This is a genomic window from Streptomyces sp. NPDC007025 (assembly GCF_042869455.1).
Taxonomy (GTDB): Bacteria; Actinomycetota; Actinomycetes; order Streptomycetales; family Streptomycetaceae; genus Streptomyces.
Genome location: NZ_JBIAFT010000016.1, coordinates 55,913 through 113,583 on the forward strand (window position 1 = coordinate 55,913; position 57,671 = coordinate 113,583).

Consider the following 57,671-nt stretch of genomic DNA (forward strand, 5'->3'; position numbering starts at 1 on the left):
TCCGGACTCGCCGGGGGCGTGTCCGGGGAGTCTTCGCCGGTGGACGAGTCGTGGCCCGGCCGGAACACGTCGCTGAGGGAGGTGCCCTTCCCGCCTGAGACGCTGTGCCCGGAGAGCGCCTCGTAGAGCGTGATGCCGCCGATCGCGAGCACGAACACCAGCACGGCGGGCAGCAGGGTGCGCCGCCAGCCGCGCCACTTGGTGCCGTGGGTGGTGGCCGCGGTGAACTCCCCGTCACCGGGGGCCTCCGCGGCGGGCGCCGCCCCGTCCCGCGCGGGCGCGGACCGGGCGGCGCCCGCGAGCACCCGAGTGGTCCCGGCGGGGCGCGGTGACCGCGCCGGGTCCTGGCTCCGCAGTACCCGGGTGGCGTCCGCGTCCCGGGCGGGGACGGCTCCGGCCGCGGAGCGCAGGGCCCTGGTCAGGTCGTCGCGCCGCAGCACCCGGGTCGCGTCCGCGGCGTCGGGCTCCGCGCCGGGTCCGGTGCCGCTCCCCGCCCCCTGCCCCCACGTGGTGGTGACGGGCCCGGTGCCGTGCAGCACGTCGGCGTTGTGGACGGCCTGGCCGGCGTGCCCGCCCTCGTCGTCCTTCCAGCCGGCGGCCGGGTCCCGCACCGGGACCTGCCGCGCCTTGGGCGGCACCGTGACTTCCTTGATCTGTTCGCCGGTCCTGCTGAAGAAGTGCTGGAAGACCGGGCCACCGCTGGTCGCGACCAGGCTCATCACACCGGCCCCCAGGAAGGTGCCGTACACCCCGAGTTGCCCGGCGGCGAACGCGGCCACCACCGCGGCGACCGCGCTGCCCAGCACCTGGGCGAGGCTCAGCTCCAGCCGTTTTCCACTCTTGCTCTCCTCCTGCTCGGGGGCTCCCCTGCTGGATATGGATTGCTTGTCGCTCTTGTCCATTTACCGCCCTTGATCGCACACTCCAAGCACTGTGCACGATTAGGGGACTTTCGAGCGAAGGGCAGGGTTCCATTTCGGGTGGTTCTGTGACGCTTCCCACCCCCGTATCCAGGCCAAATGGACTCTTGGGGCGTCAACTCCCTTACTCGGGAGCAACTTCGGTGGCGCGGCGGTCCACCCGGGTGGCCCTAATGGAGTAGTGTGACGAGCCCTGGTCTCGGTTCTGACCCGGCGCTGGCTGCACACGGTGACCACCTCGATCACCGTGCGTTGTGAGGAGGTAACCGTGCCGTAGCGGCGGTTCCGGGCAGTTCCACACGATTCGAACAACGATCTGGAAACAGCCTCGGACCCCGAGGAAGTCGGCAAGGTTGTGGCAGGCTGCACCCGGGCAGGCCACACTCGTCTAGCGGGAGCAGCGACGCACGTGACGTCGGCAGGCACCACCCGGGAGGTCCCCATGCCCGAACTGCGTGTCGTGGCCGTCAGCAACGACGGCACACGACTGGTGCTCAAAGCTGCCGACAGCACGGAATACACGCTTCCGATCGACGAGCGGCTGCGCGCCGCCGTCCGGAACGACCGGGCGCGGCTGGGCCAGATCGAGATCGAGGTGGAGAGCCACCTGCGGCCTCGGGACATCCAGGCGCGGATAAGAGCCGGTGCCTCCGCCGAGGAGGTCGCCTCCCTCGCGGGGATCCCGGTCGACCGGGTGCGCCGCTTCGAGGGCCCGGTGCTCGCCGAGCGCGCCTTCATGGCCGAGCGCGCCCGCAAGACCCCGGTGCGCCGCCCCGGCGAGAACGTCGGCCCGCAGCTCGGCGAGGCCGTCGCCGAGCGGCTGCTGCTGCGCGGCGCCGACAAGGACTCCGTGCACTGGGACTCCTGGCGGCGCGACGACGGCACCTGGGAGGTGCTGCTCGCCTACCGCGTCGCGGCCCAGCCGCACTCCGCGACCTGGACCTACGATCCGCCGCGCCGTCTGGTGCAGGCGGTGGACGACGAGGCCAGGGCGCTGATCGGCGAGACCGACGACACCCCGGAGCCCAGCTTCCCGTTCGTGCCCCGGATCGCCCGGCTGCCGCGCGAGCGCCCGGACCGCGGCGAGCGCTCCGGCCGGCCCGAGCTGGAGCCCGCCGCGCTGGCACCTGCGCCCGGCGACGAGGACGATCAGGCGCTGTCCGACGCCGAGGACGGCTCCGGCACCCCGGACTCGCTGACCAGCCTGCTGGAGGCGGTGCCCAGCTTCCGGGGCGACCTGGTCGTCCCGGAAGCGCAGCCGGGTGCGGTGGAGGACGAGGACGAGGCAGCCGCCGCCGTGGCCGAGAGCGCCGCGAGCGAGCGGGACCGCGAGGAGGAGCAGGAGGCCGTGGAGCCGACCGCCCCCGCCGCGAGCGCCGGTTCCGCCTACGCGGACGTGCTGATGCCGCGCTCGGTGACCGCGCACCGGGACCGGCTCAAGGGCAACACCGACCGGCAGGCCGAGGCCGACGGGGTCCGCCCGGGCCGCCGTGCCGCGGTACCGAGCTGGGACGAGATCGTCTTCGGCACCCGCCGCAAAAAGGAGTAGGCGACAGGCCGGGCCCCGGGTCCGGCCGACGCGCGCCCGGGGGCGGTCCGAGCGGACCGCCCCCGGTTCGTCCGCCGTGCCGGGTGACCGCGGGGGTGTGGTCAGCCGCGCTCCGGCCCGGTGGCCACCGGGCGGCCTCCTCCGGCCGTCCACTCGCTCCAGGAGCCCACGTACAGCGCCGCCTCGATCCCGGCGAGCTGGAGGGCCAGCACCTCCTGGGCCGCGGAGACCCCGGAGCCGCAGTAGACACCGACCTCCGTGCCCGGACCGGCGCCCAGCGCCGCGAAGCGTTCCGCGAGGGCGTCCGGGGAGCGGAAGGTGCCCGCGTCGGTGAGGTTCTCCGTGGTGGGGGCCGAGACCGCACCCGGGATGTGCCCCGCCACCGGGTCGAGGGGCTCGACCTCTCCGCGATAGCGCTCCGCGGCGCGGGCGTCCAGCAGCACCCCGCGCCGGGCCAGGGCCGCGGCCTCGTCCGCGTCCAGGGACGGCAGGCCGCCGGAGGCGGGCGTGAAGTCGCCGGGCACCGGTTCGGGGGGCGTGGTGCTGAGCGGCAGCGGCTCCCCGCTCCCGGGATCGCGGTGGCTCTGCCAGGCCGCCAGGCCCCCGTCCAGCACTCTGACGTCGGGGTGGCCCGCCCAGCGGAGCAGCCACCAGCAGCGGGCCGCGGCCCAGCCGCCGCCGGGACCGCCGCCGTCGTAGACGACCACGGGGCGGTCCGCCGTCACTCCCGCACGCCGCATCGCCGAGCCGAAGACGTCCGGTGCGGGCAGCGGATGCCGGCCGGTCCCGGCCCCCGCCGGAGCCGCGAGCTCGCTCTCCAGGTCGATGTAGACGGCACCGGGCAGATGGCCCGCACGGTAGGCGGGCAGACCGGGCGGGTCGCCGGGCTTGTAGCGCACGTCGAGCAGCACGGGCGCGGCGCCGGCTGCGAGGTCGCCGGCGAGCGCCGTTGCGGAGATGATGGCTGTCATGGCGCCATCCTCGCGCAGGGCCGCTCCCCCCGGGGTCCAGGGGTCGGTGACGGCACACGGATCGGGGATTCTCCACCGGAAGCGGCAACAGCGGCGCGGCCGGGGAGCGCGGCACGGCGGATGGTGACAGCATCTGCACTGGCGAGTAGTCACGACGCCGCGGCAACGACGCCGCGGCACTTCCACCCGCACGACCGCATCGATGATGGTCAAGGAGCGAAGCAGATGACCGAGGCAGCGACCCGGCTGCGGCACACGCCCGGCGCGCCTGCGTGGGCGAGCCTGATGGTGCACGGACTGGACGCCGGCCAGGCTTTCTACCAGGGCCTGTTCGGCTGGGAGTTCCGGGCCGGACCCCGGCAGCTCGGCCCGTACGTACGCGCGGTCGCGGCAGGGCACGAGGTCGCGGGGCTGGGCAAGAAGGCGGACGGCAGGCAGCTCCCGGTGGCCTGGCTGCCGTATCTGGCGACCGACGACGCGGACGACACGGCCTCCGCGGTCCGTTCGTACGGTGGCACGGTCGCGGTGGGCCCGTTGGACGCGGAGCAGGCGGGGCGGATGGCGATCGTCTCGGATCCGCACGGGGCCCCGTTCGGCCTGTGGCAGGACGTGCACGTGCCGGGCCTGGGCACCGCGCCGCGCGGGATGGCGGGGGCTCCGGTGTGGTTCGAGCTGGTCACCCGGGAGACGGGCCGGGTGGTCAAGTTCTACCAGGCGGTGTTCGGTTACGACGTGCAGAGCGTCGAGGCGCCGGGCGCTGACTATCTGACCCTGTGCGTGGCGGGCGTTCCGGTGGCGGGCATCCAGGGCGTGGGGGACGCGCTGCCGCGGGACCGGGGGCCGCACTGGCGTACGTACTTCGCCGTGGAGGACCCGGACGGGATGGCGGGACGCGCCGAGAAACTGGGCGGTGGTGTGGTGCGCGGCCCGGGCGACTCACCGTACGGGCGCGTGGCGACGCTGGCCGACCCGGAGGGCGCGCACTTCAGTGTGATCCGGCCCGCCGCAGCGGATCGCTGAGCCCACGTCCCGGCGGCACCTTCGCCCCGGCGGGTTCGTCCACGGGGAGGACGTCGGGCGAGAGCGCGCCCGCCCCTGCCGTGGCGGCCGTCAGCCGCCTGCGGTGGTGGCGCCTGCACAGGACTTCGTATCCGACTTCACCGCTGGGCTCCCCCACGTCCCCCACGACCACCTGAGCACCCTCGACGACCATGCGGCCGCCGACGGTACGCGCGTTGTGCGTGGCGCGGGCGCCGCACCAGCACAGCGCCTCCACCTGGAGGGTCTCCATCCGGTCGGCCAGTTCCATCAGCCGTTGGGAGCCGGGGAAGAGGCGGGTGCGGAAGTCGGTGGCGATACCGAACGCGTAGACGTCGATGCCCAGATCGTCGACGACGCGGGCGAGTTGCTCGACCTGCTCGGGCGAGAGGAACTGCGCCTCGTCCACGATCACGTAGTCGGTGCGGCCGCCCGAGGTCAGATGGCGGACCAGGTGCCGCTGGAAGTCGAGTTCCTCGGCCACCTCCACGGCCTCGGCGACCAGGCCGAGCCGGGAGGAGAGCCTGCCGGTGCCCGCGCGGTCGTCCCGGGTGAAGATCATGCCCTGCAGGCCGCGCGCCGAGCGGTTGTGCTCGATCTGGAGCGCGAGCGTGCTCTTTCCGCAGTCCATCGTTCCGGAGAAGAACACCAGCTCTGGCATGGGGGGGTCGGACCCTTTCTCGGTTCGGGTTCCTCTGGCGTGGGCACAGGGGGGCGCCGGGCGGGCGCACCGGACGCGGTGCGTCAGGTGCGGACCTCCAGCAGCGGGACGAGTTGCTCCGCGGACGTCGCCGAGCCGTGCATCCCGATCAGCTCGGACTCCTTGGGTTCGCGCCGGGTCGCCACCACGGCGACGTCGTCGCGCATCGCGGCGATCACGTCGCCGATCCTGCCGCGCACCCGCGGTTCGACCCCGGGGCCGAACCAGCCGAGGTCGACGGCCTCTTCGCGGGTGGCGACCCACGCCTGCTCGGCCAGCACCTCGCGCCAGACGGCGTGTACGTCGCCCGCCGCGCCCGGCACCGCGTACACGTGCCGCATCCGGCCCTCGCCGCCCAACTGCGTGACTCCGGCGCTCAGCTCCCAGTCCTCGTCGAAGTCGATCCGCGCCTCGGGCCCCTGCGGGATGTCGACCATGCCGTGGTCGGCGGTGATGTAGAGCGCCGAGCGCGGGGGCAGCTGCTCCGCGAGGCGCTGGGCGAGCCGGTCGACGTACATCAGCTGGCCCCGCCAGGCGTCCGAATCCATGCCGTGGCGGTGCCCGTTCCCGTCCAGCTCCGCGTAGTACGTGTAGACCAGGGTGCGGTCCGCGGCGGCGAGGCGCTCGGCGGCCAGATCCATCCGGTCCTCGGCGGACAGCCGCCCCAGGAAGGTACCGCCGGAGAGGGCGATCTTGGTGAGCGGCGTGTGCTCGAAGTGCGGCGCCGTCACCTGGCAGACCTCCACCCCGGCGGCCGCCGCCTGCTGGAAGACGGTCGGGTACGGCTGCCAGACGTGCGGCTCGGTCCAGGGCTGCCAGCGGAGCTGGTTCATCAGCGCGCCGGTGGCCGGGTCCAGCACGGTGTAACCGGGCAGCCCGTGCTCCCCGGGCACCCGCCCGGTCCCCACCGAGGCCAGCGAGGTGGCCGTGGTGGAGGGGAAACCGGAGGTGATCGGCTCACCGGTACCGGCGGTGGAGCCGGCGAGCAGCGAGGTGAGGAACGGCGCCTCGTCGGGGTGCGCCCCGAGTGCCTCCCAGCCCATCCCGTCCACCAGGAACACGCAGGCCCGGTCCGCGGGCGGGAGCCGCAGCCCGGCGGCCAGGCCGGGAACGCCGAGCCCGGCGGCCACCGACGGCAGCAGATCGGCCAGCGAGCCGGAGCCGTAGCGCGGGACGGGCGCCGTGCGCGGGTCGAGCGGGCCGTCCGGTACGGCGCCGCCGTGCCCGGCCCCGCCGGACACCGTGGGGGCGGCCGGGTACCGGAGCGGGTGCGGGATGTTCTCAGCGGTCACTGCGGGGGTCCGACCCGGGTCGTTCCGGCAGTGGCCTCGGACAGCGCCTGCGCGAAGGCGAGGGTCTGGCGGACGGTGTCGGGACCGTCGCCCGCCTCGCTGACCCGCAGCGAGAGGTCGTCGGCCGTCGCGGATCCGGTATAGCCGTGGTCGGCCTCGCAGTTGGGGTCGCCGCAGGTGGCCGGCTCCATGTCGAGCCGGGAGACGGCACCCCAGCCGATGGTGAGGACGACCTCGCGGGGCAGGGTGCCGGGTGTGTAGGACTCGGGGTTGGCCACCACCCGGGAGAGCACCACCGAGGAGATCCGCTCCAGCTTCACGGACTCGGTGGAGGTGGTGGCGTAGGGCGAGGGCGAGGTGCCGTCCGCCGCCTGCTCGTCGGTGTGGCTGACGAGGAAGCGGGTGCGGGTGAGCACCAGGACCGTGACGTGGCGGCGGACCTCGTTGGAGTCGAACGTCGTCTCCTGGTGCACAAGGTATGAGGCCACGGGCTCGCCACCCACCGCCGCCTCGACGGCCTCGGCTACGAGGGCCGGGTAGTAGCCGCTGCGTTCGATCGCCTCACGCAGCCCCTGCGTCGTCGTACCGGTCTTCGCCATGACAGCCATCCTAAGGGCCGTACGGCGGGCTCGGCCCGGGCCGCTCCCCCCGATGCGCTCCCGCCGCGCCGTCAGTACGCCGGGAGCCTGCGCGCTCCCAGGTCGGGACGCCTTCCCGGGTCGGCGACCCGGACGGAGGCGCTCAACACTGTCACACCGCGCGGCGCCACCACCACCGGGTCGAGCTCCACCGCGACGACCTGCGGATGATCGTCCATCAGCAGCGAGACCCGCAGCAGCACCTCCTCCAGCGCGGCGGTGTCGGAGGGCTCGGCCCCCCGCCAGCCGAACAGCAGCGGCGCGGAGCGGATGGCGCGGACCAGCCCGGCGGCCTCCTTGTCGGTGACGGGCACCAGCCGGTGCGCCGTGTCGCCCAGCAGCTCGGACGGCGGACCGGCCAGCCCGAAGGAGAGCACGGCGCCGATGGCCGGGTCCAGCGTCCCGCGGACCAGGGTGCCCACGCCGCGCGGCGCCATCGCCTGCACGACCGGGCGCAGCTCCTCGGGGGCGCCGAGCCCCTCGATGAGCTCCCGGAAGGCCCGGCGCAGCCCGTTCTCACCCGCGATGTCCAGCCGCACGCCGCCCAGGTCGGCGCGGTGCCGCAGATGCGGGGCCGTGGTCTTGAGCGCGACGGGGAAGCCGAGGGTGCGGGCCGCCTCGACGGCCGTGTCGGCGTCCGGGGCCGCGAGGGTGGGCTGCACCGGGATGCCGTAGCCGAGCAGCAGCCGGGCCGCCTCCTCGTCGGTCAGGGCCCGGCCGCGGCCCGGGGAGGCCGGCGTCGCCTCGGCCAGCAGCGCCGTCGCCGCGGACTCGTCCACGTCGAGGTCGGGCACCTTGCCGGGGCTGCCGGCCTCCGCGCGCCAGCGCGCGAAGCGCACCGCCTCGGCCAGGGCACCGGAGGCGCGCTCGGGGGTCGGATAGGAGGGCAGGCCGCGCTGGGCGAGCGCCTTCTGCAGGCCCTCCATCGCCAGGTGGACGACCGCGACGGGCTTGCGCGGGGTGCCCTCGGCCGCGGCCGCCTCGACTGCTTCCCGCAGCGCGTCGGCGAGGGCCTCGACATGGCCGCCGGGCGGGGTCCGGGGCTCGACCCCTCCCGCGCTGTCCGGCAGCTCGGTCGGCACCGTGGGGACCACGGTGACCAGCACGGCATCCGCTGCCGGGTCGGCGAGTGCCGTGCGCAGTGCCCGGCCGAACGCGCCGGGCCCCGCCGAACCGGGCAGCGCCACGACCGGACGGGGCTGCAGCCCGTCGGTGAGGCAGGCGTCGTAGGCCAGCAGGCTCAGCGCGTCGGTGTTGCCGAGGATGCCGACCCGCGGGCCCGCCGGGGGCGGCTGCTCGATCAGGAGTACCCCGGTGTCCAGCAGCTCGGTGAACGTGTCGACCATCAGGACGCCCGCCTGGCGCAGCAGGGTGCGGACCGTGGCGTCCGGGGTGCGCGCCGCGGGCGCCGCGTGGCCGGGCGGGGGCGTGCTGCCGCGCTGCCGCGAGCCCTTGACGACGACGACCGGTTTGCGGGCCGCGGTGCGCCGGGCGAGCCTGGTGAATTTGCGCGGGTTGCCGATGGACTCCAGGTACATCAGGACGACGTCGGTGGCCTCGTCCTCGTCCCAGTGCTGCAGGAGGTCGTTCCCGGAGACGTCGGCGCGGTTGCCCGCCGAGACGAAGGAGGAGGGTCCGATGCCGCGCCGGTCCAGACCGTCGAGCAGCGCGATGCCGATGGCCCCGGACTGGGTGAAGACGCCGATGCCGCCGCGCTCGGGCATCCGCAGCGCCGGGGTGGCGTTCAGCCGCACGTCCTCACCGGTGTTGATCAGTCCGAGGGCGCCGGGACCGATCAGCCGCATGCCGTAGGAGCGGGCGAGCCGGACCAGCTCGCGCTGCTCGTCCCGGCCGACCCCCTCGGAGAGGACGACCAGCCCCTGCACGTCCGCCTCACCGCACTCGGTGACCGCCCGGTGGAGCTGGTCCGCGGGGACGGCCAGCACGGCCAGGTCGACGTGCTCGGGGATGTCCCGCACCGAGCGGTGCGCAGGCACCCCGGTCGGCAGTGCGGTCTCCTGCGGTTCCAGCGCGTGGTTGACGGCGTGCAGCCGCCCGGCGAAGCCGCCGGTGCGCAGGCTGTCGAGCACCGCGCGCCCGGCGCCGCCGGGACTGCGGCTGACCCCGACGACCGCGACGGAGCCGGGGGCCAGGAGGCGTGCGACGGAGCGGGCCTCGGCGCGCTGCTCGCGGGCCCGCATGACGGCCAGCGAGCGCTCGGTGGGTTCCAGATCGAGGGTGAGGCGGACCGCACCGTCCTCGAAGCTGCGCTTCTGGAAGTAGCCGGCGTCCGTGAACACCTTGATCATCTTGGTGTTGGCCGGCAGCACCTCGGCGGCGAAACGGCGGATGCCGCGCTCCCGTGCCACGGCGCCGATGTGTTCGAGGAGGGCCGAGGCCACTCCCCTGCCCTGCTGGTCGTCCCGGACCAGGAAGGCGACCTCGGCCTCGTCGGCGGGCTCGCTCGCGGGGCGGCCGAGATGGTCGATGCGGTCGTAGCGCACCGTCGCGATGAACTCGCCGCCGATGGTCGCCGCGAGGCCGACGCGGTCGACGTAGTCGTGGTGGGTGAAGCGGCGCACGTCGCGGTCGGACAGCCGCGGGTAGGGCGCGAAGAAGCGGTAGTACTTGGACTCGTCCGACACCTGCTCGTAGAAGCTGACCAGCCGCTCCGCGTCGTCCGGGGCGATCGGCCGCACCCGGGCCGTACCGCCGTCGCGCAGCACGATGTCCGCTTCCCAGTGGGCCGGGTAGGCGCGCTCCTCGGGACTCGGCATGAGGCCAGCGTACGGCGGAGGGAGGGCGCGTGCTCAGGGGTGTGCGGAGACGTCGTATCGTCGGCGGCCGGAGCACCGTCTCCGGGACCGCCGTCGCCGGTTCACGGCGGACTCGGGCGACCGTGCAAGACTGGTCTAGACAACCTCGTACGACTCGAAGGGCAACACCATGGTTGAGCGCCGCGTCACCGTCGGCTGGGCCGAGGGGCTGCACGCCCGCCCCGCCTCCATCTTCGTCCGCGCAGCGTCGGCGACCGGAGTGCCGATCACCGTCCGGAAGGCCGAGGGCACTCCCGTCAACGCGGCCTCGATGCTCGGCGTGCTCGGCCTCGGCGCCGAGGGCGGCGAGGAGATCGTCCTGGCCTCCGAGGCGGACGGGGCGGAGGCCGCTCTGGACAGGCTGGCCAAGCTGGTCACGGACGGGCTGGAGGAGCTCCCGGAGACGATCTGAACGGCTGCCTGCGCCAGGCACACCTCCCGCGGCCGCCGGAGCCGGCGGCACCGCGGCCCGGATGTGGCAGGCCCCCGGTCACCTGACCGGGGGCCTGCCACATGCGGTGCTCGTGGGGACTCGCGCGTCAGAGCTTCACACCGTGCTTGCGCAGGTAGGCGACCGGGTCGATGTCCGAACCGTAGTCGGGGCCGGTGCGGGCCTCGAAGTGCAGGTGGGGGCCGGAGGAGTTGCCGGTCGAGCCGGAGAGCCCGATCTGCTGACCCGAGGTGACCTGCTGGCCGACCGAGACGCCGATCGAGTTGAGGTGGCCGTACTGGGTGTACGTGCCGTCCTTGTGCTTGATCACGATGTTGTTGCCGTAGGCACCGCCGTTCCCGGCCTCCACGACCTCACCGGCGGCCACCGAGTGGACCGGAGTGTTCATCCCCGCGTGGAAGTCGATCCCGGTGTGGCTGCCGGAAGACCACATGCCGCCGCCCTGCTGGTATCCGGTCGAGACGTAGGAGCCCTCGACGGGCAGCACATAGGCGTTGAGCTTCGCGCGTTCGGCCTCCCGCGCGGCCTTGCGCTTGGCCTCGCGTTCCTTCTCCGCCTTCTCGGCAGCCGCCTTGCGCCGGGCCTCGTCGGCCTTCCGCTTGGCCTCCGCCTTCGCCTCGGCAGCCGCCTCCTTGGCCGCGGACTCGGCCTTGGCCTGCTCGGCCCGGAGGGCCTGCGCGGACGCCTGCTCGTCCAGCGTGTCCGAGATCGGGCCGCCGACGGCCTCGGTCACCTCGGCGTTCTGCTGGAGCGGCACGTTGCTCTGGCCGCCGCTCGCGGCGAAGGCGGGGGAGGCGATGGACCCGACGACGCCCACGGTGGCGAGGCCGGCTATGCCGGCCGCCCCGCCCGCGGTCCTGCGGGCCTTGCTCGGACGCCTGTGCTTGCCGGTGGCACGGGTGAACGCCATAGGGAGGCGTACTCCTTTCCTTCCTTCTCGCCTACCGGGTTAGCTGACGGGTTCGGAGCAGGAAGGTCTCCTACGGACCGCCTCTGGCGAGGCCGTCCGATTCACCCCAATGGGACGTGGGTCCCCGGTCCCCCTCGGCCGCTGCCTCGGGGATTCGGCGATCGCGGTCCGTCGGCCGCGGGTGCGGTCACTTCTGACGGACAGCGGCAATGACGCTAATCGGGGCCAACTCCGAGCGGCAAACGAATCCCTGGCTTTGTCACGTACGCCACACTCCAACTCGTCAGCAACCGCGACGAAAGCGGACATCACAGCGGGCCCGGAAGGAGCAATTCCTCCTCCCGGGCCCCACTTCCTACCCCGGTACCGCGCCCGTCGGCCGGGTTCAGCCGCCGGTGACCACCTTGACGTCGCCGATGCCCAACTCCCGTACCGGATCGGCGATCTGGGACGCGTCACCGACGAGCACCGTCACCAGCCGGTCGGCCGGCAGCGCGCTGACGGCCGCGGCCGTTGCCTCCACCGTGCCGGTCTCGGCCAGTTGGGCGTAGAGCCGGCCCTGGTAGTCGTCGGGCAGCTGCTCCTCGACCTGGTCGGCCAGCGTCTCCGCGACGGCCTGGGCCGTCTCGTAGCGCAGCGGAGCGACCCCCACCAGGTTCCGCACGGCCACGTCCCGCTCTTCGTCGGTCAGCCCCTCCGCCGCCAGCGTCCGCAGCACCTGCCACAGATCGGCCAGCGCGGGACCGGTCACGTCGGTGGCGACCGAGCCGCTGATGGCCAGCAGCGCGGCCCCGCTGCCGTCCTCCGCCGAACGCAGCACATGCCCGAACGCGCGGACGCCGTAGGTGTAGCCCTTCTCCTCGCGCAGCACCCGGTCCAGCCGGGAGGTGAGGGTGCCCCCCAGGCAGTAGACGCCCAGCAGCTGCGCGGGCCACACCCGGTCGTGCCGGTCCGCCCCGACCCGTCCGATCAGCAACTGGGTCTGCACCGCACCGGGCCGGTCCACGATGACGACCCGGCCGGTGTCGTCGGCGGTGATCGGCGGCATCGCACGCGAGTCGACCACAGCGCCCGTCCAGCCGCCCAGCGTCTCGGCGAGCGCCGCCTCGACGCCGCCGTCGCGGAGCCCGTCCAGATCGCCGACCACCACGGCGGTCGCCGTCGCGGGGCGCACATGGGCCTCGTAGAAGGCGCGTACCGCGGCCGCGTCGATGCGCCGCACCGTCTCCTCGGTGCCCTGCCGGGGCCGCGACATCCGCGACTCGGCCGGGAACAGCTCGCGGGAGAGCTCCTTGGCCGCGCGGCGGGCGGGGTTGGCCAGCTCGTGCGGGATCTCGTCCAGCCGGTTGGCCACCAGCCGCTCGATCTCGCTGTCGGGGAACGCCGGGGCGCGCAGCGCGTCCGCGAGCAGCCCCAGCGCCTTGCGCAGCCGCGACACGGGCACCTCGAGCGACACCCGCACACCGGCGTGGTCGGCGTTCGCGTCGAGCGTGGCACCGCAGCGCTCCAGCTCCGCGGCGAACTCCTCCGCCGTGTGCTTGTCCGTGCCCTCGCTCAGCGCCCGGGCCATGATGGTGGCGACGCCGTCCAGCCCCTCCGGCTCGGCGTCCAGCGGCGCGCGCAGGTCCACCTCGACGGCGACGACCTCCTGACCGGGCCGGTGGCAGCTCAGCACCGTCAGCCCGTTGGAGAGCGTGCCGCGCTCGGGGGTGGGGAAGGCCCACGGCTTGGGAGCACCGCCGGCCGGCCGGGGATGGAACTCCATGCTCTCGCCTGCCGCCTCCGCGATGCCCGCGGGGCTCGTGCTCGCCGGTGTCTCGCTCACTGCCCGGTCTCCTCGTCGTCGTTCGCCAGCGGTTCGTACACGAGCACGGCACGGTTGTCCGCGCGCAGCCGCTCCGCCGCCACCTGCCGCACCTCCTCGCGGGTCACTTCCAGGACGCGCCGCACCGCGGTGAGCGCGAGCTGGGGATCGCCGAAGAGCACCGCGTACCGGCACAGTTCGTCGGCCCGGCCGCCGACCGTGCCGAGCCGGTCCAGCCACTCGCGCTCCAGCTGGGCCTGGGCCCGCTCCATCTCCTCCTCGCTGGGCCCTTCCTCGGCGAAGCGGCGCAGCTCCTCGTCCACCGCCGCCTGGATGTCGGCGGTCTCCGCGCCGCTGGACGCCTTGATGTCGAGCCAGCCCAGCGAGGGAGCGCCCGCCAGCCGCAGCAGGCCGAAGCCGGCCGCCACCGCCGTACGGTCGTGCCGCACCAGCCGGGTGTAGAGCCGGGAGGACTCCCCTCCGCCGAGCGCGGTCAGCGCCAGGTCGGCGGCGTCCGCCTCGCGGGTGCCGTCGTGCGGCAGGCGGTAGCCGTTCATCAGCGCGCGGGAGGGCACGTCCTCCTCGACGATCTCCCGCTGCTCCTCCCCGACCGGGTCCGGGAGCGCGCCGTCCCGCGGGGGGCGCTTGCCGTCGTGGCCGGGGATGGAGCCGAAGTACTTCTCGATCCAGGCCAGCGTCGTGTCCGGGTCGATGTCGCCGACCACGGAGAGGACGGCGTTGTTGGGCGCGTAGTAGGTACGGAAGAACTCCCGGGCGTCCTCCAGGGAGGCCGCGTCCAGGTCGGCCATGGAGCCGATCGGGGTGTGGTGGTACGGGTGGCCCTCGGGGTAGACCATGGCCGTCATGCGCTCGAACGCGGTGCCGTAGGGCACGTTGTCGTAGCGCTGGCGGCGCTCGTTCTTGACCACGTCGCGCTGGTTCTCCATGGACTCCTCGTCCAGCGCGGCCAGCAGCGAACCCATCCGGTCCGCCTCCAGCCACAGGGCGAGCTCCAGCTCGTGGGCGGGCATGGTCTCGAAGTAGTTGGTGCGCTCGAAGCTGGTCGTGCCGTTGAGCGAGCCGCCCGCACCCTGCACCAGCTCGAAATGCCCGTTGCCCTGGACCTGGGCCGAGCCCTGGAACATCAGGTGCTCGAAGAGGTGGGCCAGGCCGGTGCGGCCCTCGGCCTCGTGGCGGGAACCGACGTCATACCAGAGGCAGACAGCGGCGACGGGGGTCAGATGATCCTCGGAGAGCACCACCCGCAGGCCGTTGGCCAGCCGGTGCTCCGTCGCTGTCAGCCCACCGGTGGCCGGCGGGGGCGTGGCCGTGTGACCCATGGGCGTGGAGTCCCTTCGCTCGCGGGGGTCCCGGCCCGACGCCGGGAACTGCCGCCGCGCGCGTCTCACGCGACCGGCGGCCCTGTCACTGTATGCAACCACGCCGACAAGGTGCGAAGTTCCCGTACGGTCTACCGAGCGACCGCCCTGTCAGAGCGGCGGTCCACAATGGTCGACCGGGACCCGTCCGGTCGGCCGACCGCAGGGCCCTTACCAGTCCCAGTCGAGAGCACAAGAGCGACAGCACGAAGCCGAAGGAGCCGCAGCCGCGATGGCCCGCCGCAGTAAAAGCCGCACACCGGCACCGGAGCCGGGAGAGGACTTCGAGGAGCGCATCGTCGACATCGACGTCGTCGACGAGATGCAGGGCTCCTACCTGGAGTATGCGTATTCGGTCATCTACTCGCGCGCGCTCCCCGACGCCCGCGACGGGATGAAGCCCGTGCAGCGCCGGATCCTGTACCAGATGCACGAGATGGGGCTGCGCCCCGACAGGTCGTACGTGAAGTGCGCGCGTGTGGTGGGCGAGGTGATGGGAAAGCTCCACCCGCACGGCGACTCCCCCATCTACGACGCGCTCGTGCGCATGGCGCAGGACTTCTCGATGCGCCTGCCGCTCGTGGACGGGCACGGGAACTTCGGGTCGCTGGGCAACGACGACCCGCCGGCGGCGATGCGGTACACCGAGTGCCGATCCGCGCCGGCCGCCGGACTGATGGTCGAGTCGATCGACGAGGAGACCGTCGACTTCGGTGCCAACTACGACGGCAGCGAGGAAGAGCCCGTCACGCTGCCGGCGGCCTATCCCAACCTCCTGGTCAACGGCTCCTCGGGGATCGCGGTCGGGATGGCCACGAACATGCCCCCGCACAACCTCGGCGAGGTCGTCGCGGCGGCCCGGCATCTGATCAAGCATCCGGGTGCCGACCTGGAGACCCTGATGGGTTTCATCCCCGGTCCCGATCTGCCGACCGGCGGCAAGATCGTCGGCCGGGAGGGCATCGAGGACGCCTACGTCTCCGGACGCGGCACCTTCAAGATCCGCGCGACGGTGTCGATCGAGCAGGTCACCGCCCGGCGCAAGGGCATCGTGGTCACCGAACTGCCGTTCGCCGTCGGCCCCGAGAAGGTCATCTCCAAGATCAAGGACCTGGTCAACGCGAAGAAGCTGCAAGGCATCGCGGACGTCAAGGACCTCACCGACCGCGAGCACGGGCTGCGGCTCGTCATCGAGGTCAAGAACGGCTTCAACCCGGAGGCCGTCCTCTCCCAGCTCTACAAGCTGACGCCGATGGAGGAGTCCTTCGGCATCAACAACGTCGCGCTGGTCGACGGCCAGCCCCTCACCCTCGGCCTCAAGGAGCTGCTGGAGGTCTATGTCGACCACCGCTTCTCCGTGGTGCGGCGGCGCAGCGAGTTCCGGCGCGGCAAGCGCCGCGACCGGCTGCACCTGGTGGAGGGCCTGCTGGTGGCGCTCGTCGACATCGACGAGGTCATCAGAATCATCCGGTCGAGTGAGAACGCCGCCGAGGCGAAGTCCTCGCTCATCTCCCGGTTCGGCCTCAGCGAGATCCAGACCCAGTACATCCTGGACACTCCGCTGCGCCGGCTGACCAAGTTCGACCGGATCGAGCTGGAGGACGAGCGGGACCGGCTCAAGGGCGAGATCGAGCAGTTGACCCGCATCCTGGACTCGGACGCGGAGCTGCGCAAGCTCGTCTCCTCGGAACTCTCCGGCATCGCGAAGAAGTACAGCACGCCACGCCGCACCGAGCTGCTGGACTCCGCCGAGGCTCCCGTCGTCTCCGTTCCGCTGGAGGTCGCAGACGACCCCTGCCGGGTGCTGCTCTCCTCCACCGGCCTGCTCGCCCGCACGGCCAACGGCGGAGCCGAGTTCGACCAGGCCTCCAAGCGCGTCAAGCACGACGTGATCGTCTCCGCCGTGCCCGCCACCACCCGCGGCGAGGTCGGCGCCGTGACCTCGACCGGCCGCCTGCTGCGGCTCCAGGTGGTGGACCTGCCCCAGCTCCCGGAGTCGACCACCTCTCCCAACCTGGCAGGCGGAGCGCAGATCTCGGAGTTCCTCAGCCTGGAGTCCGACGAGACACTGATCTGCCTGACGACGCTGGACGAGTCCTCACCCGGACTGGCGATCGGTACCCAGCAGGGCATCGTCAAACGCGTGGTCCCCGACTATCCGGCCAACCGCGGCGAGCTGGAGGTCATCACCCTCAAGGAAGGCGACCGCATCGTCGGAGGCGCCGAACTGCGCACCGGTGAGGAGGACCTGGTCTTCATCACCGACGACGCGCAACTGCTGCGCTTCCAGGCCGGCCAGGTGCGGCCGCAGGGCCGCCCCGCGGGCGGGGTCGCGGGCATCAAGCTCGCCCAGGACGTGCAGGTCCTCTTCTTCGGCGCCGTCGACCCGGCCTCCGAGGCGGCGGTGTTCACGGCCGCCGGTACGGAGGGCACCCTCGACGACTCACTGAGCACCGCGAAACTCACCCTGTTCGACCAGTACCCGCGCAAGGGGCGTGCGACGGGTGGCGTGCGCTGTCAGCGCTTCCTCAAAGGCGAGGACCGGCTGCGGATGGCCTGGGCCGGCACCACACCCGCGCTGGCGGCGACCAAGAGCGGCGCCCCCGCCGAGCTGCCCGAACCCGATCCCCGCAGGGACGGGTCGGGGCTGCCGCTGAAGAAGCCGGTCGCCGCGGTGGCCGGACCCGTGTAGCAGAACGTCCGGCAGTACGGCCTCGGGGAGCACGATGCCCGGGAGCGGCCGGGGCCCGGGGCCGGAGAAGAGTGGCGCAGCCACCGGCTCCGGCCCCGCGCTCTTCCACGGCCGGGGCGCACCTTCACCGGCCCGCTCGCGGATCCGTCTGCACCGTCCGTACTCCGGCGTGCGCCCTCCTCGTTCCGCTCCACGGGCCGGTCCGGGAGGGCGGTCTTCCCGCTGCGAGGCGGGTCAGCGCTGCGATCCGGATTCCGCCGGGGACAGCCCCTCCGGTGCCCTGCCGTCCGTGACGCCCAGCTCCTGGTTTCCCACGACGGACAGCAGTTCCAGCTGCTCGGCTCCCCGGCTTCCGGGCGGAGCGGTGAACCACAGCAGGCGTTGGCGTCCGTCCTCGCTGAGGAGGTTGTAGCAGTCGAGTTCGATGACGCCGAGCATGGGGTGGACGATCCTCTTGTGATCCATGCGGCGCACCGCGACGTCGTGAGTGTCCCAGAGGGCCGCGAACTCCTGGCTGCGGCGGCGGAGCACGGCGACCATCTTCGTGACCTGCGGGTCCCGGCCACGCCGGGCGGCTGCTGCCTGGAGGTCGGCCACGAACGCCCGGGAGTGCTGCGGGTGGTCCTCGGGCGGGTAGATCTCGCGTGCCTGCGGGTCGGTGAACCAGCGGTACACGAAGCTCGTCGCACCGCGGTGTGCCGGGGACGCGCCGAGCAGGGCCGAGGCCAGGTCGTTCTCCACGAGAGTTTCGTGCAGGTCGGTGATGACGCGCGCGGGAGTGTTGGACAACCGGTCCAGGAGTCCGAGGAGCGCGGGCTGCACATGTGCCGATGGTCCGTGTGCGGACGGCGGGACCGGCCGTTCGGCCAGGTGGAACAGATGATCGCGCTCGTCGCCGTTCAGGCGCAGGGCTCGGGCGAGGGCGGCCAGGGTCTGGGCCGACGGCTGCGCCCTGTTCTTCGTGCTGCCGCGTTCCAGCTCGGTGTAGTAGTCGGCCGACAGTCCCGCCAGCTGGGCGACTTCCTCGCGGCGCAGCCCGGGGACGCGCCGCCGAGGGCCCTGGGGGAGACCGACCTCGGCGGGACGGATGCGGTCGCGGCGGGTCCTGAGGAAGGCGCCGAGTTCTGGAAGGTTCACCCCACCATGGTCACTCGTCCGCCGGAACGCAGCCAGGGGGTGGCATCCCCTGGGTAGACGCAGCCCTGGCCAGGGCGGGGCGACCGGCCGATCGTGGAGAGGACCCAGCAGGGCAACGGCAAGGCCGCGGCCCCATCCCCATCCACCACAGGAGTCAGCCATGCCTGCCCCCACTGCCCTCGACGGGACCGCTGCCTCGGCCCGGCCCGCCGCCTCGCCCCGTGTCGCGATCGTCACCGGGGGCTCCCGCGGCATCGGCCGCCGGACCGTCGGCCGGCTGGCCGCCGACGGATACGCCGTCGTGGTCGGCTACGCCGGCAACCGGGACGAGGCCGAGGCAGCCGTGCAGGAGGCCGTCACCGGTGGTGGCCGGGCGATGGCGGTACGCGCCGACGTCGCCGACGAACACGCGGTCGCGGCCCTGTTCGACACGGCCGAAGCGGAGTTCGGCGGGGTCGACGTCGTCGTGCACGCGGCCGGGCGGATGCACCTGGCACCAATCGTCGAGCTGGACCTGGCCGACCTGGACGACCTGCACCGCACCACCATCCGCGGCACGTTCGTCGTCGTCCAGCAGGCCGCCCGCCGGGTGCGCTCCGGCGGCGCGATCGTGACGTTCTCCACGTCCGTGGTGGGGCTCGCCTTCCCGGGCTACGGCGCGTACGCGGCCGGCAAGGGCGCGGTCGAGGCGCTGACACTGATCCTGGCCCGGGAGCTGCGGGGCCGGGACATCACCGCCAACGCCGTCGCGCCCGGACCCACGGCCACCGACCTGTTCCTGGACGGGAAGGACGAGGAGACCGTCGCCCGCCTGGCAGCCCAGCCTCCGCTGGAGCGCCTCGGTACCCCGGCCGACATCGCCGAGGTCGTGGCGTTCCTGGCCGCACCGGCCGGCCACTGGATCAACGGACAGGTCGTCCGCGCCAACGGCGGCATCGTCTGAGCTGGGCACCCGGCCCTCGCACACCCGCACAGACCCCAGCCGGGACGGCAGCGAAGTCGTCTCCGCGGCCGCCGACCGCGCCGATGACTTCTTCCGCCGCATCGGGCTGGAAAGCCTGCTCACCGCAGGCAGCTCCCTCTGACGCCGCACTGAGAAAAGGAACGACCAGCCATGCCTTTCGCGAACTTCAAGGTCCCCGAGAAGACCCTCACCCCGCAGCAGAAGGAGGAGATCGTCACCCGTACCACCGAGCTGTACGTCGAGCTGTACGGCGAGCGCGCCCGCAACAACACCATGGTGCTGGTCGAAGAGGTCGCCGACGGCGGCTGGGGCATCTCCGGCAACGTGCTGACCCTGGCCATGCTCGGCGAGGCGGCACCGACCGGCACCAGCGGCGCCTGACCGCACCAACCGGCCGTCATTCGGCCCTGCCGGCCCCGGGAAGAAACCGAGGGCCGCCGGGGTCGGGCTTCCGGCCGCACGGCCTCGTTCGTCCGGGGGCCGGTGAGATCAGCGAAGCCCTTCGCCGTGTCCCCGTACTCCATCGGTCGGCGGTGTCCGCCGGGATGCGGGGGCAGGGCCAGCGGCGGTCGGCCCCAGGTAGAGCCGCTCGTGCCTGGTCAGGCAGTTTGCGGCTGGTGTCCGCCGGGACACCGGCTACCCGGCGAACTCCTGGACGGCGCCGGGCTCGTCGTCCGGGTCGGACTCGGACTCACCGTACGGGCCGTACGGGTCGGACTCGTCGTACGGATCGGGCTCGGCGTACGGGCGCTCGTCGGCTTCGTACCCGCCGTCGTCCTCCGGGGCGCGGTCGACGAAGCGGAGCACTCCCCACAGGGCCTGTTCATCCGGGGCTTCGGGACCGGCGGTGCAGGCGTGGAGACCGCGGAGCAGCGCCGCGCCGTCCACACCGGAGCCGATCAGCACCAGTTCCGTCCCGCGGTGCCCGGGCCGCGGCCTGCGCTCGGGTGCGAAGCGGAGGAAGCCGCCCACCGCGTGCACCTCGTAGTGGTGGCCGGGGTCCGCCGCACCGAAGTCCACATAGCCCTTGATCCGGTACAGACCGGCGGGCCTGGTGTCCAGGAACTCCAGGAAGCGGCGCGGATCCAGCGCCCGCTCCGAGGCGAACTCCACCGACTCGTAGAGGTCGTGCAGATGGCCCTGATGACCGCCACCGGCCGCGCACGGGCCGCCCGCGGCGGGAAGCGCGGGTCCGTGTCCGGCATCGGAGTGCCCCTCCCCGGAGCACCCGTCGTCGTCATCGGTGCCGTACAGCAGCGAGTCGAACGAGAGCTGTTCGACCGGCGGCCGTTCCCGCCGCACCCGGTCGAACAGCAGCGCCGGATCGACGCGGCCGAAGGAGGCGGGCACGACCGGCGTGCCGGGGCTGAGGCGGCGCAACTGCGTGCGGAGAGCCTCGCGCTGGTCGTCGGTCACCCGGTCGGCCTTGTTGAGGACGAGCAGATCCGCCGCAGCGGCGTGGCGCTCCAGTTCGGGATGGCGGGCCCGGACGGACTCGAACTCCGCCGCGTCGACGACCTCCACGAGACCGCCGTAGACGATGTGCGGGCTGGAGCTGGCCAGCACCATCCGGATCAGCGTCTCCGGTTCGGCCACCCCGCTGGCCTCGATCACGATGACGTCCATCCCGGCCGCGGGCCGCGCGAGCACGTCGAGGACCTCGTCCATGTCGCTGGTGTCCACCGCGCAGCACAGGCAGCCGTTCCCGAGGGACACCATCGCGTCCACCTGACCGGAGACAGCCATGGCGTCGATCTCGATGCTTCCGAAATCGTTCACGATCGCGCCGATGCGGGTGCCTCTGGCGGTGCGCAGCAGATGGTTCAGCAGTGTGGTCTTCCCCGAACCGAGGAACCCGGCCAGCACCACGACCGGGATCCGGCCGCCCACCGCGCCCCGTCGCGATCCGGTCTCCGTGCCGCGCACGCCTGACGAACCTCCTGCCTCGTACCGCTCCGGCGGCTCCGCGGCTCCCTTCCGGCGGCCGCGGAACGCGTGCCGATCGTACCGAAGAGGACTCGGCGGTGCTCCGCGCAGGGCATCCCAGACTCTCCGTCCGAAGCGCGGGCGGGAGCGAGTCGGACGGAGGGTCCGCAACGAGGGCGGGCGTGCAGCGTCCGAGCACGCGGGAGCGCGCCCGCGCACCGCGCCGCACCCCAGGTTAGGCTCGCCTGCGTGAGCACGTGCGCGACCGCTTCTCGGGACCTGGCCGAACCTCTCGCGGGCACGGCGGCGACAGCCCGCACCTGGCTGCTGATCGAGCAGCCGGGCCCCTGGGGCAGGAAGGCACTGACCCAGAGCCGCCTGGACCCGGACCTCGGGCAGGCGCTCGACGCGGCGGCAAGCGCGCACGGCGGCCGGGTCGCCCTGATCCGCCGCCCGGGACGGCACGCCGAGAGCGCCGGCGCCGCGCTGCACCGGGTGTTCCTCGCCCGCACGGTCCCCGGCGACTCGTGGATCCGTACGACGACGCTCCGGGGCGACGGCCTGGGGGCGCTGCGCGAACTGGACTTCGCGGCGCTGGACGCCGCTCCCCCGGATGCGCGATCCGCGCCGCGGAACACCGCGCTTCCGGGCCCCGGCTGGGAGCCGTACGAGGGCGATCCCCTCGCCCTGGTGTGCACCAACGGCAGGCGCGACCGCTGCTGCGCCGTGCTCGGGAGGCCGCTGGCGGCCGAACTGGTGGCGTCCGGCGGAGCGGACGTCTGGGAGATCACCCATATCGGCGGCCACCGGTTCGCCCCCACCCTGCTGGTGCTGCCCCACGGCTACGCGTACGGGCGACTCACCGCGACGGCGGTGAAGGGCGTGGTGGACGCCGCCCGGGACGGCCTCGTGCTGACGGACGGCTGCCGCGGCCGGTCGGCCTGGGACCGTCCGGGACAGACGGCGGACCTGGCGGTACGTGAGCGCACCGGCGAAGCGGCCGCGCACACGCTGACGGTGTCCGCGGTGCGCCAGGAGCCCGCGCGGCACGGCCGCGAGGAGCGGCGCTGGCAGGTGACCGTCACACACGTCGACGGGCGCCGCTGGAGCGTGGCCCTGAGCGAGCGCTCCGGGGGTCCGCCGCTTCCGGCGAGCTGCGGTGCCGCGCCGGCGGCACCGGTGCGCATGGACGTGGTCCGGTTCCAGGAACTGCCCACCCCGCATCCCGCCTGAAGCCGGCAGCCGAACGGCAGGGACGGGCGAGGCCCGGACGGTCGCCGTCCGCTACAGCTCCGGTACGGGTACGTCCGGCGGGGAGGGCTTCCCGGTGGAGAGGGCTTCCGCACAGAGGGCACCCGGTCCGGTCCCGGCCGGACGCATCCGGGCCGGGAGCGTCCGCTGCGGTGCGGCCGTCGGCACGGGTCGGTACCGTCCGGGACGTCCTCCGTCCGGGGGACCCGCAGCCCGTCCCCGCCCGCCATGAGGTTGCCCCGTGACTCCCACCGGCACGTCCCCGCCCCGCACCGCCTCCGCCTCGGACCCGCCCGGTCCGCGCCCGCCGGGACGTCCGCGCCCGCTGCGCACGCCCGGCTGGCCCCGGCGCGTCTCGTCCCAGGTGCTGCTCATGCAGCTGGCGGTGGTCACCGGAGTGACGGCCGTGGCGACCGGGCTGTTCCTGGCGCCGTTCAGCGACCAGCTCGACGACCAGGCGTCGCGCCGCGCACTGGCCATCGCCCAGGCGACGGCGGCGGAGCCGGGGCTGGACGACCTGCTGACCGACGCCGCGGGCCCGCGGCCGGACGGCCCGGTCCAGCGCGTCGCCGAACGCGTCCGGCAGGCGACCGGTGCCAGCTACATCGTCGTACTCGACACCCGGGGCATCCGCTGGTCGCACCCGGAGCCGGACCGTATCGGCCACCGGGTCTCCACCGATCCCGGCCCCGCGCTGGCGGGCCGGGAGGTGCACCACATCGACGAGGGCACGCTCGGCAGATCGGCCCGGGGCAAGGTGCCGCTGCGGAACGCCGAGGGACACGTCGTCGGAGCCGTCTCGGTCGGCATCGCCTACGACAGCGTGCGCGACCGCTTCACCCGCGCCCTGCCCGGTCTGCTCGCCTACGCGGGCGGGGCGCTGGGGGTGGGCGCGCTCGCCGCGCTGCTCGTCTTCCGCAGACTGCAGAAGCGCACCCACGACGTGGCGTTCTCCGACATCACGGCGCTGCTGGCCGAGCGGGAAGCCGTCCTGCACGGCATCCGGGAGGGTGTGGTCGCGCTGGACGCGGCCGGACGGCTGCGGCTGGTCAACGACGAGGCGCAGCGGCTGCTCGACCTGGGCCGGCAGCATCTGGGGATGTCTCCGCACGAGGCCCTGGGCCCCGGTCGCACGGCCAGGGTGCTGGCCGGGGAGGTGCCGGGGCCGGATCTGCTGACCGTCAGCGGCGGCCGGGTGCTGGTCGCCAACCGGATGCCGACCGACGACGGCGGCGCCGTCGCCACCCTGCGCGACCGGACCGAACTGGAACTCCTCGGCCGGGAACTGGACGGCTCGCAGGGACTGATCGACGCGCTGCGCGCACAGGACCACGAGCACGCCAACCGGATGCACATCCTGCTCGGACTGCTGCAACTGGGCCTCGTCGAGGACGCGGTGGACTATCTGAGCGATGCCGTCGGTGTGCACCGGGCGACGGCCGAGGAGATCTCCGGACACATCCGCGACCCGATGCTCGCCGCACTGCTCGTCGGCAAGGCCACGGTGGCCGCGGAGCGCTCGCTCTCCCTGCGCATCGCGCCGGGCGCACTGCTGCCCGACCGGCTGGTGGACCCACCGGAGCTGGCCACGGTCCTGGGCAACCTGGTCGACAACGCCCTGGACGCGGCCTCCGGCCCGCCCGGCGGCCGCGTGACGGTGGGGCTGTCCCCCGACGAGGGGCCGCGTGGGACGGGCCTCACGCTGCGGGTGGCCGACAGCGGCCCCGGCATCCCCGCGGAACACCGTGAGGCCGTCTTCACCGAGGGCTGGTCCACCAAGGAGCCGCCCGCGCACGGCCGCCGGGGCCTCGGACTCGCGCTCGTCCGGCGGCTCGCCGAGCGGCACGGCGGCAGTGCCCGGGTGGGCGAGGGCCCGGGCGGCGGTGCCGAGTTCACCGTCGTCCTTCCGGAGGCCCTGCACCCGCGGGTGTCCGCGGCCGGCCGCGGACCGCACCGGGGCGAGCCGCCCGCGGGATGAGGCAGCCGCACCCGGCGCGACGCCCCCGACCGGGCGGGGACGGGAGGATCACACCGCGCCCGCTCCCGTGAGGGAACGCACCTCGGACTCGGCATACCGTGCGGGGTCCGCGTCGCCGCGGGAGAGCAGGGTGCCCAGCCAGCCCGCGAGGAAGCCCAACGGGATGGAGACCAGGCCGGGGTTCTCCAACGGGAAACAGGCGAAGTCCCGGCCGGGGAAGAGTGCCTGCGGGCTGCCCGAGACGACCGGTGAGAACACCACCAGGACTACCGCGGGCAGCAGCCCGCCGTAGACCGACCAGACGGCACCGCGGGTGGTGAACCGCCGCCAGAAGAGGGCGAACAGCAGGACAGGCAGGTTGGCCGAGGCCGCGACGGCGAAGGCGAGCCCCACCAGGAACGCCACGTTCAGCTCCTGCGCGAGCAGGCTCAGCCCGATGGCGACCGCACCGACGACCACGGCGGCGACGCGGGCGACGAAAACCTCGTCCGCCCGGTTGCCGTCACCACGCTGCCGCTTCCGGCCACCGCCACGCTGCCGCGGGGCGTATGGGGTCCCAGCGGGGTCATCCCGCTGGGCGGCGGTACCGGGCCGGGCGAACGACGCGTACAGGTCGTGCGCCGCGGCGGCCGAGGCGGCCAGGGTGATCCCCGCGACCACGGCCAGAATCGTGGCGAAGGCGACGGCGGCGACCAGGGCCGTCAGTGCGGCTCCCCCGGTGGAGTCCGCGCCGCCGCCCAGCTCGGCCGAGAGCAGCGGGACGGCCGTGTTGCCCGCGGGGCTCGACCGGCGCACGGCATCCGAGCCCACCAGCGCAGCCGCGCCGGTGCCGAGGACGATCGTCATCAGATAGAAGCTCCCGATGAGCCCGATCGCCCACACCACCGACCGGCGGGCCGCTCGCGCGGTGGGCACGGTGTAGAAGCGGGCCAGGATGTGCGGGAGTCCGGCCGTGCCCAGCACGAGGGCCAGGCCGAGGCTGATGAAGTCGAGCCGGGAGGCCCACCCGGCTCCGCCGTAGCGCAGACCGGGTGCGAGGAAGTCCGCGCCGTGGCCGCTGCGTCCGGCCGCGCTGGTCAGCAGCTGGGCCAGGTCACCACCGAAGCGCAGCAGCACCAGGATGCTGAGCGCGAGCGCACCGCCCATCAGCAGCACCGCCTTGACGATCTGGATCCAGGTCGTCGCCCGCATCCCGCCGCAGATGACGTAGAAGACCATGAGCGCGCCCACACCCAGCACCGTCCAGGTGTGCGCGGCCGCTCCGTGCCCGCCCAGCAGGAGCGCCACCAGGCTGCCCGCGCCCACCATCTGCGCCACCAGGTACAGCACCGAGACCACCACCGAGGAGCACCCCAGCGCGATCCGCACGGGCCGTTCGCGCATCCGTACGGCGACCACGTCGGCGAGGGTGAAGCGGCCGCAGTTGCGTACCAGTTCCGCGACGAGCAGCAGCACGAGCAGCCAGGCCACCAGGAAGCCGACGGAGTACAGCATCCCGTCGTAGCCGTAGAGCGCGATCAGTCCGGCTATCCCGAGGAAGGAGGCGGCGGACATGTAGTCGCCCGCGAGGGCGAAACCGTTCTCCAGGGGAGTGAAGAGCCGGCCTCCGGCGTAGAACTCCTCCGCCGAGCCGCGCCGCCTGCTCCCGGCCCAGCTCGTGATGGCCAGGGTGGCGGCCACCACGGCGCTGAACAGCAGCAGCGTCAGGGGCTGATGATGGCCGCTCATCTCGCGGCCTCCCCGACCGTCCCGGACGCGGCGCCGCCGGGCCCGGCCGCCGCGACCGCGCCGCGGGCCATGTCCTGGGTCTCCCAGCGCAGTTCGAGCGCGAGCCGGTCCCTGCGCAGCCGGGCATGGCGGACGTAGAGCCAGGTCAGCAGGAATGTGGTCGCGAACTGTGCGAGGCCGGCGGCCATTCCCACGTTCAGCACACCGGCCACGGGTCTCGCCATCAGACCTGGTGCGCAGACGGCGAGCATCACGTAGCCGAGGTACCAGAGCAGGAACGCCGCGCTGACGGGCAGTGCGAAGCGCCGGTAGCGGCGACGTACCTGCTGGAAGGCGGCGCTGCGCTGCACGGTGGGATAGACGCCGTGCTCGGCGGACGGCACCGGCTCCCGCCGGGGAGGCGGTGGACCGGTCCGCCGGGGCGGGGTGCCGACAGGAGTGCTGTGGACCTCGGCGCCGCCCGTGGCGAGGGCGTCGTACCAGGGATCGTCGATGCGCATGCCCCAGAATGCGCGCATCCCGAAGATCACCTTCAGCGCAAACCCACCCCTTCACTCCTTCAGGTGAAACCTGGTTCTGGAGTGCAGGGGTGGGGCGCCGCGGGCCGGTGTGCCACCGGTGCCGACCGGTGTTCCGCCGGTCAGACGTCGATGCGGGAGCGGTCCAGTGTGGAGGCGGAGGAGCTGATGAACTCCCGGCGCGGGGCCACCTCACTGCCCATCAGCAGGGAGAACGCCTCCTCGGCTGCTTCCAGGTCGCTGATGTTGATCCGTCGCAGGGTGCGGTGACGCGGGTCCATGGTGGTCTCCGCGAGCTGGTCGGCATCCATCTCGCCCAGGCCCTTGTAGCGCTGGATGGACTCCTTGTAGCGGACCTTCCTGCTCTCCAGCTCCAGCAGCGTCTGGCGCAGCTCGTTGTCCGAATAGGTGTACAGGTATTTGTCCTGCCCCTTCTTCGGGTTGATCAGCTCGATGCGATGCAGCGGCGGCACCGCGGAGAAGACCCTGCCCTCCTCCACCATCGGCCGCATGTAGCGCTGGAAGAGAGTCAGCAGCAGGCAGCGGATATGGGCACCGTCCACATCCGCGTCGGCCAGGAAGATGACCTTGCCGTAGCGGGCCTGGTCGATGTCGAAAGTCCGTCCGGACCCGGCTCCTATCACCTGGATGATCGAGGAGCACTCGGCGTTCTTGAGCATATCGGAGACCGACGACTTCTGCACGTTGAGGATTTTGCCGCGGATGGGCAGCAGCGCCTGGAACTCGGAGTTGCGCGCCACCTTGGCGGTGCCCAGCGCCGAGTCGCCCTCGACGATGAACAGCTCGGTGCGGTCGATGTCGTCCGCGCGGCAGTCGGCCAGCTTGGCCGGCAGCGCGGAGGACTCCAGCGCGGTCTTCCTGCGCTGCGCCTCCTTGTGCTGCCGCGCGGCGACCCGGGTGCGGGCCGCGGCGGCGATCTTCTCCAGCACCGCCCGGGCCTGGGCCTTGGCATCCCGCTTGGAGGAGGTCAGGAACGCCTTCAACTCCTTGGCCACGACCTGGGTGACGATCCGCGAGGCGGCCGAGGTACCCAGCACCTCCTTGGTCTGCCCCTCGAACTGGGGCTCCGCCAGCCGGACCGTCACCACGGCGGTCAGCCCCTCCAACGCGTCGTCCTTGACGACGTCGTCGTCGGCGACCTTGAGCAACCGGTGCGTACGCAGCGCCTCGTTGACCGTCTTGGTGACCGAACGCTCGAACCCGGAGACATGGGTACCGCCCTTGGGGGTGGCGATGATGTTGACGAACGACTTGAGCGTCGTGTCGTACCCCGTCCCCCAGCGCAGCGCGATGTCGACACCCAGCTCGCGCTGCACCTCGGTGGGGATCATGTGCCCGCGGTCGTCCAGCACCGGCACCGTCTCCTTGAAAGTGCCCTTCCCCTGCAGCCGCAGCCCGTCGCAGACCGCTCGGTCCGGTGCGAGGTACTCGCAGAACTCGCTGATGCCGCCGTCGTAGCGGAACGTCTCCTCCGCGACGCCTTCGTCCTCCAGGCGGCGCTCGTCCCGCACCACGATCGTCAGTCCGGGCACCAGGAAGGCAGTCTGCCGGGCCCGCGCGTGCAGCGTCTCCAGCGACAGCTTGGCGTCCTTGAGGAAGATCTGCCGGTCGCCCCAGTAGCGCACCCGGGTCCCGGTGCGGTTCTTGGGGATCTTCTTGCCCTTGAGCAGCCCGCTGGAGGGGTCGAACGGCGCATCGGGCCCGGACTCGGTGAAGATGCCGGGCACACCGCGGCGGAAGCTGATGCTGTGGGTCCTGCCGTGGAGGTCGACCTCGACGTCCAGCCGGGAGGAGAGCGCGTTGACGACCGAGGCGCCCACGCCGTGCAGACCCCCGGAGGCCGCATAGGCACCGCCGCCGAACTTGCCGCCGGCATGCAGCTTGGTCATCACCACCTCGACGCCCGAGAGCCCGGTCTTGGGCTCCACGTCCACCGGGATGCCCCGGCCGTTGTCGCTGACCTCGACCGAGCCGTCGTCGTGCAGGGTGACCCCGATGCGGTCGCAGTAGCCGCCCAGAGCTTCGTCGACCGAGTTGTCGATGATCTCCCAGAGGCAGTGCATCAGGCCGCGGCTGTCGGTCGAGCCGATGTACATGCCGGGCCGCTTGCGGACGGCTTCGAGTCCCTCCAGGACGAGCAGATGCCGCGCTGTGTAATTGGAACCGCCCTCGCGGTCTGCCCCGGTCAGCAGTGCGGTGGACGGCACGGACATATCGGCGGTCACGCGGTTCGCTCCTCGCTGAATTCTGCATGAGACGGCTGGGTTGCCGCGTCAGAGGGTACCGAGGCCCAAGAGGGCACGTGGCGTGCGACCCAGCGGACGGAACAGGAGAACTGCCATGCTATCCCACGTTCGATATCCTGTTCGATAAGAGCCCGGGTGCCGTACACATCACGTTCCCATCGAGGCATGAACCATTTAGGCTCCGGGCACGTCCTCCACAACGCCGGGTTGAACGGCTCGGAGTCGGAGGACGACACAACGCCACGAAACAGACCTGCCAGCGCCACTGGCAGAGTCGGCCACCACCCACCGTCACAGACCGAACGACAGACCGAACACATCGACGGACCACCGACGGAAAGCCCCCAACCCCTGCAATACGGCCCATTCGCCGCCACCCGGCAACAATCCGGCCTCCCGGCCAAAAAAGTTCGGGAATGAAGGCCAGTGCGGGAACGTTTTCGGCCTGGTTGGATGTTGACCCTGGTACGACAGCTCGTCGAGCTAGAGAAGAGGCGACGTGACTACAGTTCTGACCCCCGCGACTCCGCTGACGGCAGCCGACCGCTGTGACCGGTGCAACGCCCAGGCGTACCTGCGCGTTGTCCTTGTGAGCGGCGGAGAGCTGCTGTTCTGCGCCCACCATGGCCGCAAGTTCGAGCCGGAGCTCAAGAAGATCGCCGCGGAGATACAGGACGAGACGGAGAAGCTCACCGCGACTCCCGCCACCGCAGGCGAAGACGAACGCTGAGCTGCTGAACCGACCCTCAGCGTCCGCGTCCGAAACGACGCTTCGCGTCCACGTCCGACGAGCTTCCCCGGCGCAGGCCGGATCCGGCGGACGGTCCTCCCGACCCGGGAGGACCGTCCGCCCTCGTCATTTCCGGCCCTTCCGGTGCCGAGCGGGGTGCCGGCCCACCGGCGCATGACGCCTTTCGGCGCCGCATGGCTCCTGTCCGGATCCCTCCGGTCAACGACATACCGTGGGCCTCTCGTCCGGACGGGTGACGAGAGCGCTGCCCGGCCGGGCGCCACGCGCTCACGGCCTCGCGCCCCGTCACCCGCCCCGGTCACGGACTGCCAGCCCCCGAGCGCACCACCCCCGGAATGCGCCTCGCGGCCCCCTCAGCTCCCAGCTGGGGCCGGAGCGCCGCTCTGGTCGCCGATGAAGGATTGAACTGCGGAGATCCGCGTATAGACACCGGGACGCCCCGCCTGACCGCAGCCGATCCCCCACGAGACAAGCCCCACGAGTTTGCCCCGGGCGACCAGCGGACCCCCGCTGTCCCCCTGGCAGGCGTCCTTGCCGCCCTGCTTCAACCCGGCACACATCATGGTCGCCGGGTCGTAGGTTCCGTCCAGGGAACCGGGATAGGCACGTCGGCAGTCCGCGTCCGGCAGCACGTTCACCCGCGCGGCGTGCAGCGTGGTCGCATAATCCGCGCGGCCCGTGGTGTCACCCCAGCCGTAGACCGAGGCCGGTGTGCCGGCCCGGTAGCCGGAATCACCTTCCTGGGCCAACGGGAGGACGGAATCCTGCGGCACGGAGGACGCCAGGTGCAGCACCGCGACGTCGCCCCTGTTGGACGCCGGGGCGTAGTCCGGGTTGACCTTCGAGGACTCGACCGCGATCTCCTTGCCGGCCGTGCTCGTCAGATCCCCGCGCCCCGTGATCACCCGCAGGTCGTCGACCTGCGAGGAGTCGGCCCCCAGCACCTCGCGGCTGAGGCAGTGCGCCGCCGTGACCGCCGTACGCGGCCCGACCAGGGCACCCCCGCAGAACTGGCCCGAGCGCCGCGGTCCGAACCGCGTCCGACTGGAGAGCGCAACCACCCAGGGGTGGGCCTCGGCACTCACCGGGGAGCCCCCGATGACGACCTTGCCGGGGCTCGAGTCGTGGGTGGGGGACTGCGCGACGGATTGCGGGGCCACCGGAGCGAGCAGCGCCGCTATGAACGCCGCTCCCACGACGAGGGGGCGATTCCCGGGGCGGCCCGGGACGCGGCGGACTCCTGTTCGCTTACAGCGCATCGATCGCATGAGACCGGCCTCCTGACCGTACGGAACACTCTGGCTACCCAGGGTGTTCCGGGTCCACGCGAGTCGCATCCCGGGAGGCTCGGGACGAGCGCCGGACGTTCCCACAGATGAGCGAATACGGAGGCCGGGCTCGACGGACACCGAGCCGACGCTGTCGGTTCTTCCCCGTCGGTTCCGCGCTGCCCGCAGCCAGGGCACTGCCAGTACGCCGACACCGGCGCGGCGGACACCGCCCGCCTGCCGGGGCGCCGGAGTCCCGGGGACCGGGACCGGCAGCACGGAGGCCGGTGAACCCTCGATTCGGATTCACCGGCCTCGGTGCTGCCGGTCCAGCGCCGCCGATCCAGCAGCCCGTCAGTCCAGGTAGTCGCGCAGCACCTGGGACCTGGAGGGGTGACGCAGCTTGGACATCGTCTTGGACTCGATCTGCCGGATACGCTCACGCGTGACGCCGTAGACCTTGCCGATCTCGTCGAGCGTCTTGGGCTGGCCGTCGGTCAGACCGAAACGCATCGAGACGACGCCCGCCTCGCGCTCGCTGAGCGTGTCGAGCACGGAGTGCAGCTGCTCCTGCAGAAGCGTGAAGCTGACCGCGTCCGCCGGGACGACCGCCTCGGAATCCTCGATCAGATCGCCGAACTCGCTGTCCCCGTCCTCGCCCAGCGGGGTGTGCAGGGAGATCGGCTCCCGGCCGTACTTCTGGACCTCGACGACCTTCTCGGGCGTCATGTCCAGTTCCTTGGCCAGCTCCTCCGGGGTGGGCTCACGGCCCAGGTCCTGGAGCATCTGGCGCTGCACACGGGCGAGCTTGTTGATGACCTCGACCATGTGCACCGGGATCCGGATGGTGCGGGCCTGGTCGGCCATGGCGCGGGTGATGGCCTGGCGGATCCACCACGTCGCGTACGTCGAGAACTTGTAGCCCTTCGTGTAGTCGAACTTCTCGACCGCACGGATGAGACCCAGATTGCCCTCCTGGATCAGATCCAGGAACAGCATTCCGCGGCCCGTGTAGCGCTTGGCCAGCGAGACCACCAGACGGAGGTTGGCCTCCAGCAGGTGGTTCTTGGCGCGGCGCCCGTCCTCGGCGATGATCTCCAGCTCCCGCTGGAGCTTGGGGGCCAGCTTCTCCTCGACGGCCAGCTTGTCCTCCGCGAAGAGACCGGCCTCGATCCGCTTGGCGAGTTCGACCTCCTGCTCCGCGTTGAGGAGCGGCACCTTGCCGATCTGCTTGAGGTAGTCCTTGACCGGGTCGGCCGTGGCGCCCGCGGCGGCGACCTGCTGGGCCGGCGCGTCGTCCTCGTCATCGTCGGAGATGACGAAGCCTTCGTTCTCGTTCTTGATCTCGGCGGCAGGACCGTCCTCGGGCCCCGGCTTGCCAGCGGGCTTGGGAGCGATGTCCTCCACCAGCTCCTCGTCGCCTTCCAGGAGTTCGTCGACGACGTCGGACTTCTTGGCTGCGGTCTTCTTGGGCGCGGCCGCCTTCTTGGCCGCGGTCTTCTTCGCAGCGGTCTTCTTCGCGGCGGCCTTCTTCGCGGGCTTCGGCGCGATCTCCTCCCCGGCGGCTCCCTGCTCCGGCGCGGCAGCCGCGACGGGAGCCGAGGCAGCAGCCGGGGCGACGGGAGCCGCGCTCGCCGGAGCGGCCTTCTTGGCCGGAGCGGGCTTGGCAGCGACCGTCTTGGTGGCGGTGCGCTTGGGCTGGGTCTTCGCTGCGACGCTCTTTCGGGTGCGCTTGGGCGCCTCGGCTGCACTCACCATCAGCGTCACACCCTCCTCGTCGAGGATCTGGTTGAGGCTGCGCAGGACGTTCTTCCACTGGGTTGGCGGAATCTGGTCAGCCTCGAAGGCCCGGCGCACGTCGTCGCCGGCGATCTGCCCCTCAGCCTTCCCTCGCTCGATGAGCGCCATCACGGACTCGGATTCGGCGATCTCCGCGGGGAGAGTACGGGATGTGCTGGCCGACACGAACAACCTCTCGGAACGATGGAAACGGCGGGCCGCCGGCGGGGATGAACCGACGGCGCGGGCGGAGCAGTGGAGAAACATCGGGCACGAACAAGAGCCCCGGACGGAGCGCCCGTATTCCCTCCTCCGCTGTCACCTCTTGAGTCATCGCAGGGGAACGGGAAGCGTTACGCCCAATTCACGTGGCCCGAGTCACACCACATACATCCCATACGTGTGAACATCTGGATGAAAAGGTTACCCGACGCGCCGCCGAACCCCGTGCGGGACGGTGCGACTGCCGCCCTGGGGCCGCGGACGGACGGCGGACGGGCAACGGCTGGGCAGGGAACGGATCCCGAACGGGCCCGCGCACAGGGACGGTCACGAATCCGGCACCTGATCCACTCCGGATCTCCGGACGTGGATGTCGGCGCTCGTTCCGGCACCAACCGTTCCGCGGCTCGGCGCCGCGCCCGGGAACGACCCCGGGCGGCACATTCCAGCAGTCCCGGCTGAGCACGTCCCGGAGGCGGGCACCGAAGACGCCCGAGGGCCCGATGGACCAAGAGTCTTGCTCCCGCCTCGCCCCCACCCTGCGACCGGCCTCGGAACAGGACACGCCTCCGGCCGATCCACGATCCGCGCCCCGGCCGGTCGGGGCCGTCCAGCCGAACCGAATCGGAGCGGAGCGGACCGAACCGGAGGGGACCCGACCGGCTGCGTCGGACCGGATCGGCCGGGAATCGGGGCGGGACCCGCTCGGACCCGCGGTGTGCGCATGCCCCTTCCGCTCGCGGAACGACGGATTCCCGGGCGCGTTTCGGCCCGCCGGACCTCGGCGCACGGTCGTCCGGACCGGCGACGGCGACCGGCCGTGCCCGAGCGCGGACACAGCCGGACGGAACGCCCCGACCGGATCCACGAGGCAGCCCAGGCGCCGGATCCACCTGGCGGCCCAGGCACCAGGCTCCGCACCGGCATCCGGACGGACCTGCACGGAAGCGCGCCGCCCCGGGACCACGCGCAGTCGGCCCGGACCGGCGTTCCACGGCCGGAGGTACCGGGCACGGGCCGGGGGCCCGCTGCACGACGGAGGAGCGCCATACGGCCGGAGCCGCAGGAGGAACGAGCCCGAGCTGGCGAGAGACACCGCCGTGCCTGAGCCGGGAGACCGCGTCGGGGGCGCGGGGCGGATGCACGTGTCCCGGAACGAGCGGCCTGCCGAGGCAGGTGCGACCCGATCGGACGCGGCGGGGCGGCGGACCGGGATCGGCAGCCTCGTCCGTGTGCTGCGGCAGCTCCCGACCTGCCGGCCGCTCCGAACCGGTCGCGTCAACGGGGCGAAGCGCGAGCCACGCGGGCGATACGGGGCGGTGCGGAGCACCGGACGGGCGCTGGGGGGCTCGACACCGGGTGGTCGGCCCCGAGCGCGCCCGCACCGGTCAGTGCTCGCGAGGGGCGGGCACCACATGGTCCGCCCCGCCGGGGGCACCGGGGCCGCCCGGCTGACCCGGCTGACCCGCCCCGGCAGGCACCCCGTGGGTCCCCTGCTGAGCGGCCTGCGCCGGCTGCGCGGACTGGCCGGAGGCGGCCTGAGCGGGCGCCCCCTGCGCCGGCTGCGCGGCGGGCACCGACTCGCCGCCCCCGCCCAGTACCTGGCGCATGGCGGACTCGGCGACAGCGGACTCACCCGAGACGAGCGCGTCGACGACCCGACGGTGGTGGGTGACGGTGTCCTCGGTGGGGTGGTCGCAGCAGGCGGTCGGGCCGCCCGAGACCTGCAACGCGGAGGAGACGATGCCGGAGAGGTGCTCCAGCATCCGGTTGCCTGCCGCCTGGAGGATGAGTCCGTGGAACTCCGCGTCGGCGCGGGAGAAGGTGAGGGTGTCGCCCTGCGTGTGCGCGTGGCCCATGATCTCCACCATGTCACCCAGGCGCTGGTGGACGTCGTCGTGGCTCTCCCCGGCCGCGAGCCGGGCCGCGAGGGGCTCGATGGCCCAGCGCAGCTCGCACAGCTCGCGCCGCTGGCCATCCCGCTGGGGGCCGAAGGCCCGCCACTCGATGATGTCGGGGTCGAGCAGGTTCCAGTCGCTGACGGGCCGGACCCGGGTGCCGACGTTGGGGCGCGCGCTCACCAGGCCCTTGGCCTCGAGGACGCGCAAGGATTCGCGCACGACCGTACGCGAGACCTCGAACCGCTGGCCGATCTCCTCGGGGACGAGCGGACGGTCCGCTCCCAGGTCCCCGGAGACGATCATCTGGCCCAGCTGCTGGACGAGTTGGCCGTGCAGGCCCCTGCCTCGGCTACCGGACGCACGTCGGCCCACTCGGTTCATGTCTGCCTCGGAACCCTCCCACGCCGAGGCGTTGGTTGTCGTGCGTGCCGTTCCCGTCGACTCGGCGTATGCGTAGCGGTCCAGCTCGCCCGGTCCTGCGAGGCCGGTGTCGACGGGGCGAGCCGCGGTCATCATGGAGTGCGCAAGGGTAGTCACGACCACTTGTGTCGGCCGAGGTCAGCGCCATCTTGAGGGTTTTGGTGAAAAGCACACGAAAGGGTGATCGTTGGCTGCCATGCAATTGACGCCTTATCGGAAAGAACGGACCACATCATTGGTGGTCAGAGCCATCCGCGGGCTGTCGGTGCCGGATTGGCCCTCTTGACGAACGAACACCGGCCGGAACGGGCAAGTTTCCGGCGGCGAGCACGCCAACCCCGCCTCCCCGCACGGCCGTCGCGCTCGGGACTACCGCTGCCGCGGTCGGCCGCGCAGGGCGGTGAGGGCGTACAGGCCGAACAGCACCGTGACGGACAACGCGAGGGCCCGGCCGACCGGTTGTGCCGCGATCCCCATGGCCACGGCGCCCGACTGCTCCGCCGCCGAGGACCAGGGAAGGAGCATCGTCGAACGCAGCCGGTCCGAAAGTCCCTCGAACGACGCGCCCCCGGGGCCGGCTGCGGCGCTCCCGACCAGCGGCGCCACCACGGTCGGCACCGCCGCAACAGCAGCCACACCCAGCACAGTCGACCGGAAGACTCCGGCAGCCAGCAGCCCTGCCCAGGCGCAACCGACGCAGAGTGCGAGCAGGGCCAGGGCCTGCACCCCCAGCGAGGGGACCGGCTCCCCGGCCCCGGCACCACCCGGAACGGAAAGACCGGCGAGGTCCGCGCCGTCGAAGGTGCGAGCAGGAAAGGCCGCGGCCAGTCTGTCCGGACCGTAGAGCAGGCTCAGTGCCAGCGCGTTGCAGAGCACGGTCGCCAGACACAGGCCAACCGCCGTACCCCCCGTCACTCCGAGCTTGGCCACCAGCAGACCGAGCCTGCGCGGCACCGGGACATGCGCCGGAACCAGCGCCGGGTAGCGGAACTCCTGGCCGAACGCCAGGGCTCCCAGCAGCCCTGCGACGACAGCAGCCGGCGGCACCAGGAACGGCGACCCAGGAGGCCACCCCGTCAGCAACTTCAGCCCGGACGCGGTGCCCGTCGCCGGGACAGCCGGAACTCCCTCCGTCCCCGCCGTCACCGCGGAGATGCCCAGTCCCGCCACCAGCGCCACGAGAATCAGCACCCACGGCGTACGTACACCGAACAGCCGCATCACTTCGTACCGGAGCGGCGCCACCGGCCCCGGTCTGCGCACCACAGCCGACAGCGGGAGCGCCGCTCCGCCGCCGGCGACCGTTTGCGCCGAGCTGGACGAGCCGTGGGGACTGGAGGGGCCGGCCGGACCGGAGAAGCCGCTTGCCGGAGTGCGTCGCCCGATCCCCGCCGCTGACGTGTTCCCGGGCGGCGGATCCGTGGCGGAAGCCGAGACCCGATCCGCCCCTTCCGAGGCCGAGAACTGACTCGCGGCCGTGTTCGGCCGCCGGCCCCGGACCGCTGCGGCAATCCGCTCCCGGGGCGCTGCGGAATCGGTGCCCTGCGCGGGGGCGCGCGACTCCGTCCGGGCCGGTCCCTCCGTCGCCGAGGTCCGCCCCGCCTCCGGAGCCGAGGTCGAGGCCGGCGCCGAGCCGGAGTCCGGAGACGGATCCGGCATCTGATCCGTGCCGAACGGCGAGAGGCCTGAGTGCGGAAGGCCGGAGCCCCGGTGCACCCGCCGGCTCCGATCGCTGCCGGGACCCGCGACCGCCTCCGTGTCTTCGTGCCCCGCCGGAACCAGAGCTTCTTCCTGGACCGCGGTGTGCTCGGCCGACGGAGCCTGCTCCGTCGCGGTCCGCCCCGGCCCGGCCGGACCCGCTTCGGAGGCGTTCTCTGCCGCCTCCGCCTCCCGCCTGCCGCCGGTCTGCGGGCCGGACCCGACACCCGCCCGCGGACCGGCATGCGATTCCCCTTCCACGGCCGCACCGTCGCTCCCCGGTGCGGAGCCGCCCGGCTTGTAGCTGCCGGGCGCGGGAACGCAGGCGTGCCCGGCAGTCCCGGCCGCCTCCTCCTCTTCCTGTGCAACAGCCTCCTCAGCCGCCGACCGGTCGCCGTGATCCACACGGCAGGCCCCCGCGCCTGCCCCGTCCGCCTCCTTCTCTCCGGCCTCAGCGCCTGACCCCGGACTCTCCGGTTCCGTCCGCGAAGCTCGTCCGTCCGCTCTGTTCAGCGGCCCTGGCCCGGAACGGTCTCCGACGTCCCCGACCTCGTCCGCCAGCAGATGCACGAGGATGCCGTGCCGGTAGGCGGACTCCCCCACCGCGGCGCAATCGCTCCCGTAGACCGAAACCCGGCTGCCGCTCTCGCACACCACCTCCATCGCTCCGCGCCCGCCACCGGACCGCTCTCCGCTGCGTGCCTCCTGGGACAGCACCGCGGCGAACCGCTCCGCGTGCGGCGTCCTGACCGCAACCCGCGGGCGGAGCCGGGTTCGTGAGAAGTCGGCCGCTGTCTGGTCGGCCACGAGGCGGCCCCGGTCGACGGAGACCACCCGGTCCGCCGTCCGCGCGGTATCCCTGGGGTCGCGCGAGGTGGTCAGTACCAGTCCGCCCTGCCGCGCATATCCGCGCAGCAGCCCGTTCAGCCAGCTGGCTTCCCGTGGTGAAAGCCCCCGCGTCGGTTCGTCCAGGACGAGTGTGTGGGGGTCGCCCAGGAGCGCCGCCGCCATCCCGAGCCTGCGGTCCATACCCAGCGAGAAGTCGCCGAGCCGCTGATCGGCCAGCCCGCTGAGCCCGACCAGATCCAGCACCTCGTCGGCCCTGTCGAGCGGTACTCCCGCCACCGCGGTGAGCATCCGGAGCTGCCCCCGAGCAGTGCGGGCCGGGTGAGCGGGGACATCACCGAGCAGGACGCCGATCTCCCGGGCCGGGTGCGGGATCCGCTGCACCGGCCGCCCGCGGAAGAGGGCCACACCCCGTCCCGGAACGAGTTGCAGCAACAGCCGCAGCGCCTCGCTCTTGCCCGAACCAGCCGGGCCCAGCAGCACAGTGACCTCACCGGGGCGCGCCTCGAAGGTGAGGTCGTCGACATCCGGCGGGCCCTTGCGCCGGACCGTGCTGGTGAGTCCGATGGCCTGAATCATCGCTTCTCCCGCAGAACGCGTGGCAGACGCACCTCTGCACGATAACGCGATATTTCCGACTTTCCGGGTAGCCGCTCGGCTCACTTCCGTCCGGAAGCGAGGCCACGGCAGAGCGTTCGGCCTCAGACCTCCGGTCGCAGCATCGGCGGGTTGAGCAGCGTCGCCCCTCCGGCGCGGAACAGTTGGGCCGGTCGCCCTCCTTGCCGGGTCGTCGTTCCACCGGTCGGCACCAGGAAGCCGGGGGTGCCCGTCACCTTGCGATGGAAGTTCCGGGGGTCGAGCGCCACGCCCCAGACGGCTTCGTAGACCCGTCGCAGCTCCCCCACCGTGAACTCAGCCGGGCAGAAGGCGGTGGCGAGCGAGGAGTACTCGATCTTGGATCGGGCTCTCTCCACCCCGTCCCGCAGGATCTCACCGTGGTCGAAGGAGAGTGGTACCTGCTGTTCTTCCGCTTGCCGGCCGGCCTCGTCCGCCGCTTCGAGGAGCGCGTCCGTCGCCGCCCATCGGGCGCTGCGCGCATCTCCGCCTGCGATGGGCGAGGGAAGGTCCGGCGCGAGGACGAGGTACGCGACACTGACCACCCGCATCCTGGGATCCCGCTGCGGCGCGCCGTAGGTGGCGAGCTGTTCGAGATGCGCGCCCGCGTCCTGGTCCTCGAGCGCCTGCGAACGCAGACCGGTCTCCTCGGTGAGCTCTCGCCCCGCAGCGGACTCCAAGTCCTCGTCGTCCCGCACGAACCCACCGGGCAGCGCCCACCTGCCCTGATAGGGAGGCTCCCCGCGGCGCACGACAAGTGCGTACAGCGCGTCCTTGCGGACGGTGAGCACCACAAGGTCGACGGTGACAGCAAAGGGCGGGAAGGCCGACGGGTCGTAGGGCATGGCGTGATCATAGTCGTCTCCTTGACGATAAACAGTCCCTTCCGAGGCAGCGGCACCCGCACCTCCTCCGCCTCTCGCGGGTCGGAAGGAATTGCCGCTCAGCGGATGGCACCGTCCGCCTCTCCGGCGGGCGGTCCGTCCTCGTCCTCCCCGTGTTCCGTCTCTCCTCCGTTCCTGAGGCAGCGCCGCACCAGCTCAGGATCGAGCCCCTCGTTGCAGGCATGGTGAAGCAGCTGGGCGAAGAGGTAGTCAGGATCGGTCCGCAGAGCCAGGCCCAGAGCGACGCGGGCCGTCGGAATGTCTCCGGCCTCCCAGGCGACCCATCCGGCCAGCGCGATCAGTGGTACCCCGTGTCCGCTGTAGGGCCCCGCGCAACGCCGGGCAAGCGCCCGCCAGAGCCGAAGCGCGTGGGCGGATTCCGCACCGTCCATCGACGCGGCGACCTGGTCGCGGGTCTCCCGGTCCTGGATGGCGAGGATCACCGAGGCACACTCCTCGTGGCCGAGCAGCCCGTCGTCCTGCGCGTCCTGCGCGGGTGTCTGTGTCGAGGCATCGGGCAACCGCCGCTGGAAGCGCTCCAGGAGCCGTGCGAGGAGCGCCAGTGTCTCTGCACGCACCTGCTGACGTCCCTCCTCGGAGAGCATCCGCACGGTGAGTTCGGCATCGGTGCCGTCCAGGACACGGATCTGCTCCTGGGCGAACGGCGGTCCCAGCGGTGCCAGTCGCCTCTCCATGTCCCGGAGTGAGCCGTGCATCGGCATTCCGGCGTACGCGGCTGCGGCCGCCATGGCCGAGGTGCCGGAATGCTCCATGGGGACGCCGTCGGGCGGGCAGCAGTCCGAGTCGGGACAGCAATAGGAGAAATACCTCCCCGCCGAGAGGCACAACGCCTCGTACACGGGCATCTCGAGTTCACCGCAGGCGCGCCGCAGGTGCTGCACGAGGGGGCGCAGCCGCTCCATGACCTCCCTTCCGGTGCGCTCTGCACCCGGTTCCTGGCACAGGAACAGCAGAGCTCCGTCGGGACGGGCGCCCCGTGCCCGTGAGCTGGAGTCGAGGCATTCGGCGAGCTGGGCGGCGAAAGCGGCCCAACCGCTGTCGGCATCGGGGATGCCGACCCTGAGGCGCCCGCCGAACCGCCCCCGCTCGCCATGGAGGGCGACGACGATGAGGGAGTCGTCCGGGTAGAAGCCGAGGAGGTAGGGAAGCGCTTCGGCGAGTTCGGAAGGGCTCCGCAGGGAAACGCTCGGCTGTGCGGAGGGAGCGGTCTGCCGGGAGGGAGCGGTCGGTTCGCTGCCGCTGGATTCACGGTCGTGCTGTGTCATGCCCCGACGGTGCCCCCGCCCCGGAACTTCCGGCCGCCGGTTGTCCACAGCCGAGACGATCCACATGGTTGTCATATCGGTCGTGGGTTATCCACAGACCAGGTTCCGCACATGTCCGAGCCATCGGGTTGCATGGAGGCATGAGTGATACGAAGCTGCGGCAGGCCGCCGACGCGGTGCTCGCCGATCTTGTCGGCGACCGCGAAGGGACGGCCCGGCTGCGCACGGACCAGTGGCGGGCCATCGAGGCGCTGGTCGCGGAGCGGAGGAGAGCGCTGGTCGTGCAGCGCACCGGCTGGGGGAAGTCCGCGGTCTACTTCGTGGCGACCGCGCTGCTGCGCAAGCGCGGCGCAGGTCCTACCGTGATCGTCTCCCCGCTGCTGGCGCTGATGCGCAACCAGGTGGAGGCAGCCTCCCGGGCCGGGATCCAGGCCCGCACGATCAATTCGGCGAACCCCGAGGAGTGGCGGACCATCGAGTCCGAGATCGCCGACGGACGGGTCGACGTGCTGCTGGTCAGCCCCGAGCGGCTCAACAATCCGGAATTCCGCGATCATGTACTGCCCGGTCTCACCGCATCCACCGGTCTGCTCGTCGTGGACGAGGCGCACTGCATCTCCGACTGGGGTCACGATTTCCGTCCGGACTACCGACGGCTGCGGACCATACTCGCCGAGCTGCCGTCGGGCGTACCGGTGCTCGCGACGACCGCCACGGCCAATGCGCGGGTCACTGCCGACGTCGCTGAGCAGCTCGGTACCGGCAGAGCGGCGGACGACGGCACCGACACGGACGGGTCCCCCGCCCTGGTGCTGCGCGGCTCCCTGGACAGGGAGAGCCTGAGTCTCGGTGTTCTGCGGCTGCCCGACGCCCCGCACCGGCTGGCCTGGCTGGGAGAGCACCTGAAGTCCCTGCCGGGGTCGGGCATCATCTACACCCTCACCGTGGCGGCCGCCGAGGAGGTGACGGCCTTCCTCCGCCAGTGCGGACACGAGGTGGCCTCCTACACGGGCCGCCAGGAGAACGCCGACCGCGAGGCCGCCGAGAACGACCTCCTCGCCAATCGGGTGAAAGCCCTGGTGGCGACGTCGGCTCTGGGCATGGGCTTCGACAAGCCGGATCTCGGCTTCGTGGTCCACCTGGGCTCGCCCTCCTCTCCGATCGCCTACTACCAGCAAGTCGGCCGTGCGGGCCGCGGTGTCGAGCACGCGGAGGTGCTGCTGCTTCCCGGCCAGGAGGACGAAGCGATCTGGCGCTACTTCGCCTCGCTGGCCTTCCCTCCGGAGGAGCAGGTGCGGCGGACCCTGGAGGTTCTGGCGGCCTCCGAGTCCCCGATGTCGCTGCCTGCCCTGGAGCCCCGGGTGGAGCTGCGCCGCTCCCGCCTGGAGGTGATGCTGAAGGTGCTCGATGTGGACGGTGCGGTGCAGCGGGTCAAGGGAGGCTGGGTCGCCACCGGCCGGCCCTGGCACTACGAGGCCGATCGGTACGAGTGGGTCGAGCGGCAGCGGCAGGCCGAGCAGCGGGCGATGCGCCACTACACCGAGACGGCCGACTGCCGGATGGAGTATCTGCGGCGAGAGTTGGACGACGAGTCGGCGGCACCGTGCGGGCGGTGCGACAACTGCACCGGCAGCAGATTCAGCCCGGAAGTCGACGAGTCACTCGTGGCAGCAGCCCGGGGGGAGCTGAACAGGCCCGGGGTGCGGATCGAGCCGCGGAGGATGTGGCCCACCGGAATGCAGTCCGCCGGCCTGGACCTCAGGGGCCGGATCCCCCAGCAACAGCAGGCGTCCCCCGGCAGGGCTCTCGGACGACTCTCCGACATCGGCTGGGGAAACCGGCTGCGGCCCCTGCTGGCCGGACAGGGCGGCGACGGACCGGTCCCGGAGGATGTACTGCGCGGCGCGGTGACAGTTCTCTCGGACTGGGCCAAGGGACCCGATGGCTGGTCCTCGGGAGGAGGCGGGGAGGCACCGGAGCGGCCGGCCGGCATCGTGGCGGTCGATTCCCGGACCCGCCCGCAGTTGGTGCGGTCCTTCGCGGAACGGATCGCGGACATCGGCCGCATTCCGCTGCTCGGTGCCATCACCTGCGCGGACGAGTTCGGGATGCTGAACGGCGCGCGCAGCAACGGCGCCCAGCGGCTGCGCGCTGTCCACGAGGCGCTGATGCTGCCTCCGGAGCTGGCGGAATCCCTCGCCGCCCTGGAGGGGCCGGTCCTGCTGGTGGACGACTACACCGCCACGGGGTGGACGATCGCGGTGGCAGCGCGGATGCTCCGCCAGGCCGGCGCCAAGGAGGTGCTGCCGCTGGTCCTCGCCACCCAGAACTGAGCCCACGGGCCGGCCGAAGGGAGGGCGCCGACCCGGCCGACGGCTCGCCGCACGCACCGTCGTTCCGAGGCGGTGCGGGAGATCAGCTCAGGGACGGCGCCGGTGCCGGTCACCCCGGGCACCGGCCGGCCCCGGTGCGACCGGGCAGGCTACGGACTCGCCTCGGCTGCTCCGGACCCGAGACCGCCGTGGCGAGCGCGGACGTCACAGCAGTGCGCGCACGCGCTCGGGATCGCCGCAGACGATGAGCTGCTCGGTTGCCTTCTCCAGGGCTGCGGGCAGCGCCGCGGTCGCCTCGGGGTCGGTGCCGCCGTTGACGGCGAGCAGCACGATGGCTCGCTGGGCGGTGCGGGCGACAGCAGAGGCGTGGGCGCAGAAGACATCCTCCGCGTCGGCCAGTTGGCGCCAGTAGGAGTCCTCGCCGAAGGAGAGTTCGTGCTCAGCCCACGGATGCTGGCCGCCGGTGGTCAGCAGCAGAATCTCGCCGGGCGCCCGGCCTTCGTCGAGAAGCTTGTCGACGGTCTCGTCGGCGACCTCCACCGCCGTCGCGTCGGTGGCCGCGACCAGGTGGATGCGGGCCGAGGCTGCTGCGGCGGGTGAATTGGCCGGGGTGGAGGGCTTGCCGCTCTGCTGGGGGCCGCCGGGGCGGCCCGGCGTGTTGGGGCCCTTGCTGTCGGTGCGGGGCGGTGCGGGGCGCGGTGCCTGGCGGGGGCCGGGAACCGGGGCTGCGGTGCGGGATGCCTGCGGAGTTCGGGATGCTCCCGCTGAGGCGCGGGTGCCCGGGACGCTCTCGTAAATCTGTGGCTCCTCGGGAGTGAGAGGCATGAAGTGTTGTCTATCAAATGACGGAATCAGGCGTATCAGCGGGTACTGGTTGCGCGGATATTCCCGCGACGGGGGTCCGGTACTGCGTGACGGCGCCGTCCGTTTGTGCCGGTTCAGAAGAGGCCGATCTGTTCTGTGGGCTCGCTCCGGTTGCGCTTGAGATGTTTCCAGCGGGTCAGGGCATCCATATACGCCCATGACAGCCGGTGGTAGGGAGTGGGACCGCTGCTTTCCAGAGCGGCCCGGTGGACGGGTGAGGGATACCCGGCGTTGTCCTCGAATGCGAACTCGGCGTGCTCTGCGGCGAGTCCGGCCATGAGGGCGTCGCGGCGCACCTTGGCGATGACGGAAGCGGCCGCGACAGCGACGCAGGACTGGTCGCCCTTGATCACCGTCCGCACCCGCCAAGGGGCTCCGAGGTAGTCGTGCTTGCCGTCGAGGATCACGGCATCGGGGCGTTCGGGCAGGCCGTCCAGGGCTCGGACGGCGGCGAGCCGAAGGGCGGCTGTCATGCCCTTGGCATCGATCTCCTCCGGGGTGGAGTGACCGAGCGCATAGGCACTGACCCAACTGACCAGTTCTTCGGCGAGCTCGCTGCGGCGGGGCTCGGGGATGAGTTTGGAATCGGTGAGACCGGCGGGAGGACGACGCAGACCCGTGATCGCGGCGCAGACCGTGACGGGTCCCGCCCAGGCTCCACGGCCGACCTCGTCCACTCCGGCGACGATCTTGGCGCCGGTGGTGGCGCGGAGCGAACGCTCGACGCGATGGGTTGGAGACTCGTACGGCATGGCAATAGCAAGCGTATCCGCTGCGAGGGCCGTGAGTTCAGGGGAGTCCGACAAAGTTGGCCCCGATCCCGGAAAGAGTCCGGAATCCGGCGCCGGTGATCGCGGAAGGCGGTGAAACAGTGACGGAGCGTCCCCGAAACCGGGAGTCACGCCCCTCGGATTCCCGTCGGGCGGCACCCGGCCCGCGTGGCGAGCGGCCGGGCTCAGCGCACCGCCTCCAGCAGCCAGGAGGGAAACCGCTCCGTGCGCTCGTGCCACTCCCGCGGAGGAGCCGCGTCAGGGCCGGCGGCTGCCACGATCCCGCCGACGATCGCGCATGTGGTGTCCACGTCACCACCGGCGCTCGCGGTCGCCCAGAGCGCCGCCCGGAAGTCCCCCAGGTTCCGGGCAGCGGCCCAGAGCGCGAAGGGGACCGTGTCCTGCGTACTGGTGCGCCGGCCGCAGCCGAGAACCGCCGCGACCGTGCCCACGTCGGCGTAGTCGAGCAGATCCACGGCGCGGCGCAGCCCCGCCTGCACGGCGCTGCGGGGGACAAGTTCCTGGACCCGGATGAGCAGGCTCTCGGCGGTCAGCGGAGCCGGTGCGGGTTCACCGCTGTCCGCGCCCGCCGTCCGTGCCGGGTCGGCGCCGGTACCGCGGCCGGCGGCATCCGGCCCGGCGGGAGGACCGTGCTCCGCACCGGCGACGAGGGCGGCCGCCGCCGCGACCGCCCGGGTACCCGCGACAGCCTCGGGGTGCCGGTGGGTGACCTCGGCGGAGCGTACGGCTTCGTCCGCCGCCCGCTCCGGATCGTCGGCGAACCAGGCACCCAGCGGGGCGACCCGCATGGCGCCACCGTTCCCCCAGGAACCCTGGCCGTCGAAGAGGGAGGCCGCCAACTCCCTCCAGTCCCCGCCCTCCTGGCGGATCAGGCGCAGCATCCGGTTCACCGCGGGGCCGTAGCCGCGGTCGAAGTCATGGCGCCGGGCGAAGGAGGCGGCCAGCGCGTCCTGGTCGGTGCGGCCGTGCGCAGCGAGTACGGCGACCACGGAGGCCGCCATTTCGGTGTCGTCGGTCCACTGCCAGTTCCCCGGGGGCGGTTCCCGGCGGCGCAGATAGGCGAGGTTGGCGGGGACGAAGAACTGGGAACCCAGAGCGTCGCCCACGGCGAGGCCGCGCAGGGCCGCAAGGGCGCGGGAGAGCCGCTCGGGGCGGGCGGGCTCGGACGGGAGTGCACTCATGTACCGACGATGTTAGCTGCGGCTTCCGTAGGGACGGGGGTCCTGCCAGCGCTCGAAGGGCCGGTCGAGGTGATAGCGGCCTTCAGGGCCGAGGAGGAGGGCGCGGGTCTCGCCGTTGCGCGGATTGGAGAGGCATTCGAACTCCTCCACCGTCCAGTGGAACCAGCGCATGCAGAACAGCCGCATCGTGAGCCCGTGCGTGACCAGCAGGACGTTCGGCGGATTGTCGGGCGCTTCGAAACTGCGCCACAGGCTCTCCAGGAAGGCCCCGGCCCGGTCGTAGACGTCGGCGCCGGACTCGCCCTGGGCGAAACGGTAGAAGAAGTGCCCGTAGGCGTCGCGGTACTTCTTCTGCTGGCGGACGTCGTCCCGGTCCTGCCAGTTTCCCCAGTCCTGCTCGCGAAGTCTGGGCTCCTCGCGCACCCGCATCTGGGCCGGACCGATCCCGAGCGCGGCGAGTGTCTCCCGAGTGCGGCGGTAAGGGGACACGAAGGCCGAGACGCGTTCCTCGCCGAGGATCTCGCGGAGCCGCCTGCCCGCCTCCTCCGCCTGCCGCCGACCGCGTTCGGTCAATGGCAGTGCGTGATCGGGCACGCGTTCGTAGATGCTGTCGTCGGCGTTTCCCTCCGACTCTCCGTGGCGGAGCAGGATGATTCGGCCAGGACGTGCCATGGGCTCCACCCTAGGTCAGACGGTCCACGACGGCTCCAGGTCGATGACGTCGCCGGTGACGCGGACGAGGTCGGCCCCGGTCCGGGCGCGCAGGGCCAGCCGCTCCACACGCTCAACCCGGTACTTTCCGTATTCGGCGGAGGAGTTCCACATCGACAGGACGAGGAATTCGTCCTCCGTGTTCGCCTGCGCGAAGACGCCGCGCAGCATGCCTGGCGAGCCCGCCATCGCCGGGTTCCACACTTTCTCCTGCATGAGCATGTAGTGCTCGATCCGGTCAGGTCGCACCCGGCAGTGTGCCACTCGCAGCAGGTCCGCGTCGGTGAAGACCGGGCGGAAGCCGGTCTTCACGTCGAAACGGTATTCGAAGAGCCTGACCTGCATCTCCTTGTAGGTGCCGAGTTGGGAGGCGTGCAGCCGATCGTGCGAGCGAGCCATGAAGGAGTCGTAGAAGGCCCTGCTTTCCCAGAAGCCGAAAAGGTGCACGACCCCGTCCCGGGACCGGCTCCATCCCCCGCCCTGCCCCCGGAAGCCGGGTTCGCCGAGCAGCCCCGCCCACTTCCGCTGTGCCCGTGCGAATCCCGGGCGGTCGACGACCGTGCAGCGCATCCACTTGACCAGCACCGCGCTATCGTACGGCCATCCCGGTGAGCTCTCGGACCGGTCGCGGGCGCAGGCGTACACCGCACTGATGTGCGACGACGCTCCCGTGAGCATCGGTCCCGCCACCGCCCAGGGGGCGGAGGCCCGGAGCGGAAGGTACGACGCCGCGGACCGTCATGGGCGAGGCGACGCCGGCAACCGCACCCCTCCTCATACTCCGGTGCGCGCACGCGACAGCCGGACCGACGGCCCGCGAGCGCGGTGTGTCGACGGCGCGCAGCAGCGGCACCGCAGGCAGGCTGCGGCACAGCAGAAGGGGGCACAGCGAAGAGGGAGCCGGCCCGGGGCCGGCTCCCTCTCTCATGTGCGGGTCGGCGGTCTCAGCAGCGGACCCCCGAGGATCCGCAGGACGCGGACCCGCCCGCGGTCAGCTGCAGCCGCTGGTCGAGCCGCAGCCCTCGCACAGGTAGCAGCTGCCCGCGCGGCGCATCTTGGTGCCGCAGGAGAAGCACAGCGGGGCGTCGGCGTTGAGGCCGAGTTGCATCTCCATCAGCTCGGTGGAGTTGTGCGCCTCGCGCGGGGCGGGGGCGGCAGCCTCCGGCTCGGTGGCCGTGCGCTGCTCGTCCTTGCTGTCCTTGGCCTCCTCGGCGGACGCCGCCTGCTCGGCCTTGGGAGCCGACTGGGCCAGGGCGTCCGCGTCGAACTCGTCCTCGGTCGCCTCGTAGGACCCCGTCTCCAGGTGGCGCTGGCGCTCGGCGGCGGAGTGGATACCCAGCGCGGAACGGGTCTCGAAGGGAAGGAAGTCCAGCGCCAGACGACGGAAGATGTAGTCGACGATCGACTGGGCCATCCGCACATCGGTGTCGTCGGTCATGCCGGCCGGTTCGAAGCGCATGTTGGTGAACTTCGAGACGTAGGTCTCCAGCGGGACCCCGTACTGGAGGCCGACGGAGACGGCGATGGAGAAGGCATCCATCATGCCCGCCAGGGTGGAGCCCTGCTTGGACATCTTGAGGAAGACCTCACCGAGACCGTCGTCCGGGTAGGAGTTGGCCGTCATGTAGCCCTCGGCGCCGCCCACCGTGAAGGAGGTCGTGATGCCGGGGCGGCCCTTGGGCAGCCGACGGCGGACCGGACGGTACTCGACGACCTTCTCCGGTTCGGGTGCCTCCGCCTTCTTCTCCTCCTTGGCCTTCGCCGACAGCGGCTGGCCGACCTTGCTGTTCTCGACGTAGACGGCGAGCGCCTTGGTACCGAGCTTCCACCCCTGGAGGTAGATCTCCTCGACGTCCTCGACGGTGCTGCTCGCGGGCATGTTGACCGTCTTGGAGATGGCACCGGACAGGAACGGCTGGGCTGCCGCCATCATCCGCACATGCCCCATCGGGGAGATGGACCGTTCGCCCATGGCGCAGTCGAAGACCTCGTAGTGCTCCGGCTTGAGGCCGGGCGCGTCCACGACGTTGCCGTGCTCGGCGATGTGCTCGACGATCGCCTCGACCTGCTCGGGCTGGTAGCCGAGGCGCTTGAGGGCCTTGGGCACCGTGTTGTTCACGATCTGCATCGAGCCGCCGCCGACGAGCTTCTTGAACTTGACCAGGGCCAGATCCGGCTCGACGCCGGTGGTGTCGCAGTCCATCATCAGGCCGATGGTGCCGGTGGGGGCCAGCACCGACGCCTGCGCGTTGCGGAAGCCGTTCTTCTTCCCGAGCCGCTGCACGTCCTGCCACGCCTCGGTGGCCGCGGCCCACACCGGGCTGTCCAGGTCGTCCGTGCGGGGAGCCGCGTCGTTGGCGTCGCTGTGCTGCGTCATGACGCGCCGGTGCGCCTCGGCGTTGCGGGCGTACCCCTCGTAGGGACCGACCACCGCGGCGAGCTCGGCCGAGCGCTTGTAGGAGGTGCCGGTCATCAAGGAGGTGATGGAACCGGCCAGCGCGCGGCCGCCGTCGCTGTCGTAGGCGTGTCCGGTGGCCATCAGCAGCGCACCGAGGTTGGCGTAGCCGATTCCCAGCTGGCGGAAGGCGCGGGTGGTCTCGCCGATCTTCTCGGTGGGGAAGTCGGCGAAGCAGATGGAGATGTCCATCGCCGTGATGACCAGCTCGGTCACCTTCGCGAAGCGCTCCGCGTCGAAGGACTGGTTGCCCTGGTCGTCGTCGCGCAGGAACTTCATGAGGTTGAGCGAGGCCAGGTTGCACGAGGAGTTGTCCAGGTGCATGTACTCGCTGCACGGGTTGGAGGCGGTGATCCGGCCCGTCTCCGGCGAGGTGTGCCAGCGGTTGATCGTGTCGTCGTACTGGATACCGGGGTCGGCGCAGACGTGGGCGGCCTCGGCCATCTTGTGGAAGAGCTTCTTCGCGTCCACCTCCTCGACGACCTCACCGGTCATCCGGGCACGCAGCGCGAAGTTCGAACCGGCCTCGACGGCCTTCATGAACTCGTCATTGACCCGGACCGAGTTGTTGGCGTTCTGGTACTGGACGGAGGCGATGTCGTCGCCGCCCAGGTCCATGTCGAAGCCCGCGTCGCGCAGGGCGCGGATCTTCTCCTCCTCCTTGACCTTGGTGTCGATGAACGCCTCGACATCCGGGTGGTCGACGTCCAGGACGACCATCTTGGCGGCGCGACGGGTCGCACCGCCCGACTTGATCGTCCCAGCGGAGGCGTCGGCGCCGCGCATGAAGGAGACGGGCCCCGAGGCATTGCCGCCGGAGGAGAGGAGCTCCTTCGAGGAGCGGATACGGGAGAGGTTCAGGCCGGCTCCGGAGCCGCCCTTGAAGATCATGCCCTCTTCCTTGTACCAGTCGAGAATCGACTCCATGGAGTCGTCGACGGACAGGATGAAGCAGGCACTGACCTGCTGGGGCTGCTTCGTCCCGACGTTGAACCACACCGGGGAGTTGAACGCGAAGATCTGGTGCAGCACGGCATAGGCGAGCTCGTGCTCGAAGATCTCCGCATCCGCGGGGGAGTCGAAGTACCCGTGCTTCTCACCAGCCGCCCGGTACGTCTTCACCACGCGGTCGATGAGCTGCTTGAGGCTGCTCTCCCGCTGAGGAGTGCCCACCGCGCCGCGGAAGTACTTGCTCGTAACAATGTTGACCGCATTCACCGACCAGAAGTCGGGGAATTCGACGCCACGCTGCTCGAAGTTGATCGAGCCGTCGCGCCAGTTGGTCATGACGACGTCGCGGCGCTCCCAGTTCACCTCGTCGTACGGGTGCACTCCGGGGGTCGTGTGGACGCGCTCGATACGCAGTCCGCTCTTCGCCTTGCCGCCCTTTGCGCGGGAGCCGCGTGCCGGGCCGCTCGTCGTCTCTGTCATTCCGCCTCCCTGTGTGGGGCATAACGCCCCAACATGCCCCGGTTCTTCCCCGAGAACTGTGCCTGTCTGATGACCCGGGCACGGTGCGTGTCCAGGTCAAGTCTCTGCGTGTGCCGAGGACGCACCCCGGCTGCCGGCCGCGTGACGCGGAGCGGCTCCCCGTTCAGTCCGCGGCGGCGGTGGAGGCCCCTTCGCCCCCGCGCGCCTGTCCCGCCCGGGAGCCCGGCGCCGGGTCTCCCCCGTCGGCGGGCGGCGGCACCTCGGGCAGTACCCGCGCCTCTCCCCCGGCGGCACGCCCCCTGCCCCCGCGGGCCCCCTCGGCACCTTCGCACTCACCGGCGGCTTCGTCCCCCCGAGCCCCGGGGGCGAGTGACTGCACCTCGCGCAGTTCGGATATGGCGGTCTCGAAGTCCTCCAGGGACTCGAACGCCTTGTAGACCGAGGCGAAGCGCAGATAGGCGACGAGATCGAGATCCTGGAGCGGGCCGAGTATGGCGAGTCCGACGTCGTGCGTGGACAGTTCCGCGCTCCCGGTCGCCCGGACGGCCTCCTCGACCCGCTGCCCGAGTTGGGCCAGCGCGTCCTCGGTCACGGGGCGCCCCTGGCAGGCCTTGCGCACCCCCGCGATCACCTTGTCCCTGCTGAAGGGCTCGGTGACACCGCTCCGCTTGATCACCGTGAGTGATGCGTTCTCGACGGTGGTGAAGCGCCTGGAGCAGTGGGGGCACTGACGGCGACGCCTGATGGCAGCTCCGTCGTCGGCCGTACGGCTGTCGACCACACGGCTGTCGGGGTGCCGGCAGAAGGGGCAATGCATCGTCTCCACCCTCCCAGGGCCCGCAGAGCCCTCACCGTGCATAACTGATCATGTCGCGGCGCCCCCGTCACAGGGACCCCTCGGCTGGCCTCCAGCATAGGCGACATCCCCACGGCGTGAGCACCCGGGGACACAACTTCTGGTGGCGCGCGCTCATCAAACCACTAGATCTGGTAGCCGAGAGGCAAGACGGTGACGACGCGTGTCGCCGTCCGGCACAGCCCACGACCCTACGCGAAGCGGGCCGCGGGAGAGCTCCTGGGGCACGCCTGCGAGACTGTGCCGGACGGCGGCGGCGCACCGCGCACCGGAGCGGCGGCACCGGAGGGCCAGAAGCGGGGCGAGGAGCGGCGGCGGCAAGGCCCGGAACCGCCGTGCCGCGAAGGCAGGAGTTCACCGAGAGCAGCGATTACGGACAGCGACAGGCGGCGGCGGAAAACGGCCGGAAATCGCCACGCCGGGACACAGCCGGCCGCCCTTCCCGGCGCCTCGGCGACGGGACCGCCGGGGGTGCCGGCTGCGGCAGGTGCGGCGCGGGCGCATATGGTTGAACGGCCGAACCGCTGATACGCGGGGAGACGAGCCGCGGACACGCGGGAGAACTGCGGGCATTCCGAAACGCTCGCTCCGGCTCCCATCGAGCGGATGTCGCGACCTATACACCCATCGAGCGGTAGAAGTCAGGTGAACTGCGGATTTTCACTCGAACGTGTGTTTGGCGCAACCTTTCGAAACCAACTACCGTTGTCCAGCTAGGGAGAACTTCTCGAGAGGGGCCGACGTGACCACGACCGCAGACAGCGCCACCATCACCTCCCAGAACCGCGCAGCTCAGGCAACAGCTCAGCCCATTGACGAAATTCAGCCGGTGAATGACGCCATGAACGCGGATATTCAGGACGGCCAACAAGCGAAGCGCTCGCTTCCAGGACGACCTCCAGGCATCCGCGCGGACAGTTCGGGACTCACCGATCGGCAGCGCCGGGTGATCGAGGTGATCCGCGATTCGGTGCAGCGGCGCGGCTACCCGCCGTCCATGCGCGAAATCGGTCAGGCCGTCGGGCTCTCCAGCACCTCCTCGGTGGCACACCAGTTGATGGCCCTGGAGCGGAAGGGTTTTCTACGCCGCGACCCGCACCGCCCCCGCGCCTACGAGGTGCGCGGCTCCGACGCGCCGAGCAGCACCCAAGCGGCCACCGACACCGCCGGAAAGCCGTCCGCCTCCTACGTCCCGCTGGTGGGTCGGATCGCCGCCGGCGGCCCGATCCTCGCCGAGGAATCGGTCGAGGACGTCTTCCCGCTGCCGCGCCAACTGGTCGGTGACGGCGAGCTCTTCGTGCTGAAGGTCATCGGTGACTCCATGGTCGAGGCCGCGATCTGCGACGGCGACTGGGTCACCGTCCGGCGCCAGCCCGTCGCGGAGAACGGCGACATCGTCGCCGCGATGCTGGACGGCGAGGCCACCGTGAAGCGCTTCAAGCGCGAGGACGGGCATGTGTGGCTGCTCCCGCACAACTCCTCGTACCAGCCGATCCCCGGTGACGACGCGACAATCCTCGGCAAGGTCGTCGCCGTCCTCCGCCGGGTCTGAGCACCGCGTCGGCAGACGACCGACAGACAGCGCTGCGGCCGGACGCTCGGTGACCGCGCCTCCTCGCCCCCGGCCGAAGGCTACGGGCCGCTGGTTCCCTCCACCCCCGGGACCGGCGGCCCGCCGTCGTACCGGGCGCGCAGAGCACGTCGAGGCGGCACCAGGTCCCCGGCCCCCGCGCTCCACTCCCGCCGCTCGTGCGGTCCGGGGACTCGGCTACGCCCTCTTGGCTGCCTCGTCGATGGCCGAAAGGGAGCGGCGGACTTGATTGCGGTCCGTCGTGTACCAGAAGTCGGGCATGGAAGTCCGCAGAAAGCCGCCGTAGCGCGCTCGCTGCAGCCGCGGATCCAGCACCGCGACCACACCCCGATCCCCCGTCGCGCGGACCAGCCGGCCGGCACCCTGGGCCATCAGCAGTGCCGCATGCGTGGCCGCCACTGCCATGAAGCCATTGCCGCCAGACTCCTCCACGGCCTTCTGCCGGGCGCTCATCAGGGGATCATCGGGGCGCGGGAACGGCACCCTGTCCATCACCACCAGTTGGCAGTTCGGTCCCGGAACATCCACGCCCTGCCACAGGGACAGAGTGCCGAACAGGCAGGTCTCCGCATCGTCAGCGAAACGTCTGATGAGCTCGCCGAGCGTCTCCTCGCCTTGGAGCAGGATCGGGAGTCCCAGCCTGCCCCTCAGTTCCTCAGCGGCAGCCCGCGCACCCCGCATGGAGGAGAAGAGCCCCAGAGTGCGCCCGCCCGCCGCTTCCACCAGCTCCGCGAGCTCGTCGAGCATGTCGCTGCGCTGAACGTCCCGGCCGGGAGGATTCAGATGTCCCGCGACGTAGAGGATGCCCTGCTTGCGGTAGTCGAACGGGGAGCCGACGTCCAGCCCGCTCCACACGGGCAGCCCGTCGTCCTCGCTCTTCCCTTCCGCCTCGGTCCCCCTGATCCCCTCCGGGGCGAGGCCGAGTGAGGCGCCGACCCCGTTGAAGTCCCCGCCCAGTTTGAGCGTGGCGGAGGTCAGGATGACGGACCGGTCGGTGAAGAGCTTCTCGCGCAGCAGCCCGGAGACGGACAGCGGTGCCACCCGCAGTGATGCTCCGTACCGCTCGTGTCGCTCATACCAGAGGACGTCGAACTCGGAGTGCTCCAGAATGCGTTCGGCGACATCGTGGATGTTCTCGATCGCCGCCTTGGCCTGCTTGCGGACCGCGTCCTCGTCCTGCACCGAGGAGTCACGTGTGTTGCCCAGCGCGCTGAGACAGCTTCGCCCGGCGTCGCGCAACGCCATCAGTGCGTACTCCAGGTCCTCCGGTACGGCTTCCAGCCGGCCCGGCAGGGCGAGCTCCATCAGCCGTTCGAAGGTCTCGGAGGCGGTCTGGAGCTGGTCGGCCGCTTTCTCGTCCACCAGCTTGGCGACGCGGCGCACCGCGCGGCTGACGCTGCCGGGAGTGAGCTCGCCGGTGGCCACCCCCGTCACGCGGGAGACCAGCTCGTGCGCCTCGTCCACGATCAGCACCTCGTGGCCGGGGAGTACGGGGGCGCCCTCGATGGCGTCGATGGCCAGCAGTGCGTGGTTGGTGACGATCACGTCGGCGAGCTTGGCCCGCTCGCGGGCGGCCTCCGCGAAGCATTCGGCACCATAGGCGCACTTGGACGCCCCGAGGCACTCGCGGGAGGAGACGGAGACCTGGCCCCAGGCGCGGTCGGAGACGCCGGGCTTGAGGTCGTCCCGGTCGCCCGTCTCCGTCTCATCCGACCAGTCGCGCAGCCGCAGCAGGTCCTTGCCGAGCTTGGAGGTGGGGGTGGCGCTCTCGAAGGGGTCGAAGAGGCCGTCCTCCTCTTCCTGCGGCACGCCCTCATGGAGTCGGTGCAGGCACAGGTAGTTCGACCGCCCCTTGAGCATCGCGAACTCCGGGCGACGCCGCAGCAGGGGGTGGAGGGCCTCGACGGTGCGGGGCAGATCGCGCTCGACCAGCTGCCGCTGCAGCGCGAGCGTGGCGGTGGCCACCACCACCCGTTCTCCGTGGGCCAGCGCGGGGACCAGATAGCCGAGGGACTTCCCGGTACCGGTGCCCGCCTGCACGAGGAGGTGGCGGCCGTCTTCGACAGCCTCGGCCACTGCCTCGGCCATAGCGGCCTGACCTGAGCGTTCCGTGCCTTTGACGGCGGTGACGGCGGCCTGGAGGAGTTCGGTGACGGCGGGCTTGCTCATAGACCCGACACCTTACGCGGCGCCACTGACACTCCGCTCGGCTGCTGCCCCGTCTGCACGATTCCTTCCGGCCATGACCGGATCAGCCCGGGCGGGAGCGCTCCGTATCCGTAAGGGGACGCTCGGTCCGGTCGGCGAGAGAGTGGCCGCGTCCTCAGTGCAGCGGATTGCGCACCGTCCCGTGCACGGCCGCGTGCGGGCGCTCGGACCTGTCGCGGTAGCCGTCCGCGTGCAGCCGGTTCCGGTTGAGACAGAGGCGTTCGATGCGCGGCGTCAGCAGGTCGAACGTCTCGAAGCGGGGTTTCAGCACCGGGAAGCGGGCCTGGTAGCGGTCGATCTCGGCCCGTACGAGTGACCAGAAATCGCGCTCGCTCACCCCGAGCTGGGCCTCGCACAGCGGGGCGAGATAGCGGAAGACCCCCACGAAGAGCGCGGAGTGGATGAACTGCGTCAGGAACGTGGGAGGTTCGCTCAACAGGACCCCCCGGATGTCCCCCGGCATGGAGTCGAGCTCGGGAACCGGCTCGGCACTGACATTGACGTCGTCCACGAAGTCCTTCATCGCCAGCCGGGTCGGGACGTCGCGCTCGTCGAAGACGACGATGGCGTTCTCCCCGTGCGGCGAGAAGACGGTGCCGTAGCGGTACAGAAAGTGCAGCAGCGGCGGCAGCAGCGCCGCGAACAGGTGCCTGAGCCAGATCCGGGGCTCCAGGCCCGAACGCGCCACCAGTTCGGCGGTCAGGGAGTTGCCCTCCACATCGGTGTGGATCAGGGAGGCGAGCGTGCGGGCGCGCTCGTCGGAGTCGAGCAACGGGGCGAGGGGCTCGCGCCAGATGCAGCCGAGCAGTTCGCGGTACTGATAGGGCACGTCGCCGAGCGGCTCGTACACCGGGTGCGGGACGCCCACCGAGGCGACCTCGCCCAACAGGATCACCCGGCACTCCTCGGCGAGGAACGGATCCTGGTCCCGCAGTCCCTGCACCCAGCCGGTGACGGACGGCGCGGCGAGAGTGCGGTCGGTCGGCAGGCCGCGCCAGACGAGTGTGTTGAGGATGGCGAGCGGCAGCTTGACGGTGTGCCGGTCGGGCCTGCTGACGTTGAGGAATGTGCGGATGGACTGCTGGGGCAGCCGCATGTCCCCGTCGGTCGGCAGCGGAAGGATCTCCTGCGCCGCCACCTGGGGGGCGAACAGCGGCACGACGGTCTCGTCCCACTGCCAGGGGTGTACGGGCATGCAGAGGTAGTCCTGGGGCGCGAGACCGCGCGAGCTCAGCCGCTCCCGGAACGCGTTGCGCGTCTCCGCGCCCAGCTCGCGTGCGTACAGCTCCCCCGCCTCGGCGAGCCGCGGCGTGCCGCGGTACTGCGCCAGCCGCCGGTGCACCGCGAGCCAGGGCAGCGGCTGCGCCGTGCGGGCCTCGGGCGCCCAGTGCGCGACGTCGCCGCCGGAGAAGCCGAGCCGTCCCTTGTTGGCCACCAGCCAGGGATGTCCCGTCATGTGCCCTTCCAGCTCCGCGTAGCCCAGCGAGGCGAGGGCGGCGGCGGGCAGTTCGGAGGACAGCAGCCCCGCGTCCGCGGTGAGTGTGGCGGTCAGCTCGCGGAGGTAGTGGCCGGCCGTCTCACCACTGAGCCCCAGCAGGGACCTGGCCCGGGAGACGAAGCTCAGCGGATCCGGAGCGGGCTCCAGCGAGGAGGCGTCGACACTCCAGTGCCCGTAGGCGCCGCGGCGGGCCCGGAAGCGGACGGTGAGCTCCTCGTCCACGCGCAGGGCGTAGCAGCCGGGACCACCACCGGGTGCGGACTGCGGCTGGAGGATCTCCTCGTAGGAGAACTCGGCGATCAGCTTGGCCAGCAGTCGCCGGGAGGCACGGGCCCAGTGCTCCGGCCCTCTTCCGAGGCCGGCGGGGACGGATAGCGGGGCTACGTCACGTGAGGAGGACGAGGAGGAGGTTCGGGACACGGAGGTTGCTCCTTGCGGGAGGCGTGGATTCAGATGGCGGTGGCCGCACGGCGCACGGCAGCGGCCACCGGGTCAGAGCGCGTGGCGCGGCTCGCGGTCCCGCACCATCAGGGCCGCGCGCTTGCCGGGGAGCTCGATCTCGCCGCTGCGCCGGAACCCCGCGCCGAGGAACGCGGCGAGCGAGGGGGCGTTGCGCACGTCGGGCTCGGCCAGGACGCGCGTGCACCGGGGGCGCTGCGCCAGGACGAGATCGGTGACCGTGCGCAGCAGCAGCGTGCCCAGGCCTCTTCCGCGGTGTGCCGCGCCGCCGAGGAGCAGATGCACCCCGGTGTCCTGCGGCCACACCCGGCAGTACCGGGCGAGCGGGTCGAGGTCGGCACGGTAGAGCTCCCAGTAGCTCATGGGTACGCCGTCGAGGACTCCGAGACAGGGAACACTGCGCCCGTCGCCGTCCAGCTGGGGCCGCACATGTGCCTCGGTCACCCGTTCGGGGCCGGCGAGCTCCCAGAAGTCCGCCACCACCGGGTCGTTCATCCAGCCGGTGAGCAGCGGCAGGTCGCCGGGGAGCCCGACCGGCACGAGCCGGAAGAGGCCGGCCCCGGTCGGGACCGCGGGCCAGCTTCCGGGGGCGTCGAGCAGATCCGCCGGCTGAGGGGCGGTGTTCCCGTAGGTGGGGGAGGCCGCGGCCGAAGCGGCCGGACCTGGGGTGTCCACGTCGACGCGGACATCGTCG

The 57,671-nt window shown here is 71.8% G+C and carries 41 protein-coding genes and 1 riboswitch (1 of these 42 cut by a window edge); of the genes, 11 read left to right on the forward strand and 30 right to left on the reverse strand.

Going from position 1 to position 57,671, the window contains the following annotated elements; all coding sequences use genetic code 11:
* A protein-coding gene (locus ACFYMO_RS27390) for a hypothetical protein (RefSeq protein WP_366773715.1) crosses the window boundary here: on the reverse strand, positions 1-902 show its 5' portion. The gene continues 322 nt to the left of window position 1, outside the view; only the first 902 of its 1,224 coding nucleotides appear in the window; its start codon is at positions 900-902; its stop codon lies off the left edge, out of view.
* Between the two features lie 460 nt (positions 903-1,362).
* Between ACFYMO_RS27390 and sepH the strand changes: the two genes are divergently transcribed.
* Entirely contained in the window at positions 1,363-2,469 is a 1,107-nt protein-coding gene (gene sepH, locus ACFYMO_RS27395; protein WP_388549681.1) for a septation protein SepH, read from the forward strand.
* A gap of 101 nt (positions 2,470-2,570) precedes the next feature.
* On the opposite strand, the gene ACFYMO_RS27400 is transcribed toward sepH, so the two are convergent.
* Positions 2,571-3,440: a sulfurtransferase gene (locus ACFYMO_RS27400; RefSeq protein WP_366773713.1), complete on the reverse strand. Its 870-nt coding sequence runs from the start codon at positions 3,438-3,440 to the stop codon at positions 2,571-2,573.
* A 225-nt stretch (positions 3,441-3,665) separates the two neighbouring features.
* Here ACFYMO_RS27400 and ACFYMO_RS27405 point away from each other — a divergent pair, with 225 nt between their 5' ends.
* Positions 3,666-4,460, forward strand: coding sequence for a VOC family protein (locus ACFYMO_RS27405; protein WP_366773712.1), 795 nt, complete (start codon positions 3,666-3,668; stop codon positions 4,458-4,460).
* On the opposite strand, the gene ACFYMO_RS27410 is transcribed toward ACFYMO_RS27405, so the two are convergent.
* The 4 genes from ACFYMO_RS27410 to ACFYMO_RS27425 form a co-directional block, all read right to left on the reverse strand.
* On the reverse strand, positions 4,426-5,139 hold the full coding sequence (locus ACFYMO_RS27410) for a thymidine kinase (RefSeq protein ID WP_276477482.1): 714 nt from the start codon (positions 5,137-5,139) through the stop codon (positions 4,426-4,428). The genes ACFYMO_RS27405 and ACFYMO_RS27410 overlap by 35 nt on opposite strands.
* Positions 5,140-5,222: 83 nt before the next feature.
* Positions 5,223-6,419, reverse strand: a complete 1,197-nt coding sequence (locus tag ACFYMO_RS27415) for a nucleotide pyrophosphatase/phosphodiesterase family protein (RefSeq protein WP_366773745.1) — start codon at positions 6,417-6,419, stop codon at positions 5,223-5,225.
* Between the two features lie 47 nt (positions 6,420-6,466).
* Positions 6,467-7,069, reverse strand: a complete 603-nt coding sequence (locus tag ACFYMO_RS27420) for a DUF5998 family protein (RefSeq protein ID WP_019359788.1) — start codon at positions 7,067-7,069, stop codon at positions 6,467-6,469.
* Between the two features lie 71 nt (positions 7,070-7,140).
* Positions 7,141-9,885, reverse strand: coding sequence for a GNAT family N-acetyltransferase (locus tag ACFYMO_RS27425; protein WP_388549686.1), 2,745 nt, complete (start codon positions 9,883-9,885; stop codon positions 7,141-7,143).
* Between the two features lie 169 nt (positions 9,886-10,054).
* Here ACFYMO_RS27425 and ACFYMO_RS27430 point away from each other — a divergent pair, with 169 nt between their 5' ends.
* On the forward strand, positions 10,055-10,336 hold the full coding sequence (locus tag ACFYMO_RS27430) for an HPr family phosphocarrier protein (RefSeq protein WP_366773710.1): 282 nt from the start codon (positions 10,055-10,057) through the stop codon (positions 10,334-10,336).
* A gap of 127 nt (positions 10,337-10,463) precedes the next feature.
* Here the strand turns inward: ACFYMO_RS27430 and ACFYMO_RS27435 are convergent, their stop codons facing one another.
* From ACFYMO_RS27435 to ACFYMO_RS27445, 3 genes are all read right to left on the reverse strand, one after another.
* Positions 10,464-11,285 carry a M23 family metallopeptidase gene (locus ACFYMO_RS27435; protein WP_366773709.1) on the reverse strand — a complete coding sequence of 274 codons (822 nt, stop codon included), beginning with the start codon at positions 11,283-11,285 and terminating at the stop codon, positions 10,464-10,466.
* Between the two features lie 14 nt (positions 11,286-11,299).
* Positions 11,300-11,455: riboswitch (cyclic di-AMP (ydaO/yuaA leader) on the reverse strand.
* A gap of 215 nt (positions 11,456-11,670) precedes the next feature.
* Positions 11,671-13,050, reverse strand: a complete 1,380-nt coding sequence (locus tag ACFYMO_RS27440; RefSeq protein WP_366773744.1) for a pitrilysin family protein — start codon at positions 13,048-13,050, stop codon at positions 11,671-11,673.
* A gap of 56 nt (positions 13,051-13,106) precedes the next feature.
* A complete protein-coding gene (locus tag ACFYMO_RS27445) occupies positions 13,107-14,429 on the reverse strand; it encodes a pitrilysin family protein (RefSeq protein ID WP_366773708.1) in 1,323 nt (440 codons plus the stop codon).
* 271 nt (positions 14,430-14,700) lie between these two features.
* Between ACFYMO_RS27445 and ACFYMO_RS27450 the strand changes: the two genes are divergently transcribed.
* A complete protein-coding gene (locus ACFYMO_RS27450; RefSeq protein ID WP_388549690.1) occupies positions 14,701-17,160 on the forward strand; it encodes a DNA topoisomerase (ATP-hydrolyzing) subunit A in 2,460 nt (819 codons plus the stop codon).
* Between the two features lie 234 nt (positions 17,161-17,394).
* Here ACFYMO_RS27450 and ACFYMO_RS27455 read toward each other — a convergent pair whose 3' ends face one another.
* A complete protein-coding gene (locus tag ACFYMO_RS27455) occupies positions 17,395-18,297 on the reverse strand; it encodes a helix-turn-helix transcriptional regulator (RefSeq protein ID WP_366773706.1) in 903 nt (300 codons plus the stop codon).
* A 160-nt stretch (positions 18,298-18,457) separates the two neighbouring features.
* On the opposite strand from ACFYMO_RS27455, the gene ACFYMO_RS27460 reads away from it, so the two are divergent.
* Positions 18,458-19,240, forward strand: coding sequence for an SDR family oxidoreductase (locus ACFYMO_RS27460; protein ID WP_366773705.1), 783 nt, complete (start codon positions 18,458-18,460; stop codon positions 19,238-19,240).
* 171 nt (positions 19,241-19,411) lie between these two features.
* Positions 19,412-19,642 carry a 4-oxalocrotonate tautomerase family protein gene (locus ACFYMO_RS27465; protein WP_366773704.1) on the forward strand — a complete coding sequence of 77 codons (231 nt, stop codon included), beginning with the start codon at positions 19,412-19,414 and terminating at the stop codon, positions 19,640-19,642.
* 255 nt (positions 19,643-19,897) lie between these two features.
* Here the strand turns inward: ACFYMO_RS27465 and ACFYMO_RS27470 are convergent, their stop codons facing one another.
* Positions 19,898-21,187 (reverse strand): CobW family GTP-binding protein, encoded by a 1,290-nt coding sequence (locus ACFYMO_RS27470; protein ID WP_388549694.1) that lies wholly within the window; start codon positions 21,185-21,187, stop codon positions 19,898-19,900.
* A 249-nt stretch (positions 21,188-21,436) separates the two neighbouring features.
* On the opposite strand from ACFYMO_RS27470, the gene ACFYMO_RS27475 reads away from it, so the two are divergent.
* On the forward strand, positions 21,437-22,420 hold the full coding sequence (locus ACFYMO_RS27475; protein ID WP_388549697.1) for a sucrase ferredoxin: 984 nt from the start codon (positions 21,437-21,439) through the stop codon (positions 22,418-22,420).
* A 259-nt stretch (positions 22,421-22,679) separates the two neighbouring features.
* The gene (locus ACFYMO_RS27480; RefSeq protein WP_388549699.1) at positions 22,680-24,416 is read left to right on the forward strand and encodes an ATP-binding protein; all 1,737 of its coding nucleotides are present in this window, start codon (positions 22,680-22,682) and stop codon (positions 24,414-24,416) included.
* Between the two features lie 48 nt (positions 24,417-24,464).
* Here the strand turns inward: ACFYMO_RS27480 and ACFYMO_RS27485 are convergent, their stop codons facing one another.
* The 3 genes from ACFYMO_RS27485 to ACFYMO_RS27495 all read right to left on the reverse strand — a co-directional run bounded on the left by ACFYMO_RS27485 (position 24,465) and on the right by ACFYMO_RS27495 (position 28,908).
* Positions 24,465-26,144 (reverse strand): cation acetate symporter, encoded by a 1,680-nt coding sequence (locus ACFYMO_RS27485; protein ID WP_366773701.1) that lies wholly within the window; start codon positions 26,142-26,144, stop codon positions 24,465-24,467.
* Positions 26,141-26,662, reverse strand: a complete 522-nt coding sequence (locus tag ACFYMO_RS27490; protein WP_366773700.1) for a DUF485 domain-containing protein — start codon at positions 26,660-26,662, stop codon at positions 26,141-26,143. Before ACFYMO_RS27490 ends, ACFYMO_RS27485 begins: the two co-directional genes overlap by 4 nt.
* A gap of 122 nt (positions 26,663-26,784) precedes the next feature.
* A complete protein-coding gene (locus ACFYMO_RS27495; protein ID WP_366773699.1) occupies positions 26,785-28,908 on the reverse strand; it encodes a DNA topoisomerase IV subunit B in 2,124 nt (707 codons plus the stop codon).
* A 520-nt stretch (positions 28,909-29,428) separates the two neighbouring features.
* Here ACFYMO_RS27495 and ACFYMO_RS27500 point away from each other — a divergent pair.
* Entirely contained in the window at positions 29,429-29,659 is a 231-nt protein-coding gene (locus tag ACFYMO_RS27500) for a hypothetical protein (RefSeq protein ID WP_075003361.1), read from the forward strand.
* 374 nt (positions 29,660-30,033) lie between these two features.
* Here the strand turns inward: ACFYMO_RS27500 and ACFYMO_RS27505 are convergent, their stop codons facing one another.
* The 6 genes from ACFYMO_RS27505 to ACFYMO_RS27530 all read right to left on the reverse strand — a co-directional run bounded on the left by ACFYMO_RS27505 (position 30,034) and on the right by ACFYMO_RS27530 (position 40,599).
* Positions 30,034-30,876, reverse strand: coding sequence for a serine protease (locus tag ACFYMO_RS27505; protein WP_366773698.1), 843 nt, complete (start codon positions 30,874-30,876; stop codon positions 30,034-30,036).
* A gap of 426 nt (positions 30,877-31,302) precedes the next feature.
* Entirely contained in the window at positions 31,303-32,913 is a 1,611-nt protein-coding gene (locus ACFYMO_RS27510; protein ID WP_366773697.1) for an RNA polymerase sigma factor, read from the reverse strand.
* Between the two features lie 1,424 nt (positions 32,914-34,337).
* Positions 34,338-35,366, reverse strand: a complete 1,029-nt coding sequence (locus ACFYMO_RS27515; RefSeq protein ID WP_366773742.1) for a FadR/GntR family transcriptional regulator — start codon at positions 35,364-35,366, stop codon at positions 34,338-34,340.
* 273 nt (positions 35,367-35,639) lie between these two features.
* Positions 35,640-38,393 carry an ATP-binding cassette domain-containing protein gene (locus ACFYMO_RS27520; protein ID WP_388549704.1) on the reverse strand — a complete coding sequence of 918 codons (2,754 nt, stop codon included), beginning with the start codon at positions 38,391-38,393 and terminating at the stop codon, positions 35,640-35,642.
* A gap of 122 nt (positions 38,394-38,515) precedes the next feature.
* Complete coding sequence (locus tag ACFYMO_RS27525) at positions 38,516-39,274, reverse strand: NUDIX domain-containing protein (protein WP_388549707.1); 759 nt, start codon at positions 39,272-39,274, stop codon at positions 38,516-38,518.
* 98 nt (positions 39,275-39,372) lie between these two features.
* Entirely contained in the window at positions 39,373-40,599 is a 1,227-nt protein-coding gene (locus tag ACFYMO_RS27530; RefSeq protein WP_366773694.1) for a DUF4192 domain-containing protein, read from the reverse strand.
* A gap of 140 nt (positions 40,600-40,739) precedes the next feature.
* Between ACFYMO_RS27530 and ACFYMO_RS27535 the strand changes: the two genes are divergently transcribed.
* Positions 40,740-42,932 (forward strand): DEAD/DEAH box helicase, encoded by a 2,193-nt coding sequence (locus ACFYMO_RS27535; RefSeq protein ID WP_366773693.1) that lies wholly within the window; start codon positions 40,740-40,742, stop codon positions 42,930-42,932.
* A gap of 204 nt (positions 42,933-43,136) precedes the next feature.
* Here the strand turns inward: ACFYMO_RS27535 and ACFYMO_RS27540 are convergent, their stop codons facing one another.
* The 7 genes from ACFYMO_RS27540 to nrdR form a co-directional block, all read right to left on the reverse strand.
* Positions 43,137-43,757, reverse strand: a complete 621-nt coding sequence (locus ACFYMO_RS27540) for a hypothetical protein (RefSeq protein ID WP_366773692.1) — start codon at positions 43,755-43,757, stop codon at positions 43,137-43,139.
* Positions 43,758-43,870: 113 nt separating this feature from the next.
* The gene (locus tag ACFYMO_RS27545; protein ID WP_366773691.1) at positions 43,871-44,548 is read right to left on the reverse strand and encodes a ribonuclease HII; all 678 of its coding nucleotides are present in this window, start codon (positions 44,546-44,548) and stop codon (positions 43,871-43,873) included.
* Positions 44,549-44,751: 203 nt separating this feature from the next.
* On the reverse strand, positions 44,752-45,768 hold the full coding sequence (locus ACFYMO_RS27550; RefSeq protein ID WP_366773690.1) for an ADP-ribosylglycohydrolase family protein: 1,017 nt from the start codon (positions 45,766-45,768) through the stop codon (positions 44,752-44,754).
* Positions 45,769-45,780: 12 nt separating this feature from the next.
* Entirely contained in the window at positions 45,781-46,440 is a 660-nt protein-coding gene (locus ACFYMO_RS27555; protein WP_366773689.1) for a histidine phosphatase family protein, read from the reverse strand.
* A gap of 15 nt (positions 46,441-46,455) precedes the next feature.
* Positions 46,456-47,064, reverse strand: a complete 609-nt coding sequence (locus ACFYMO_RS27560; RefSeq protein ID WP_388549712.1) for a YdbC family protein — start codon at positions 47,062-47,064, stop codon at positions 46,456-46,458.
* A 406-nt stretch (positions 47,065-47,470) separates the two neighbouring features.
* Positions 47,471-50,365 carry a vitamin B12-dependent ribonucleotide reductase gene (locus tag ACFYMO_RS27565; protein WP_366773687.1) on the reverse strand — a complete coding sequence of 965 codons (2,895 nt, stop codon included), beginning with the start codon at positions 50,363-50,365 and terminating at the stop codon, positions 47,471-47,473.
* Between the two features lie 163 nt (positions 50,366-50,528).
* Complete coding sequence (nrdR, locus tag ACFYMO_RS27570) at positions 50,529-51,182, reverse strand: transcriptional regulator NrdR (protein ID WP_388549715.1); 654 nt, start codon at positions 51,180-51,182, stop codon at positions 50,529-50,531.
* A gap of 781 nt (positions 51,183-51,963) precedes the next feature.
* On the opposite strand from nrdR, the gene lexA reads away from it, so the two are divergent.
* On the forward strand, positions 51,964-52,773 hold the full coding sequence (gene lexA / locus ACFYMO_RS27575) for a transcriptional repressor LexA (protein ID WP_366773685.1): 810 nt from the start codon (positions 51,964-51,966) through the stop codon (positions 52,771-52,773).
* Between the two features lie 216 nt (positions 52,774-52,989).
* Here the strand turns inward: lexA and ACFYMO_RS27580 are convergent, their stop codons facing one another.
* The 3 genes from ACFYMO_RS27580 to ACFYMO_RS27590 all read right to left on the reverse strand — a co-directional run bounded on the left by ACFYMO_RS27580 (position 52,990) and on the right by ACFYMO_RS27590 (position 57,652).
* Positions 52,990-54,981 carry an ATP-dependent DNA helicase gene (locus tag ACFYMO_RS27580; protein ID WP_366773684.1) on the reverse strand — a complete coding sequence of 664 codons (1,992 nt, stop codon included), beginning with the start codon at positions 54,979-54,981 and terminating at the stop codon, positions 52,990-52,992.
* A gap of 154 nt (positions 54,982-55,135) precedes the next feature.
* The gene (locus tag ACFYMO_RS27585) at positions 55,136-56,938 is read right to left on the reverse strand and encodes an IucA/IucC family siderophore biosynthesis protein (RefSeq protein ID WP_366773683.1); all 1,803 of its coding nucleotides are present in this window, start codon (positions 56,936-56,938) and stop codon (positions 55,136-55,138) included.
* 72 nt (positions 56,939-57,010) lie between these two features.
* Positions 57,011-57,652 (reverse strand): GNAT family N-acetyltransferase, encoded by a 642-nt coding sequence (locus tag ACFYMO_RS27590; RefSeq protein ID WP_366773741.1) that lies wholly within the window; start codon positions 57,650-57,652, stop codon positions 57,011-57,013.
* Positions 57,653-57,671: the final 19 nt, after the last annotated feature.

Excerpts from the sequence above, each read along its gene's own strand:
- sepH (WP_388549681.1), top strand. The coding sequence starts at position 1,363 with ATGCCCGAACTGCGTGTCGTGGCCGTCAGCAACGACGGCACACGACTG.
- ACFYMO_RS27400 (WP_366773713.1), bottom strand. The coding sequence starts at position 3,440 with ATGACAGCCATCATCTCCGCAACGGCGCTCGCCGGCGACCTCGCAGCC.
- ACFYMO_RS27405 (WP_366773712.1), top strand. The coding sequence starts at position 3,666 with ATGACCGAGGCAGCGACCCGGCTGCGGCACACGCCCGGCGCGCCTGCG.
- ACFYMO_RS27410 (WP_276477482.1), bottom strand. The coding sequence starts at position 5,139 with ATGCCAGAGCTGGTGTTCTTCTCCGGAACGATGGACTGCGGAAAGAGC.
- ACFYMO_RS27420 (WP_019359788.1), bottom strand. The coding sequence starts at position 7,069 with ATGGCGAAGACCGGTACGACGACGCAGGGGCTGCGTGAGGCGATCGAA.
- ACFYMO_RS27425 (WP_388549686.1), bottom strand. The coding sequence starts at position 9,885 with ATGCCGAGTCCCGAGGAGCGCGCCTACCCGGCCCACTGGGAAGCGGAC.
- ACFYMO_RS27430 (WP_366773710.1), top strand. The coding sequence starts at position 10,055 with ATGGTTGAGCGCCGCGTCACCGTCGGCTGGGCCGAGGGGCTGCACGCC.
- ACFYMO_RS27435 (WP_366773709.1), bottom strand. The coding sequence starts at position 11,285 with ATGGCGTTCACCCGTGCCACCGGCAAGCACAGGCGTCCGAGCAAGGCC.
- ACFYMO_RS27440 (WP_366773744.1), bottom strand. The coding sequence starts at position 13,050 with ATGGAGTTCCATCCCCGGCCGGCCGGCGGTGCTCCCAAGCCGTGGGCC.
- ACFYMO_RS27445 (WP_366773708.1), bottom strand. The coding sequence starts at position 14,429 with ATGGGTCACACGGCCACGCCCCCGCCGGCCACCGGTGGGCTGACAGCG.
- ACFYMO_RS27450 (WP_388549690.1), top strand. The coding sequence starts at position 14,701 with ATGGCCCGCCGCAGTAAAAGCCGCACACCGGCACCGGAGCCGGGAGAG.
- ACFYMO_RS27460 (WP_366773705.1), top strand. The coding sequence starts at position 18,458 with ATGCCTGCCCCCACTGCCCTCGACGGGACCGCTGCCTCGGCCCGGCCC.
- ACFYMO_RS27465 (WP_366773704.1), top strand. The coding sequence starts at position 19,412 with ATGCCTTTCGCGAACTTCAAGGTCCCCGAGAAGACCCTCACCCCGCAG.
- ACFYMO_RS27485 (WP_366773701.1), bottom strand. The coding sequence starts at position 26,144 with ATGAGCGGCCATCATCAGCCCCTGACGCTGCTGCTGTTCAGCGCCGTG.
- ACFYMO_RS27490 (WP_366773700.1), bottom strand. The coding sequence starts at position 26,662 with ATGCGCGCATTCTGGGGCATGCGCATCGACGATCCCTGGTACGACGCC.
- ACFYMO_RS27515 (WP_366773742.1), bottom strand. The coding sequence starts at position 35,366 with ATGATGACCGCGGCTCGCCCCGTCGACACCGGCCTCGCAGGACCGGGC.
- ACFYMO_RS27520 (WP_388549704.1), bottom strand. The coding sequence starts at position 38,393 with ATGATTCAGGCCATCGGACTCACCAGCACGGTCCGGCGCAAGGGCCCG.
- ACFYMO_RS27525 (WP_388549707.1), bottom strand. The coding sequence starts at position 39,274 with ATGCCCTACGACCCGTCGGCCTTCCCGCCCTTTGCTGTCACCGTCGAC.
- ACFYMO_RS27530 (WP_366773694.1), bottom strand. The coding sequence starts at position 40,599 with ATGACACAGCACGACCGTGAATCCAGCGGCAGCGAACCGACCGCTCCC.
- ACFYMO_RS27535 (WP_366773693.1), top strand. The coding sequence starts at position 40,740 with ATGAGTGATACGAAGCTGCGGCAGGCCGCCGACGCGGTGCTCGCCGAT.
- ACFYMO_RS27540 (WP_366773692.1), bottom strand. The coding sequence starts at position 43,757 with ATGCCTCTCACTCCCGAGGAGCCACAGATTTACGAGAGCGTCCCGGGC.
- ACFYMO_RS27545 (WP_366773691.1), bottom strand. The coding sequence starts at position 44,548 with ATGCCGTACGAGTCTCCAACCCATCGCGTCGAGCGTTCGCTCCGCGCC.
- ACFYMO_RS27550 (WP_366773690.1), bottom strand. The coding sequence starts at position 45,768 with ATGAGTGCACTCCCGTCCGAGCCCGCCCGCCCCGAGCGGCTCTCCCGC.
- ACFYMO_RS27555 (WP_366773689.1), bottom strand. The coding sequence starts at position 46,440 with ATGGCACGTCCTGGCCGAATCATCCTGCTCCGCCACGGAGAGTCGGAG.
- ACFYMO_RS27565 (WP_366773687.1), bottom strand. The coding sequence starts at position 50,365 with ATGACAGAGACGACGAGCGGCCCGGCACGCGGCTCCCGCGCAAAGGGC.
- nrdR (WP_388549715.1), bottom strand. The coding sequence starts at position 51,182 with ATGCATTGCCCCTTCTGCCGGCACCCCGACAGCCGTGTGGTCGACAGC.
- ACFYMO_RS27580 (WP_366773684.1), bottom strand. The coding sequence starts at position 54,981 with ATGAGCAAGCCCGCCGTCACCGAACTCCTCCAGGCCGCCGTCACCGCC.